The sequence below is a fragment of the Methanobrevibacter sp. YE315 genome, from assembly GCF_001548675.1.
GTDB lineage: Archaea > Methanobacteriota > Methanobacteria > Methanobacteriales > Methanobacteriaceae > Methanocatella.
This window is the reverse complement of sequence record NZ_CP010834.1, coordinates 346,029-403,346: the sequence shown is the minus strand read 5'-3', so window position 1 is coordinate 403,346 and position 57,318 is coordinate 346,029. Positions and strand designations below refer to the sequence as shown.

66 protein-coding genes and 1 tRNA gene (2 of these 67 running past the window's edge) are annotated in these 57,318 nt (G+C 33.7%); 31 read left to right on the top strand and 36 right to left on the bottom strand.

Annotated elements, in window-relative coordinates; translation table 11 throughout:
* The 6 genes from TL18_RS11065 to TL18_RS01710 all read left to right on the top strand — a co-directional run.
* Positions 1–24, top strand: partial view of a hypothetical protein gene (locus TL18_RS11065; protein ID WP_197031832.1) — the 3' portion only. 117 nt of this gene lie to the left of the window's left edge; only the last 24 of its 141 coding nucleotides appear in the window; its start codon lies off the left edge, out of view; its stop codon occupies positions 22–24.
* Between the two features lie 5 nt (positions 25–29).
* Positions 30–323 (top strand): hypothetical protein, encoded by a 294-nt coding sequence (locus TL18_RS01730; protein ID WP_067040458.1) that lies wholly within the window; start codon positions 30–32, stop codon positions 321–323.
* Between the two features lie 150 nt (positions 324–473).
* Positions 474–671 carry a hypothetical protein gene (locus TL18_RS01725; RefSeq protein ID WP_067040455.1) on the top strand — a complete coding sequence of 66 codons (198 nt, stop codon included), beginning with the start codon at positions 474–476 and terminating at the stop codon, positions 669–671.
* Between the two features lie 135 nt (positions 672–806).
* Positions 807–1,055, top strand: coding sequence for a hypothetical protein (locus TL18_RS01720; RefSeq protein WP_067040452.1), 249 nt, complete (start codon positions 807–809; stop codon positions 1,053–1,055).
* Positions 1,056–1,064: 9 nt separating this feature from the next.
* Entirely contained in the window at positions 1,065–1,877 is an 813-nt protein-coding gene (locus TL18_RS01715; RefSeq protein ID WP_067040449.1) for a hypothetical protein, read from the top strand.
* Complete coding sequence (locus TL18_RS01710; protein ID WP_067040446.1) at positions 1,867–3,276, top strand: phage terminase large subunit; 1,410 nt, start codon at positions 1,867–1,869, stop codon at positions 3,274–3,276. Before TL18_RS01715 ends, TL18_RS01710 begins: the two co-directional genes overlap by 11 nt.
* Positions 3,277–3,761: 485 nt before the next feature.
* Here TL18_RS01710 and TL18_RS01705 read toward each other — a convergent pair whose 3' ends face one another.
* From TL18_RS01705 to pth2, 4 genes are read right to left on the bottom strand one after another with little or no spacing between them, the layout of a single operon-like run.
* On the bottom strand, positions 3,762–4,031 hold the full coding sequence (locus TL18_RS01705; RefSeq protein WP_067040443.1) for an elongation factor 1-beta: 270 nt from the start codon (positions 4,029–4,031) through the stop codon (positions 3,762–3,764).
* Positions 4,032–4,051: 20 nt separating this feature from the next.
* On the bottom strand, positions 4,052–4,213 hold the full coding sequence (locus tag TL18_RS01700; protein WP_067040441.1) for a zinc finger domain-containing protein: 162 nt from the start codon (positions 4,211–4,213) through the stop codon (positions 4,052–4,054).
* Position 4,214: 1 nt separating this feature from the next.
* Positions 4,215–4,883, bottom strand: coding sequence for a delta 1-pyrroline-5-carboxylate synthetase (locus TL18_RS01695; protein ID WP_231483625.1), 669 nt, complete (start codon positions 4,881–4,883; stop codon positions 4,215–4,217).
* A gap of 44 nt (positions 4,884–4,927) precedes the next feature.
* A complete protein-coding gene (gene pth2, locus TL18_RS01690; protein WP_067040438.1) occupies positions 4,928–5,266 on the bottom strand; it encodes an aminoacyl-tRNA hydrolase in 339 nt (112 codons plus the stop codon).
* A 128-nt stretch (positions 5,267–5,394) separates the two neighbouring features.
* Between pth2 and TL18_RS01685 the strand changes: the two genes are divergently transcribed.
* A complete protein-coding gene (locus tag TL18_RS01685) occupies positions 5,395–7,173 on the top strand; it encodes a ribosome biogenesis/translation initiation ATPase RLI (protein ID WP_067040436.1) in 1,779 nt (592 codons plus the stop codon).
* A 1,070-nt stretch (positions 7,174–8,243) separates the two neighbouring features.
* Here the strand turns inward: TL18_RS01685 and TL18_RS01680 are convergent.
* From TL18_RS01680 to hmdC, 5 genes are all read right to left on the bottom strand, one after another.
* Positions 8,244–8,648: a hydrogenase iron-sulfur subunit gene (locus TL18_RS01680; RefSeq protein WP_067040433.1), complete on the bottom strand. Its 405-nt coding sequence runs from the start codon at positions 8,646–8,648 to the stop codon at positions 8,244–8,246.
* A 9-nt stretch (positions 8,649–8,657) separates the two neighbouring features.
* A complete protein-coding gene (locus TL18_RS01675) occupies positions 8,658–9,797 on the bottom strand; it encodes a Coenzyme F420 hydrogenase/dehydrogenase, beta subunit C-terminal domain (protein WP_067040429.1) in 1,140 nt (379 codons plus the stop codon).
* 9 nt (positions 9,798–9,806) lie between these two features.
* Positions 9,807–10,820 (bottom strand): molybdopterin-dependent oxidoreductase, encoded by a 1,014-nt coding sequence (locus TL18_RS01670; RefSeq protein ID WP_067040426.1) that lies wholly within the window; start codon positions 10,818–10,820, stop codon positions 9,807–9,809.
* Positions 10,821–10,837: 17 nt separating this feature from the next.
* The gene (locus TL18_RS01665) at positions 10,838–11,188 is read right to left on the bottom strand and encodes a hypothetical protein (protein WP_067040423.1); all 351 of its coding nucleotides are present in this window, start codon (positions 11,186–11,188) and stop codon (positions 10,838–10,840) included.
* 461 nt (positions 11,189–11,649) lie between these two features.
* Positions 11,650–13,146: a 5,10-methenyltetrahydromethanopterin hydrogenase cofactor biosynthesis protein HmdC gene (hmdC, locus tag TL18_RS01660; protein ID WP_067040421.1), complete on the bottom strand. Its 1,497-nt coding sequence runs from the start codon at positions 13,144–13,146 to the stop codon at positions 11,650–11,652.
* A 394-nt stretch (positions 13,147–13,540) separates the two neighbouring features.
* On the opposite strand from hmdC, the gene hmd (TL18_RS01655) reads away from it, so the two are divergent.
* The 8 genes from hmd (TL18_RS01655) to TL18_RS01620 all read left to right on the top strand — a co-directional run bounded on the left by hmd (TL18_RS01655) (position 13,541) and on the right by TL18_RS01620 (position 20,177).
* Complete coding sequence (gene hmd / locus TL18_RS01655; RefSeq protein ID WP_067040418.1) at positions 13,541–14,554, top strand: 5,10-methenyltetrahydromethanopterin hydrogenase; 1,014 nt, start codon at positions 13,541–13,543, stop codon at positions 14,552–14,554.
* A gap of 290 nt (positions 14,555–14,844) precedes the next feature.
* Positions 14,845–15,858, top strand: a complete 1,014-nt coding sequence (gene hmd / locus TL18_RS01650) for a 5,10-methenyltetrahydromethanopterin hydrogenase (RefSeq protein WP_067045322.1) — start codon at positions 14,845–14,847, stop codon at positions 15,856–15,858.
* Positions 15,859–15,979: 121 nt separating this feature from the next.
* Positions 15,980–16,978 (top strand): 5,10-methenyltetrahydromethanopterin hydrogenase cofactor biosynthesis protein HmdB, encoded by a 999-nt coding sequence (gene hmdB / locus TL18_RS01645; RefSeq protein WP_067040415.1) that lies wholly within the window; start codon positions 15,980–15,982, stop codon positions 16,976–16,978.
* Positions 16,979–17,002: 24 nt separating this feature from the next.
* The gene (locus TL18_RS01640; RefSeq protein WP_067040413.1) at positions 17,003–17,482 is read left to right on the top strand and encodes a DUF3236 domain-containing protein; all 480 of its coding nucleotides are present in this window, start codon (positions 17,003–17,005) and stop codon (positions 17,480–17,482) included.
* Positions 17,482–18,267: an SAM-dependent methyltransferase HcgC family protein gene (locus tag TL18_RS01635; protein WP_067040410.1), complete on the top strand. Its 786-nt coding sequence runs from the start codon at positions 17,482–17,484 to the stop codon at positions 18,265–18,267. The genes TL18_RS01640 and TL18_RS01635 overlap by 1 nt, the downstream gene beginning before the upstream one ends.
* Positions 18,268–18,966: a Nif3-like dinuclear metal center hexameric protein gene (locus tag TL18_RS01630; RefSeq protein ID WP_067040407.1), complete on the top strand. Its 699-nt coding sequence runs from the start codon at positions 18,268–18,270 to the stop codon at positions 18,964–18,966.
* A 4-nt stretch (positions 18,967–18,970) separates the two neighbouring features.
* Positions 18,971–19,624 carry a hypothetical protein gene (locus TL18_RS01625; RefSeq protein WP_067040404.1) on the top strand — a complete coding sequence of 218 codons (654 nt, stop codon included), beginning with the start codon at positions 18,971–18,973 and terminating at the stop codon, positions 19,622–19,624.
* The gene (locus TL18_RS01620; RefSeq protein WP_067040401.1) at positions 19,617–20,177 is read left to right on the top strand and encodes a FeGP cofactor biosynthesis protein HcgF family protein; all 561 of its coding nucleotides are present in this window, start codon (positions 19,617–19,619) and stop codon (positions 20,175–20,177) included. Before TL18_RS01625 ends, TL18_RS01620 begins: the two co-directional genes overlap by 8 nt.
* 17 nt (positions 20,178–20,194) lie before the next feature.
* Here the strand turns inward: TL18_RS01620 and TL18_RS01615 are convergent, their stop codons facing one another.
* The 4 genes from TL18_RS01615 to radB are packed head-to-tail and all read right to left on the bottom strand — an operon-like array spanning position 20,195 to position 23,246.
* A complete protein-coding gene (locus TL18_RS01615) occupies positions 20,195–20,572 on the bottom strand; it encodes a putative zinc-binding protein (protein ID WP_067040399.1) in 378 nt (125 codons plus the stop codon).
* 1 nt (position 20,573) lies between these two features.
* A complete protein-coding gene (locus TL18_RS01610; RefSeq protein WP_067040396.1) occupies positions 20,574–21,314 on the bottom strand; it encodes a DUF362 domain-containing protein in 741 nt (246 codons plus the stop codon).
* A complete protein-coding gene (locus TL18_RS01605; RefSeq protein WP_067040393.1) occupies positions 21,311–22,483 on the bottom strand; it encodes a pyridoxal phosphate-dependent aminotransferase in 1,173 nt (390 codons plus the stop codon). The genes TL18_RS01610 and TL18_RS01605 overlap by 4 nt, the downstream gene beginning before the upstream one ends.
* Before the next feature lie 58 nt (positions 22,484–22,541).
* Positions 22,542–23,246: a DNA repair and recombination protein RadB gene (gene radB / locus TL18_RS01600; protein WP_067040390.1), complete on the bottom strand. Its 705-nt coding sequence runs from the start codon at positions 23,244–23,246 to the stop codon at positions 22,542–22,544.
* Positions 23,247–23,322: 76 nt separating this feature from the next.
* Between radB and TL18_RS01595 the strand changes: the two genes are divergently transcribed.
* Positions 23,323–24,273, top strand: a complete 951-nt coding sequence (locus TL18_RS01595; RefSeq protein WP_067040387.1) for a hypothetical protein — start codon at positions 23,323–23,325, stop codon at positions 24,271–24,273.
* Positions 24,274–24,287: 14 nt separating this feature from the next.
* Here the strand turns inward: TL18_RS01595 and TL18_RS01590 are convergent, their stop codons facing one another.
* A complete protein-coding gene (locus TL18_RS01590) occupies positions 24,288–24,869 on the bottom strand; it encodes an L-threonylcarbamoyladenylate synthase (RefSeq protein ID WP_067040384.1) in 582 nt (193 codons plus the stop codon).
* A 48-nt stretch (positions 24,870–24,917) separates the two neighbouring features.
* On the opposite strand from TL18_RS01590, the gene pgsA reads away from it, so the two are divergent.
* Both pgsA and TL18_RS01580 read left to right on the top strand, forming a co-directional pair.
* The gene (pgsA, locus tag TL18_RS01585; RefSeq protein WP_067040381.1) at positions 24,918–25,487 is read left to right on the top strand and encodes an archaetidylinositol phosphate synthase; all 570 of its coding nucleotides are present in this window, start codon (positions 24,918–24,920) and stop codon (positions 25,485–25,487) included.
* Positions 25,480–25,722 carry a DUF357 domain-containing protein gene (locus tag TL18_RS01580; RefSeq protein ID WP_067040378.1) on the top strand — a complete coding sequence of 81 codons (243 nt, stop codon included), beginning with the start codon at positions 25,480–25,482 and terminating at the stop codon, positions 25,720–25,722. The genes pgsA and TL18_RS01580 overlap by 8 nt, the downstream gene beginning before the upstream one ends.
* Here TL18_RS01580 and rhuM read toward each other — a convergent pair.
* From rhuM to TL18_RS01565, 4 genes are all read right to left on the bottom strand, one after another.
* Entirely contained in the window at positions 25,719–26,459 is a 741-nt protein-coding gene (rhuM, locus tag TL18_RS01575) for a RhuM family protein (RefSeq protein ID WP_231483684.1), read from the bottom strand. The two genes, TL18_RS01580 and rhuM, sit on opposite strands and share 4 nt — an antisense overlap.
* A gap of 27 nt (positions 26,460–26,486) precedes the next feature.
* Positions 26,487–26,738 carry a hypothetical protein gene (locus tag TL18_RS11160; protein ID WP_231483624.1) on the bottom strand — a complete coding sequence of 84 codons (252 nt, stop codon included), beginning with the start codon at positions 26,736–26,738 and terminating at the stop codon, positions 26,487–26,489.
* A gap of 189 nt (positions 26,739–26,927) precedes the next feature.
* Positions 26,928–27,626: an ABC transporter ATP-binding protein gene (locus TL18_RS01570; protein ID WP_067040375.1), complete on the bottom strand. Its 699-nt coding sequence runs from the start codon at positions 27,624–27,626 to the stop codon at positions 26,928–26,930.
* Between the two features lie 9 nt (positions 27,627–27,635).
* Positions 27,636–28,745 carry an ABC transporter permease gene (locus tag TL18_RS01565; protein WP_067040372.1) on the bottom strand — a complete coding sequence of 370 codons (1,110 nt, stop codon included), beginning with the start codon at positions 28,743–28,745 and terminating at the stop codon, positions 27,636–27,638.
* Positions 28,746–28,819: 74 nt separating this feature from the next.
* On the opposite strand from TL18_RS01565, the gene TL18_RS01560 reads away from it, so the two are divergent.
* Positions 28,820–29,056 (top strand): DUF3781 domain-containing protein, encoded by a 237-nt coding sequence (locus TL18_RS01560; protein ID WP_067040369.1) that lies wholly within the window; start codon positions 28,820–28,822, stop codon positions 29,054–29,056.
* Between the two features lie 19 nt (positions 29,057–29,075).
* On the opposite strand, the gene TL18_RS01555 is transcribed toward TL18_RS01560, so the two are convergent.
* Entirely contained in the window at positions 29,076–30,692 is a 1,617-nt protein-coding gene (locus TL18_RS01555) for an AarF/ABC1/UbiB kinase family protein (RefSeq protein ID WP_067040366.1), read from the bottom strand.
* A gap of 774 nt (positions 30,693–31,466) precedes the next feature.
* Here TL18_RS01555 and TL18_RS01550 point away from each other — a divergent pair.
* Positions 31,467–32,450: a hypothetical protein gene (locus TL18_RS01550; RefSeq protein ID WP_067040363.1), complete on the top strand. Its 984-nt coding sequence runs from the start codon at positions 31,467–31,469 to the stop codon at positions 32,448–32,450.
* Positions 32,451–32,504: 54 nt separating this feature from the next.
* On the opposite strand, the gene fbp is transcribed toward TL18_RS01550, so the two are convergent.
* The 13 genes from fbp to TL18_RS01490 form a co-directional block, all read right to left on the bottom strand.
* Positions 32,505–33,602, bottom strand: a complete 1,098-nt coding sequence (gene fbp, locus TL18_RS01545; RefSeq protein ID WP_067040360.1) for a fructose-1,6-bisphosphate aldolase/phosphatase — start codon at positions 33,600–33,602, stop codon at positions 32,505–32,507.
* Positions 33,603–33,961: 359 nt separating this feature from the next.
* Positions 33,962–35,116 carry a tRNA uracil 4-sulfurtransferase ThiI gene (thiI, locus tag TL18_RS01540; RefSeq protein WP_067040357.1) on the bottom strand — a complete coding sequence of 385 codons (1,155 nt, stop codon included), beginning with the start codon at positions 35,114–35,116 and terminating at the stop codon, positions 33,962–33,964.
* Between the two features lie 218 nt (positions 35,117–35,334).
* Positions 35,335–35,805 (bottom strand): protease inhibitor I42 family protein, encoded by a 471-nt coding sequence (locus TL18_RS01535; RefSeq protein ID WP_067040354.1) that lies wholly within the window; start codon positions 35,803–35,805, stop codon positions 35,335–35,337.
* A gap of 530 nt (positions 35,806–36,335) precedes the next feature.
* Positions 36,336–39,026: an alanine--tRNA ligase gene (gene alaS / locus TL18_RS01530; protein ID WP_197031831.1), complete on the bottom strand. Its 2,691-nt coding sequence runs from the start codon at positions 39,024–39,026 to the stop codon at positions 36,336–36,338.
* Positions 39,027–39,111: 85 nt separating this feature from the next.
* The gene (locus tag TL18_RS11245) at positions 39,112–39,234 is read right to left on the bottom strand and encodes a hypothetical protein (protein WP_255354677.1); all 123 of its coding nucleotides are present in this window, start codon (positions 39,232–39,234) and stop codon (positions 39,112–39,114) included.
* A gap of 215 nt (positions 39,235–39,449) precedes the next feature.
* Positions 39,450–39,758 (bottom strand): 50S ribosomal protein P1, encoded by a 309-nt coding sequence (rpl12p, locus tag TL18_RS01525; protein ID WP_067040348.1) that lies wholly within the window; start codon positions 39,756–39,758, stop codon positions 39,450–39,452.
* A gap of 58 nt (positions 39,759–39,816) precedes the next feature.
* On the bottom strand, positions 39,817–40,827 hold the full coding sequence (locus tag TL18_RS01520; protein ID WP_067040345.1) for a 50S ribosomal protein L10: 1,011 nt from the start codon (positions 40,825–40,827) through the stop codon (positions 39,817–39,819).
* Positions 40,827–41,465: a 50S ribosomal protein L1 gene (locus TL18_RS01515; protein WP_067040342.1), complete on the bottom strand. Its 639-nt coding sequence runs from the start codon at positions 41,463–41,465 to the stop codon at positions 40,827–40,829. The genes TL18_RS01520 and TL18_RS01515 overlap by 1 nt, the downstream gene beginning before the upstream one ends.
* A gap of 178 nt (positions 41,466–41,643) precedes the next feature.
* Positions 41,644–42,126 (bottom strand): 50S ribosomal protein L11, encoded by a 483-nt coding sequence (locus tag TL18_RS01510; RefSeq protein WP_067040339.1) that lies wholly within the window; start codon positions 42,124–42,126, stop codon positions 41,644–41,646.
* Positions 42,126–42,596 carry a transcription elongation factor Spt5 gene (locus TL18_RS01505; RefSeq protein WP_067040336.1) on the bottom strand — a complete coding sequence of 157 codons (471 nt, stop codon included), beginning with the start codon at positions 42,594–42,596 and terminating at the stop codon, positions 42,126–42,128. The genes TL18_RS01510 and TL18_RS01505 overlap by 1 nt, the downstream gene beginning before the upstream one ends.
* A 243-nt stretch (positions 42,597–42,839) precedes the next feature.
* Positions 42,840–43,019 carry a protein translocase SEC61 complex subunit gamma gene (locus TL18_RS01500; protein ID WP_067040333.1) on the bottom strand — a complete coding sequence of 60 codons (180 nt, stop codon included), beginning with the start codon at positions 43,017–43,019 and terminating at the stop codon, positions 42,840–42,842.
* A gap of 116 nt (positions 43,020–43,135) precedes the next feature.
* Positions 43,136–44,272 carry a cell division protein FtsZ gene (gene ftsZ, locus TL18_RS01495; RefSeq protein ID WP_067040331.1) on the bottom strand — a complete coding sequence of 379 codons (1,137 nt, stop codon included), beginning with the start codon at positions 44,270–44,272 and terminating at the stop codon, positions 43,136–43,138.
* Positions 44,273–44,392: 120 nt separating this feature from the next.
* Positions 44,393–44,965, bottom strand: a complete 573-nt coding sequence (locus tag TL18_RS01490; protein ID WP_067040328.1) for a pyruvate kinase alpha/beta domain-containing protein — start codon at positions 44,963–44,965, stop codon at positions 44,393–44,395.
* A 77-nt stretch (positions 44,966–45,042) separates the two neighbouring features.
* Between TL18_RS01490 and TL18_RS01485 the strand changes: the two genes are divergently transcribed.
* The 9 genes from TL18_RS01485 to TL18_RS01445 all read left to right on the top strand — a co-directional run bounded on the left by TL18_RS01485 (position 45,043) and on the right by TL18_RS01445 (position 52,431).
* A complete protein-coding gene (locus TL18_RS01485) occupies positions 45,043–45,903 on the top strand; it encodes a coenzyme F420-0:L-glutamate ligase (protein ID WP_067040325.1) in 861 nt (286 codons plus the stop codon).
* Positions 45,904–46,091: 188 nt separating this feature from the next.
* A complete protein-coding gene (locus TL18_RS01480; RefSeq protein ID WP_067040321.1) occupies positions 46,092–47,975 on the top strand; it encodes a nucleoside-diphosphate sugar epimerase/dehydratase in 1,884 nt (627 codons plus the stop codon).
* Between the two features lie 4 nt (positions 47,976–47,979).
* Complete coding sequence (locus tag TL18_RS01475) at positions 47,980–49,179, top strand: DegT/DnrJ/EryC1/StrS aminotransferase family protein (protein WP_067040318.1); 1,200 nt, start codon at positions 47,980–47,982, stop codon at positions 49,177–49,179.
* Positions 49,180–49,298: 119 nt separating this feature from the next.
* A complete protein-coding gene (gene tfe / locus TL18_RS01470) occupies positions 49,299–49,817 on the top strand; it encodes a transcription factor E (protein ID WP_067040315.1) in 519 nt (172 codons plus the stop codon).
* A 10-nt stretch (positions 49,818–49,827) separates the two neighbouring features.
* Positions 49,828–50,319 carry a TIGR00295 family protein gene (locus TL18_RS01465; protein ID WP_067045319.1) on the top strand — a complete coding sequence of 164 codons (492 nt, stop codon included), beginning with the start codon at positions 49,828–49,830 and terminating at the stop codon, positions 50,317–50,319.
* A gap of 1 nt (position 50,320) precedes the next feature.
* Positions 50,321–51,229, top strand: coding sequence for a DUF5591 domain-containing protein (locus TL18_RS01460; protein ID WP_067040312.1), 909 nt, complete (start codon positions 50,321–50,323; stop codon positions 51,227–51,229).
* An 88-nt stretch (positions 51,230–51,317) separates the two neighbouring features.
* On the top strand, positions 51,318–51,602 hold the full coding sequence (locus tag TL18_RS01455) for a metal-sulfur cluster assembly factor (RefSeq protein ID WP_067040310.1): 285 nt from the start codon (positions 51,318–51,320) through the stop codon (positions 51,600–51,602).
* A 104-nt stretch (positions 51,603–51,706) separates the two neighbouring features.
* Positions 51,707–51,781 (top strand) — tRNA-Ile (locus tag TL18_RS01450).
* 134 nt (positions 51,782–51,915) lie between these two features.
* The gene (locus TL18_RS01445; protein ID WP_082706313.1) at positions 51,916–52,431 is read left to right on the top strand and encodes an amino acid-binding protein; all 516 of its coding nucleotides are present in this window, start codon (positions 51,916–51,918) and stop codon (positions 52,429–52,431) included.
* Here the strand turns inward: TL18_RS01445 and TL18_RS01440 are convergent.
* Positions 52,425–52,700, bottom strand: a complete 276-nt coding sequence (locus TL18_RS01440; protein WP_067040304.1) for a HypC/HybG/HupF family hydrogenase formation chaperone — start codon at positions 52,698–52,700, stop codon at positions 52,425–52,427. The two genes, TL18_RS01445 and TL18_RS01440, sit on opposite strands and share 7 nt — an antisense overlap.
* Before the next feature lie 77 nt (positions 52,701–52,777).
* Between TL18_RS01440 and TL18_RS01435 the strand changes: the two genes are divergently transcribed.
* Positions 52,778–54,079, top strand: coding sequence for an FAD-dependent oxidoreductase (locus TL18_RS01435; RefSeq protein WP_067040301.1), 1,302 nt, complete (start codon positions 52,778–52,780; stop codon positions 54,077–54,079).
* A 5-nt stretch (positions 54,080–54,084) separates the two neighbouring features.
* On the opposite strand, the gene TL18_RS01430 is transcribed toward TL18_RS01435, so the two are convergent.
* The 3 genes from TL18_RS01430 to TL18_RS01420 all read right to left on the bottom strand — a co-directional run bounded on the left by TL18_RS01430 (position 54,085) and on the right by TL18_RS01420 (position 57,233).
* A complete protein-coding gene (locus TL18_RS01430; RefSeq protein WP_067040298.1) occupies positions 54,085–55,134 on the bottom strand; it encodes a glycosyltransferase in 1,050 nt (349 codons plus the stop codon).
* Positions 55,135–55,138: 4 nt separating this feature from the next.
* Positions 55,139–56,101 carry a cell wall biosynthesis protein gene (locus TL18_RS01425; RefSeq protein WP_231483682.1) on the bottom strand — a complete coding sequence of 321 codons (963 nt, stop codon included), beginning with the start codon at positions 56,099–56,101 and terminating at the stop codon, positions 55,139–55,141.
* A 70-nt stretch (positions 56,102–56,171) separates the two neighbouring features.
* Positions 56,172–57,233, bottom strand: coding sequence for an mRNA surveillance protein pelota (locus TL18_RS01420; protein WP_067040295.1), 1,062 nt, complete (start codon positions 57,231–57,233; stop codon positions 56,172–56,174).
* A gap of 59 nt (positions 57,234–57,292) precedes the next feature.
* Here TL18_RS01420 and TL18_RS01415 point away from each other — a divergent pair, with 59 nt between their 5' ends.
* Positions 57,293–57,318: the beginning of a prephenate dehydrogenase gene (locus tag TL18_RS01415; protein WP_067040292.1), read on the top strand. The gene runs 1,282 nt beyond the window's last position; only the first 26 of its 1,308 coding nucleotides appear in the window; the start codon lies at positions 57,293–57,295; its stop codon lies off the right edge, out of view.

Below are 57,318 nucleotides of genomic sequence, written 5' to 3'. Positions count from 1 at the left end.
TATATAATGACTTATGAGGTGTGATTAAGATGGTAAAAATGTTAAAGAAGATAGTGGTAATTGATAAACCGTTAAACAAAGAAGATGAGACTAAAATTAATGCATTATTGAAAACATACGAAACTGGAACAATTGAGTTATATACTAGCTTTTCAGAGTTGGGTGGTCGAAATTTAGAAATTATAACTCTTGAAGAAATGGAAGTACAATTAACTAGTGATTCTCTTGAAGATTTAAAACAGTTAGAAAAAGAATTTGACTTAAGAATTATGGAAGAAATTGGGGATAAAGTTAAAATTCTATCTTCAAATATAATCCACTAACTTTGAGCATGAATTATCATGCTCATCAAATTTCTAATATTTTACTTTTTTAACTTTTTTTATAATAATATTGAAATTCAATAATGATAAATTTATATAAAAGTAATAATAATATATTATATTAATTATTATATACAGGTTGTAATAGCTATGGCCAATATAAATAATACTTCTTCCTATATGGAGGAAGATAAAAAACAAATTATCAAAGAGTCTAATTATACCTTTAGGGATGCTCTTGAAGTTTCAGCTTATCTCATCGAAGTGGGCAAGTTCGAAAGATTCTACAAAGAAATGCAAATCCATGACTTGCAAAAGGAACTTGACGAAATGGATGATGGTGAATAGCTTCAAAAAATATATCCCACGTATATAACTCTTAAAAGAAAAACTATTTTTGAATTGTGAAAGTAATATTTATTATTACTTTTATATTTTTTTTATAATAAAATTTTATATATAATACATAATATAATTATTATTATGTTACCAGAAAAAACCAACATCAGCGCAAGAGTTGAAATAACACTCAAAAAAATAGTAGAAGAATCTAGTTTTACTCACAAGGATGCATATGAACTTGGAGCTATGCTAATAGCTATTGGTGATGCTGAAGATACAATAACACTAATACACAGCAATCCCAATTATCAAAAGGTTATGAAACAAACCGAGTACAGACTAATCGAAACTAGAAAACAAGAGCTTGAAAAAGAATTGAAAGATTTATAGGAGGACACAATGAATCGAGTAAATTCAGACATACACTATTTTCTAGAGCAGCACGAACAGGAAATCATCAACTGCTGCAAGAAGGCAATGAGCAACAAAGAAATCATAGAACTGTTAACGACAAAATATGGTCGTGAAGTTTCACTTACAACATTCAAGGAATTCAAGGCAGGATTGAAAATAACCAAAGGAGATTTCCTGGAAACGCTCTTAGATGAAATCCAAGTAATGAAAACTTCAGGGGCAACAGATGAAAGCGTCAGAAGATGGCTGGATGAGGAACACAAATTTGAAGTAAGCAGAGCAACATTCTCCAGATTCAAAAAGAAATACAATTTAACTGATAATGAGAAAGACTCAAGAGCCAGACAAAAGGACGCATTAACAAACAGAGCTATCACACAAAAACAAATTACAGACAATAACATTCATCAGGACAATATAGATTTAGCTATTGATACAATTCTACAACAGCAAGTCACAGACATTAAAACAGGTTTGGAAAACTTAGATAAAATAACTAAAAATGCAGTTGGCCTTGAAATCGACTTTGAAAAACTGGATCAGGAAGTAAGATACAATGCCAATGAAAAAAGTCTGGCCAGATATTTAATCGACATTACAGAACTTAAAATCAGATATCTGGAATTATCCGTTAAAGCGTTTGAAGCCAAAAACAGATTATTCAAGGATGAAATGGATAGACTATTCAAAAACCGTGTGTTAGAGTTAGAGGATAAAAAAATTGAAATCTCACAAAAGGACATTATGAATGAAATTGAAATCCTTGCAAAACAAATAGACGATAACAATGTACAATGAAAACGATGAATTCTATCTCAGTGCTAAAGATAAAGCTATTCTTCAGAAGTGTGTATATGAGAATCCATATATTCCTTTCTCTCCATTTCCAAAACAGGCTGAAATGATATTGGCAACTGAAAAGGAAGTACTGATTGGTGGTGCTGCAGGAGGTTCCAAATCAACAAGTTTACTTATGAGGGCATTGTTCTATGTTCAGGATGATGCCAATGAATACCACGCCCTCATCCTGAGACGTACCTTATCTGACTTGAAGCGTAAAGGAGCTTTAATCCACAAGGCAAGTCAATGGTTAAATCGAAAGGAAGTTCAAAATAATGCAAGCATCAAACCAAAGTGGGATGGAACCGAACACTCATGGACATTTCCCAATGGAAATTCACTAACTTTCGGATATTTGAGAAACATCAATGACCTCGATACCTATCAGGGTTCGGAATATCAGTTCATAGGAATAGATGAACTTACGCAACTGGAAAGATTCAAATACATTTACATGAGGTCAAGAGTAAGGAAAACGAAAGATAACAAACTTCCTACACAGTTAATGTGCTCCAGTAATCCTGGTAAGCGTGGAAACAAATGGGTAAGGGAAAGATTCATTGAGAAAATTGATGAAGACATCCAAGACAAATCTCAAATCAGATTCATTAGCTCCAGCTATTTGGATAATATCTATTTAGACAGAAAAGATTATGAAGAATATCTTATGGGCCTTGATAGAGTAACAAGGGAACAGTTAATGAACGGTAACTGGTATGCATCAGTTAAAGGTCAGCTATTCGATGAATCAGACTTCCATATAATCTCATATGATGAATACATGAAAATACCAATCGTTAAAGTCATTAGGTATTGGGATCTTGCAGCTACTGAAGTATTGAATGATGACAGACTGAAAGGTAGTGACCCAGATTATACTGCTGGTGTCATGCTGGCTAAAGATCTTAACGGTAACATTTACATCCTGGACTCATATGAGTTTCAGCTTGAGTCAAGAAACTTGATCAATGAGATACTAAATACTGCAGCTCGTGACAAGTCTGATGTTCAATACATTGAACTCGACGGAAGCACGGGCAAAAACTTCGGATTATTAATTATCGATGAGTTATCAAGAAGAGGCTTTGCTACAGGAACAGGTAACTCAAGAGAGAATAAGGTTGACCGTGCAAGAAGGGTTTCAGCGGATATTCAAAAGAGGGGAATTTACTTAGTTGGAAAGGATTCGGCCGGGTTCACGAAAAAATGGGCGATGGAATTCCTTGAAAAAATAACTGCTTATCCTAATGAAGCTATTCATGATGACTGTGTAGTTGCATTTACGGGTGGCTATGAAAAAATAACTAGTGAGAATCAAACTAAAAGAGTTAATGTTGATAAATGGTATTCTACATAAAAAATATTTTTAAAAAAGAGAGAGTTAATTGGTGTTTAGTTTGAGGAGAGTTAAACACCAATTCGTGTTTTTCGGAAAATTATTTGGCAGATAGATTTTCCTTTGCATTAAATTAGAAAATTGTGGAAAGCTAATTTAATACAATGTATGTATTTTGGAGATTGTATTTGTTGATTATCTTGGTCACTTTTTTCAATTAGAAAATTTTATGTGGTTAAAAATTCTAATAGTTACTTGTGAGAGTAAAAGTGTGAGATAATTCAACCATTATTTGACTAATAATATGTTTTGTATAAGTGAAAAATTTAGGTTAACCTAAATTATATGTCACTTGTATTAAAATTAGTTGTTATAGTATATAAATGTTTCTAAAAATTTAGGCATGCCTAAATTTTATTGATTATTTTTATAACAATAGTTATATAATGATTAGTGTAAACTCATATATAAATATATTCCAAAAAAATAAAAAAAAGTGAAAGATTTTACATTAATCTTCCAACGCCAGTAATTTCAATACTAGCAACGCCGTCGATAGCTTTAACCATTTCTTCAGTAGGTTCAGATCCACCTTCACCATCTTCAGTGATGAATTGTAAAACAATAGCAACTAAACCAAAAGCGATTGGTTCTTCTGCAATATCGTGGATTCTTGCGCCTTCAGGCATGGAACTTTCGATAGTAGATTTAATAGCTTCTAAATCTACATCAGGACTATCTGGCATAATTTTCATAGTAGTTAAAACTTCACCCATTCTAATTCCTCCAAATAAATTTATGGTCCTTCAAAACCACATTCACATTTATAACCGTGACCAAAAGTACGGCATTTCTCACATCTTGCAATTTTTGCTCCACACATTGGACATTCAAATTCTACGAATGGTCCAGTTAATGGAATTTCTTGTTTACATGAAATGCATTCTACAGTTTTCATTTTATTCACCTATTATTTTTGTGTAATCGAAGTTATAATCAATTATATTATCATCTATTAAAGATAAAACCCTTTCAGGGTACTTCCCATTCACAACATAACAATTAGTCCCAAACTTTAATAAAAGAGAAGGCAACATTACATCAATTGATGACTCTTGAAAAGTTAGTAAAGTTTTTGCATCAATTTTACTTATGAATGTAGAACCTGGCTCTTCCGGTTCTTGGGTATATATACCATTTACATTTGTTACTATTAAAAGGTTTGCATTTAGAAGATGTGAAATATATGCTGCAATTGAATCGGAAGTCACATCCCATGAACATTCAAAAGGATCTTCCTTTTTTAAAAACTCTGAAACAACAAAAATTGGTGTAAAACCCTCATCAGATATCTGATTAACCTCTTCTATAGAATAAGCCAGTTTTGTTGTGTCCACCTTATCATTTACAAGTTTTGCTATTATATCCATACAATCAATAGCTGTCCAGTGATTTGTCTCCTCGGAAAATGCAATTTCATCATTGTATTTACGAATAAGATTTGCAAATTCGCCGCCACCCAAAACAATGCATGAATCAGTGCCTTTGAGTTTTTTTGCTAAATCTATTGCATAATTTGGAAATAGGCTTCCCCCAATTTTTACAACCTGTTTTACGATGGCAATCACGACCTTGTTTAATTAAAAATGCTATTCATTAAATGATGGTTTTACTATAAAAGTTTTAAATCTCCAGTCACTTCGTCAATTATTTCATCCTCATCCGGACCAAGGGCCAAAACTGTTACGCTTGATGTAGGTATTTGAGTTCTTCCGGCATCAACTACCAAATAATTGGAAATGCCCTTTTCATCAGCCAATTTTTTAAGCTCGATTAACTCATCCTTGGTTTGAACCTTTAGGATTACTTTGGCATAAGCCTCATTTTCCCATTTTCTAATCTTATCAGCGGGAGATTTCTTATATGCGCCGATAGACCCATGACAGCATTGGGCTGCAATTTTTCCTTTGCGCATTTTCAAATCAGTTCTTACAATCATGACCTGTTTCATATTATCAATATTAAATATTAAATTTTGGATTAAAAAGTTTTTTGTAAAAATGATAAAAAGCATTTTGCAAAATTTAATTAAATAGTAAAAATAAAATTATTTATGATTATATTTTTAAGGAGATTATAATGACTCGTATTTCAATTTTAGACAAGGATAGATGTCAACCTAAAAAATGTGATTATCTTTGCATACATTACTGTCCGGGCGTTAGAATGGATGAGGACACAATTGTAATTGATGAAGATAGTAAAAAACCGTTGATATCTGAAGAATTATGTGAAGGGTGCGGTATCTGTACAAATCGCTGCCCATTTGACGCTGTTACTATTATTAATTTGCCTGAAGCAGTAGGTGAACCTATACACAGATTTGGCCAAAACCAATTTGAATTGTTCGGACTTCCAAGCCTGGAAGAGGGAACAGTCCTAGGGCTTCTCGGACCAAACGGTATTGGTAAATCAACAATCATGAATATCCTATCAGGCAGTTTGATTCCAAACTTCGGAGACTATGAAAACAAGCCTGAAAACTGGGATGCTGTAATTGAATATTACAAGGGATCCTCACTTCAGAAATACTTTAAAGACCTGTCCGAAGGCAATATAAAAACTATCTTAAAACCTCAAATGGTTGACAAACTGCCGAAAGTCGTAAAAGGAAAAGTAAAAGACCTTCTTTCAAACGTGAATGAAAGGGACAAACTGGATTATGTTACAAATGAATTGCAGCTTGAAAACGTATTGGACAGAAAAATGGAAAACCTCAGTGGAGGGGAACTTCAAAGAGTTGCAATAGCTGCAACAGTTTTAAGAGAAGGCGATTTCTATTACTTTGACGAACCTACATCCTGGCTTGACGTATCCCAAAGATTGAATGCCGTAAAAGTAATCCGTTCTTTAGCTGAAGAAGGCAAAAGCGTACTTGTTATTGAACACGACCTTGCTACTTTAGATGCATTGTCAGATAATATCCATATTTTATACGGGCAACCTGGAGGATACGGTGTCGTATCCGGAAGAAAAGGAGTTCGTTTAGGAATCAATGCTTATATCAATGGATTTTTAGCAGAAGAAAATGTAAGAATCAGAAGAAATCCAATCGAATTCACAATCAGACCACCAACCCCCGAAGATGAAGGGGATGCAATTGCAAGCTATTCCGATTTGAACAAAGATTATGACGGATTCAAATTAAGCGCTGATGCAGGTGAAATCTTTTATGACGAGATTGTTACTGCATTCGGTTCAAACGGTATCGGTAAAACCACATTTGCAAAAATGCTTGCAGGAGTAGAGGAACCTACAAACGGTGAAGTCGATGAAGAGGTTACAATAGCCTATAAGCCACAATATATCGTTTCAAACTTTGAAGGAACAGTAAGCGATTTCCTATACATGAACGCACCAAGTTTCGGAAGCAAAATCTTTGAAAGCGAAATAATGAAACCATTAACCTTAGACGACATGTTGGATAAACCTGTTAAAGGATTGAGTGGAGGAGAGCTTCAAAGGTTAGCAATAGCTGCAACATTATCAAAAGATGCTGAAATCTATCTTTTCGACGAACCGACAGCATTCCTAGATGTCGAACAGAGATTAATAACCGCACGTGTTATCCGCAAGATGATTGAAAGCAGAAATGCGGCATCACTTATTGTAGACCACGATATCGTATTTATCGATTATATCTCCGACAGGGCAATGGTATTCAATGGAACTCCTGGTTTGAATGGTCATGCTTCAAAGCCGACAGACTTAAGAAATGCGATGAATGAGTTTTTAGGAAATCTCAACATTACATTCAGAAGGGATAAGGAAACCAAAAGACCAAGAGTTAACAAACTTGACAGCTACAAAGATCGTGAACAAAAAGAGAAAGGAGAGTACTATTACTTATCCGATTAAATTAAAAATAGTTATTAAAGTTGAGAGCCCTTTAATAACTATTAGTGATACAAAATTTCAATTCTTAGTATAAGAATTGCATAGCTTTTGCAAATTGACTGAGAAATATATTAATATTTCTTAAAATACAAAGAAGTTTTGAAAGATAATATCTTTCCAGCATTAGTGATTAAAACACTAATCTTGGAAAGGAAATTAAAGATAGAGTGTAAATAGCTGTTATAGCTATTTACAAAGTTTATGACCAAATTTCTTAATTGAGGTATGGACATATAAATTATCAAAAACCAATTTGATAATCTATACTTTACTAACTAGTAATAACCATATAAATGTTTTTACAGTAATACTCTTCAAATTAATCGTTAAAATAAAAATAAACAAATTACATATCTTAAATTATCAAAATATAATTGTAAAACAGTTTTTATTGTTAGAAAAGAATTTTTATTCCGTTTCTGAAAAAAGATAATAACTACGAAAATTGTTAAAATTACCTTAAATTAAAAAATAACTAATTAAAATAAGCAACTCCTCAAAAAATTGATAAAAGATGCGCAAACAGTTAAAACAAATATTTTAATGAGATAACTTCGAGCCAATATCTTAAAAATATAAAAATAAAAAAAGTAATACTTTTAATAAAAATAATACTACTAATAATAATATTTTTTTATAAAAAAATATTATTTGAATTGAAATTAACCAACCAGAAAAAATTTAAGATTTTAAAAAAAATAGCTATTAAAGATGTGAGGAGTCGAATGCTTTAATAGCTATTGTAGACAGTGAAAGAAACCCATATATAATTATACAAATCTCTTTTTTATTATTATCCCATATTGATTTGGAGAAAATATGCAATACCGGCTGGTTATGCCAACAACCAATATTACAGGCTAATGATGATTTATCAATATAAAGACAATAATCGAAAAATAACCAAAATACAGAATTTTAACTATTTTTCTAACATTAGTGATTAATACACTAATCTTAGAAAAACAATTAAATGGATGAAAGTAAATAGCTAAAATAGCTATTTACAATCCATATATGGCTAGCTATTTTTACTCTAATTCTAATGGTCCAAGTTTTGAGAGAGTTTTATGGAATTCCTCCATTGTCCTTTGGAATTTTTCACCTTCGGATGCTGAAATCCATTCATGACGGAATCTTTCTTTTTCAATACCAAATTCCTCAAGGATATCTTCAACGATTTTTGATCTTCTTGACCATTTGTAGTTACCTGCATCATAATGGCAGTCCCCAATATGGCATCCTCCTACAAATACTCCATCAGCACCTTCTTGAAATGCTTTGAAAATCATTGAAGGGTTAATTCTTCCAGAACACATTACACGAATAATTCTTATGTTTGGAGAGTATTGCATACGTGCAGTTCCTGCAGTATCAGCACCACCATAACAACACCAATTACATAATAAACCTACAATTTTTAAATCATCAGACATCAAATCACCTCATAATTCGGTTTTTTCTGGACTGTATAATGGAGGTTTGATATCATCTGAAACTCCAGCTACATAACCAGTTCTATTATAGTATTTTTTCTGCAATTTATCGAAGATTAATGAGACAGGAATGTCCATTGGACATACATCATCACATTGGCCGCAGTCACAACAACTGAAACTCATGTGAGATAATCTTACCCCTTGGAAAGCAATTGGAGTTGGCGGAATGTTTGCCTCATCTTTAAAGTAAGGTTTGTTTAACTCACAGTTTTCGAAACACCAGCAGATTGGACAAATATCACGACAAGCATAACAGCTAATACAACGATTCCATTCAGTCATTCCACTAACTGATGGGTAGGTTGCATCCTGATTCTTTTTAGCCATTTTAATCATGATGTTTTCGACTTTAGATCTGCCTTCAACAGCCGCATCAGAAGGAGATTTGGTTTCGAGAATTCCTGCCTTTTTAGCACCGTCTATTAATTCCTGACCTTTTTCATCGTTGATTTCAATGAAGGTCCAACCATCTTCGGCACCCCAATTTCCACAAGCAATATTGGCTTTTCTTGGGATTTTAACATCACATCTTTGACAGTTGTTACGACGTCCATAACCTTCTTTTTCAAGATCATGGATTTTCACTGCTTCTTCAGAACCGTCTGCAAGTTCAATGATGAATTGTCCTTTGTCGATTTCTTCACTTACAACATCATCAGGATTAGCTTCATAGAATAAATCAATCATTTCTCTACCGCTAACCGGTGAAACGGTTCCTCCGCAATTTAAACCAATCATATAAATGTTATCTTTATTAATTTTATGCCTTGTGATAAGCTCTTCTACAGCCCTCATGTCACATGGTTTGACTGTGAATGCAACTTTTTTATCAATGAAGTATTTTTGAACAAGGTCACCTATCATAGTTGGAGCGCAGTGATATGACCCTGCAGTTTTCAATAAATCTTCTGAATCAGTAACGAAAACCGGCAAAGCATCATAAACATCATCTTGAGGACTTAATGCTAAAACACCATCAACTAATCCTTCATCAAGTAAATATTTGAGAATACTAGTTACAGCTCCTCCACATTCACCTGCTTCATGAATTTCATTATTTTGAGATTTTGCTAAAACGTAACTCATATTATCCCTCTATTTATTTAACTCCTCGATAATTTCAGCAATACTTAAATTATCAGATTCGACTACAGAACTGAAACTTTGTGTTTCACCCATTGCATTTACAAAAGATCCATCTTGTTCCAACCATGATTTAATAGGAATAACAATATCTGAGATTTTTGTAGTATCATTTTCACAACAGGCTAAACTGATTATTTTGGATATTTTAGTGAAGTCATAATCGAATTCATCAACAACATCATCATTAAAAACCACTAGCAATTTAGTGTTATCGAACATTTCTATCAGTTCATCATTGGATTTTGAATCAATAATGTTTAAAGCGCCTTTGGTATTAGGTTTGCTGAAAACAGGTAAAATTTTACAATTTAAAGATTCTAATTTATCCAAATCATCCTTTTCATCAACGTAATTAAATACAACAACTGATGAATCGTCAATTTCTCCCATAAAGTTATCTATAAATTCCTGAACTGATGAATTGGATGTTTCATCTGCAATATTGAATGTAACTGCACTTTCATTTTTGCTCAAAGCATATATTTTCGCATCATTCTGTTTTGCATGAACAATTCTTCTTCCAACCAAAGGATTTTCATACAACAAATCACCGATTACAAATACTTTGCCTGCATGTGCAACATCATCATAAGAAGCGACATCGTCAAAATTTTTCAACCCATCAGCATAAAACCCAAGATTAAATCCATTAAATTCAGCAAAATCTTTAATTGCTTCAACTTCTTCAACACAGACATTACCAGAACAGATTACAGATATGTCTGATGCATTATTAGATTTAATTTCATTTGAAGCGTCTGCAATTGCTTTATTTAAATCAACTGCTTCAAATTTGTTTTTGTAACAATCAATAGAATTTCTTCCATTTAAACAGTTTTTACCAGCGTTAACTGGATGTCTTTTATAGGGAAAAGTTCCCACAATTTCTTCATTATCTAAAATCACATTTATACCACAACCAACACTGCATGATGGGCATAACGTGTGTTTAATTTCAAACATAATACATCACCAAAATTTTAAAAAGTAGCATCCAAATTTACAGCAGAATTAATATCCTCATTTAATAACTCATAATTTGATTGCCTAGTTAATGAAATCATGCTCATTAATATGTTACACGCATGATGGAAAACGATTTGAGAACAATCTTGCTGGATGAATTCTTCAAAATTGTCTAATCTAACCAATCCGGAAATTTTAAAATTTAAATTTAAATATTCACAAGACTTTAAAACAAAATCATATTGTATGTCTCTTTGATCAGTATTCCTATATTCAACTGACCAGTCAACATCTAAATTTAAATTCGTATTTTTAGGGTTGTAATTTTCTCTTATCATGGCAATTTCTTCTACCGTAATTTCCACACTACTCTCTCCAATTATTTATTGAAATAATCTCCAAATTATTAAAATTAACAAAATTAATTATAATAATCTATAAACTACTCACTAGTAATAACCATATAAATGTTATTAAAGTATTACTTCCAAAATTCAAGAGTTTTAAGTTAATCAAGAAAAAATAAACACTTAAAAAATAAATAAAGAATAAACATAAGAGAATTATCGAAAAAAAGCATGGAAATTCATATTTTGATAAAAAATAATAATTAAAAAAATTCCTTAAATCAATTTAAAAGATAAACTAACTGTCAAACATCATTGTTTATAAAAATAAAGATAATTTTAGAAGTTATTCCTAAAAAAAAGCAATGAAAATTCTTTGAGTAATGAAAATATAATAAAAAATATAAAAATAAAAAAAGTAATACTTTTTATAAAAATAATACTACTTTAAAGCATAATTTTTTATAAAAAGTTAATATTTATACAATTGTTAATGCATTAGGCACTTTCTTTAAAATGCTTTCTTTGACTGGAATCATTGTTGATGAAGCAATTGAAAAATCAGCGCCATTAGCTGCAACATTATCATCCTTTTCAGCAATAATAGTTGCATCCAATGCATTTTGCAGGTTTTCAACAGTATTTTTTAATACCCAATCATCAACATCTGAAATTATAATCTCATCAACATACCTATCCAATTCATTGGCAATTACCCATGAAATAAACCTTCCACCGTGCAATGCAATTGTATTTCCATCAGCCAAAGCAACAATCTCATTTAAAGTGTGTTTTAATTCTATATTTTGATACATTCTGGAATTGACCAAAGTTGCCCAGTGCGCATCACCAACATGATAAGCGCCAATTTTTCTCGGATATACATACTCAGGTCCCGCAATTTTGACAGCAGTTGCCAATGACAACAAATCAGGTCTTTGAACTGGAAGCCCCCTATTTGGGAATTCCTCATTAATAATTTGAATAACTCTTGGAAGACCAAATTTTCCCCTTCTGGCAGTTCCAGGCTCAAAACCGCACATATAACCATGATGGTTTTTTGGAAAACCGGTAATTACCATGTTTAAGCCAGACCTCAGACCTGCCCTAACTTCATGTTCATAAGCTCCATTAGTAGCAACGACCTTTCCGGGAGATAATATCCTTGCAGCGGCAATTGTTTTTGCATATGCTTCTGTGGTATTTTCACATCTATTAAATGGACCTCCTTCAACTACAATAACATCAGCACCTATTTCAATAGATTTTTCAAATCCGGTAATTACTTCATCATAACCATCACCAACGAACATGATGGATTCCAAACCCCTGCCATATTTTTTGGCCAGATTCGCAATATCTTCAGCTTCCCTCAATGGTGCTGCATGACCGTCACCAGTCTGTTCACATGTAACATTAACTGCAACTGATGAGGATAACTTAACCCACTCTTCCTTATCATCCTTTTCAGCAAGTTCCTTATCTATTAATCTTTCATGAATTCTTCCACGAGGACATTCAGTAAACGCCGGACCCTTATTATAACATTCACCACCACATCCACTGATGTTTTTAGGAAGCCTCATCGCACCATTTTCACCGAAGTGATCCAAATCAAGAGGAACATCGACAATTTCATGAACTTTCTTCATGACCTCAACACCCCTCATTCCAAACTTCTCAGCGATGTCTGAAAAGGCATATGCACAAATGTGAATTGGAGCACCAATCATATCCGCCAATCTACAATTTCCTAATAAATCCATTAGTTCCAAATCAGATGCACATGTTCCTACAACCACTTCTGTTAAATCACATCCTAAAGGAAATCTTTTAAATTGCATCCCTAATTTCATTGTTTCTTCTAATGAAAGTTCAGAAATTGCATCAACAACAGAAGTTACATCCTTATCCATTTTTGATATTTCAATTGCAGCATCATCATCATGAACAGCATCTTTTATTAATTCATACATTAAAATTCGCTCCAGATAAATTCTAATTAATATATATTTTCAGTGAAATCTTTAATAAATAAGTTTCGATTTAGGGCTTACTAAAACCAATTTATATCAAGTATTATATAAAATAAAAAGTATTACAAATGTATATTATAGTAAATAAATAGTAATACTAGTATTACTAAAAATAAAAAAATAATAGATAAAATAATACTAAAAAAAGCACAATGTAAAGATTTAAATAGTACTACTTTTTAAATATAACTTATTACTACATGGAATAAAAAACCATAATTTAGTAATAATAATGCAATAGGATGTTTTAATTCCATGTAGTAAAACTTTTTTACTTAGTTCAAACTAATAGAAAAGTTCATTAAAATATATATGTTTTAAGGAGACGAAAAAAATGAAAGTAGCAATTTTAGGTGCAGGATGTTACAGAACACATGCTGCAAGTGGAATTACCAACTTCTCAAGAGCTTGTGAAGTTGCAGAAGCAACCGGAAAAGAAAACATATCTATGACTCACTCCACCATCGAAATGGGTGCAGAATTATTAGAATTAGCAGGAGTAGACGAAGTAGTAGTATCCGACCCAGTATTCGACGGAGACTTCACCGTAGTAGACGACTTCGACTACGCAGAAGTAATTGCAGCTCACAAAGCAGGAACTCCAGAAGAAGTAATGCCTGCAATCAGAGCAAAAGTAACCGAATTAGCTGAAACCGTACCAAAACCAGCTAAAGGAGCAATCCACTTTACACACCCTGAAGACTTAGGCATGAAATGTATCAACGATGACGCAGAAGCAGTAGCAGACGCTGACTGGGTAATGACCTGGTTACCAAAAGGCGGAATGCAAAAAGAAATCATCGAAAAATTCTCAGACAACTTAAAAGAAGGCGCAATCTTAACACATGCATGTACCATCCCAACCACCAAATTCAACGACATCTTCCAAGAATTAGGTGCAAACGTAAACGTAGCTTCCTACCACCCAGGTGCAGTACCTGAAATGAAAGGACAAGTATACATTGCAGAAGGATTCGCAGACCAAGCAGCTATTGATACCTTATTAGACTTAGGTAACAAAGCAAGAGGCGCAGCATACACCTTACCTGCAAACTTATTAGGCCCTGTATGTGACATGTGTTCTGCAGTAACCGCTATTACCTACGCAGGTATCTTAGCATACAGAGACACAGTTACCCAAATCTTAGGTGCACCTGCAGACTTTGCACAAATGATGGCAAACGAAGCTTTAACCCAAGTAACCGCATTAATGAACGACGAAGGTATTGCAAACATGGACCAAGCATTAGCTCCATCCGCATTAACCGGTACCGCAGACTCAATGAACTTCGGATCATTAGCTGAAATCGTTCCTACCGTATTAGATTACTTAGGTAAAGAAGAATAAACACAATAAGTTTTAATTGTTGATTTTTATCAACAATTAAATTAACTTATTTTTTAATTGTTATGCAAATAGCCATTAAAAAATAAGTTAATATCTATCAGACTTATAAAAAAATAAATTGAATTTTGGTGTTAAAATTGATTGATAAAATTTTAGAAATACTCGGTGTTAAAAAACCTCAAGAAACCGTTGTTAAAAGCAAACCGGAAAGCATTGATACTAAAATCGCTAAAGAAGAAGTGAAAGAAGAAGTCGAAGCTATAAAAGAAACTGTTGAAAATACTAAAAAGATGAAAGTGGCAATTTTAGGTGCAGGATGTTACAGAACACATGCTGCAAGTGGAATTACCAACTTCTCAAGAGCTTGTGAAGTTGCAGAAGCAACCGGAAAAGAAAACATATCTATGACTCACTCCACCATCGAAATGGGTGCAGAATTATTAGAATTAGCAGGAGTAGACGAAGTAGTAGTATCCGACCCAGTATTCGACGGAGACTTCACTGTAATTGATGATTTTGACTATGCAGAAGTAATTGCAGCTCACAAAGCAGGAACTCCAGAAGAAGTAATGCCTGCAATCAGAGCAAAAGTAACCGAATTAGCTGAAACCGTACCAAAACCAGCTAAAGGAGCAATCCACTTTACACACCCTGAAGACTTAGGCATGAAATGTATCAACGATGACTCAGAAGCAGTAGCAGACGCTGACTGGGTAATGACCTGGTTACCAAAAGGCGGAATGCAAAAAGAAATCATCGAAAAATTCTCAGACAACTTAAAAGAAGGCGCAATCTTAACACATGCATGTACCATCCCAACCACCAAATTCAACGACATCTTCCAAGAATTAGGTGCAAACGTAAACGTAGCTTCCTACCACCCAGGTGCAGTACCTGAAATGAAAGGACAAGTATACATTGCAGAAGGATTCGCAGACCAAGCTTCCATCGATACTTTAATGGATTTAGGTCAGAAAGCTAGAGGATCCGCATACACCTTGCCTGCAAACATGGTAGGTCCTGTATGTGACATGTGTTCTGCAGTAACCGCTATTACCTACGCAGGTATCTTAGCATACAGAGACACAGTTACCCAAATCTTAGGCGCTCCTGATGATTTCGCACAAATGATGGCAAACGAAGCTTTAACCCAAGTAACCGCATTAATGAACGACAAAGGTATAGAAGAAATGGATGATGCATTAGCCCCATCCGCATTAACCGGTACCGCAGACTCAATGAACTTCGGATCACTAGGTGAAATCGTTCCTACCGTATTAGATTACTTAGGTAAAGAAGAATAAAGATGATAAGTTATGATTGTTGATTTTTATCAACAATTAAATTAACTTATTTTTTAATTGTTATGCAAATAGCCATTAAAAAATAAGCTAATCCATAATAAAATTTGAGAGTAGATGCAATATGATTGATGAGATTTTATATAAAGCAGAACAAGGAAAAGAATTGACTGATGATGAATTTTTAGAATTGTTAGATATTGAAGATGATGACGATTTAGAAAAATTATTCAAAATAGCGTGTGATATAAGAGACAATCAATCAAAAGTAATTAAATTAACATCTACAGTGCATCTTACAAATAAATGCCAAATCCAACCTAGATGTGAATATTGTGGATTTGCAGAAGAGACCTCTGAAAAAGGTTATTATAATGCATTTTATAAATCCAATGAAGAAATATTAACAGCTGTTAAATCTATCCAAGAAGCACATATTCCCCGTGTAAGCTGTTCCGGAGGATATGGCTACAAAGGAAAACAGGCCGTGAATGCTTGTAAAATTGTTAAAGAAAATTCAAATTTAGAAATTCTTGTTAATGTCGGCGGAGATTTGACTGAAAGATCCGTGAAAGAATTGGCTGAACTAGGTGCAGATACAATCTGCTGCAATCTAGAAACCATAAACGAAGATATTTTCTATCAAAGGAAACCTGGAGATTCACTAGACCAAAGAATATTGACCTGTAAAAGAGTAAGTGATGCTGGAGTTGGATTGTCTTCAGGACTGCTTTTAGGACTTGGTGAAAGTAAAGAAGATAGGATAAAACATTTACGTTACTTATCTAACTTTAAAACATTAGAAGAGATTCCTATAATGGGTTTTAATCCTTACGAAGGCACTCCAATGGCTGATTGGCCGGCATTTCCTCTAAAAGAACAGTTGAAGATGGTCGCCATTACAAGAATAATGTATCCTGAAATTACAATTACAATGCCAACCCCAACTGTAGGTCCTGAAAATGTGGAATTTTCACTTAAAGCTGGTGCAAACAATCTGGCAACAGTTATAGCCAACAACTATCCTCATGAAGTGAAAGGAGTAGGTTCTCCAAATTACGGCAATTATACAGAGGTTGTTGATGTAATTGAGAAATTAGATTTGATACCTCAAACTATTTAATCTCTTTTTTTAAGATATGATATTATGGCATTTGAAAAGATGATAAAAAATGCATTTGAAGAATCCAGAAACAACTGCCGATTCGGAGATACGATTGAAGAAATCACAGAAATTCAGGATTATATTAAAAATGCTGAAAAAATATACATTCCAAATAAAAATGGAATTAAAGTAGAAGTATTGAATAGAGTTTTAAAAACCTACGGCCTGCCGAAAGCAGAAATACTTCAAATAAATACAAATACCGCAGATACCAGCAGAATACCTGCTCTTGCAAAAGCATACATGGCACTTGACCAAAGTGATGCTGACTTAATAATAGCTAGAGGTCGTCTTGGAATTCCCGGGTCTGGATCATTGCTTATTTTTATTGACAATAAGGGAAGAATATTAACTGCCGGAACTTCCCCTTCACACGTGATTCATAAAAAAACAATCGAAGAGGCAGTTTATAAAGAAGCATGTGAAGCACTTGAAAAAATCGGTTTTGAGAAGGTTGAATGATGAACATTGATACAGGAATAACTTCCGAAATATTTACAATAAAATCCGAAACTAAATTATTCGATATTTTTAATGAAATTATCTTAAAAAAATCAGAAGCCGTTTTTAATTATATCGAAAGTTTAGATATTGATACAAACACTGGAATAATCGTTATTGGAACTTATTTTACCGGCGTTGGAATTGTCAAAAGATTAAGTGAGAAATATGAAAACATTACGCTAATTGATATTTATCCTCATTTGGAAGGGTTATTGTATACTGAATTAGGCGGAATCTTAAAAGGTGAAATCGAATTTTCATCCGATTTGGATTTAATCTATAGTGGAGATATTGTTATTGATACAACTGGCTTTGGTGGAATTAATGTTGAGCAATCATCAAAATTCGATGTTGAAGCGTTTATTATAGAAGATCCCGTGGCTGAAGATAATGACAATCTTTTAAAAGAAAAAAACAACATTCATGAAAGATTAAAAGTGGTTAACTCTCCAAACAAAGCAATTATAAAAACAACAGGCATTGATACTAAAACTTCCGGAACAATGACATTAACCATTGGCATTTTAACAAATTTATTAAACAAATGCCGGCAAAAAGAAGGTGTTCTCTATAGCGCTTGCGAAATGGGCTTTTTTGAAGAGGTAATCTTTAAAGAAAAAAACATTGAAAAATTTATTGAATTGACTAATGTGAACGCCTTTAAAGTATCAACAATCAATCCATTTAATTTAGATGAACTGATTGAAGAAGAACTAAATAAAATAAATTCAAAAATGATTTAAATGAAGCTTAAAGAGATAATTGAGTTTATAGATGAAAAAATCCCGAAATTATTAGCATTAGATACTGATAAAGTGGGATTTAAAAGAGATTATGATTTAACACAGGAGATTACCTCAATTAAGATTTACATGGATTTGCTTGTTGAAGATGATGAATATATTGAAAATACATTGATAATAACACATCATCCCCCCTTATTTTATCCGAAAACACCAACTTATACAATACACTCCAATTGGGACATCATTGATGGTGGTGCAAATGAAGCACTGGCAGAAACTTTAAAATTGGAAGTAATTGATTATTTCGATTCAAATACGAATATCGGGAGAATCTGCAAATCAAATCAGAAATTCAGTGAATTAAAAAAGAATATTCTGGATAATTTTAGTAATGCAAGAATTGTAAATAATCTTGATGACGAAAAACCAATAAACAAAGTCGGAATCATATCCGGTTTTGGACTTAAGAATCCTGAATATATCAATCTATCAAAAAGTAAGGATTTGGACATTTTAATTTCAGGAGATTTAACTCAACAGACCGCGATTATTGCAAAAAATTTAGGAATAACATTAATTGATTTAAATCATCATGAAAGCGAAATTCCAGGATTATATGCCCTTGCAGATATCTTAAAAGAACTTGACATTAACATTGAGGTTATTGACAAAAAACCTATTGAAAGATTAAAGTGATAAAATGACAAATGATGAAATCCAGAAAATGGAAGATAAACAAGTACCCCACGGAAGAATTGATTTAATAGGATGCGGAAGACTAGGCTTGCGAATTGGAATAAACTTAATACAGGTTCACAGAGGCGGGCCAAAAATTATTGGTGCTTTTGATGGTCAGAAAATAGATGGAGGAGACATTATTTTTACACTTCTTGGAGCGGAAAGTGGAAAATCAAAACCCGAATTTCTAGAACAGCTTTGTACCCATAAAGAAGAATTCAGAAAAGTAGTGAGTTATTCCGATTACATTACAGAGGATAATTTGGATTTAATTGAAGGTGATGTCGTTATTATAGTTATTGCCGGAGGAAATACAATCCCAACAGCGGCCAAAATTATAAAGCATGCTCATGAAAGAGGAGCAAAAACAATTGGTACTGCAGGAATATTCGGATTTGGAAATGAAAATATTGAAATCAAGGATATTTCAGAATATGATGATTCCAATCCTGCCGTTGAAGAGTTAAGAAAAGAAGGAATAACTGAAAATCATTTAGTTTTAACAACAAACAAATTGATTAGAGATAACGAGCCTGTAACTCCATATACTTTAGATGAAGTTGCAAAAATCATTACAATTAATGCATTGAAACTTTTGAGAGATAAATATGATTAAAATAGCTACTGCCGAATGTTTTACACAGGGAAAAATAGGAAGAGAGCTACATGCATTAGCTCAAAATTATGAAGGAAACTTTGGAAGAGAATATATTGAAAATCCAAAGGAATATGGTGATTTTGATTACAATGAACTTAGTGTGACCTGTAGCTTATTTATCCCTACAATCGAGGCGGTAGTTAAAATATTAAATGTGGAAAATCCTCCAAAACCCGACAAATTGATTAAAGGCATTAAAGTCTATGATGAAAAAGGAGATAAGCTCATGAGCAAAATCATGGCACAAGCCGTTAAAGATTTAAGCGATTGTGATATTGCTATTGGAACTACAGCCGGCATTGGCCATGGGGGAATATCGATTATTACAGACGAACATGAAATAACAACTACCACAAGAGTTTATGCCAACTTATGTGAGAATAACAGTGAAACTTTATTTGAAAGATCAGAAGATGGGATAAAAAAAACGTTAGAGCTAATACTGCTAATTTTAAACAATAAAATTGACAAAATTGAAAGCTTAGAAAATATTGAAATCATAAAAAAATGAGAATATTAATTCTCATTCTAAATATTTTCCAATTCTTTTAAGATATATTTTTTCAATATTTCAACAGCCTTTTCACCGTCATCATCCAAACGTACAGCATCCAAAGGATTTAAATCATATGCCTTTACAATGGCATCGGCGGAAATATTCTTAATTGCATTGACATCTTTATCGTTTAAAATAACTGATGCGCAATCATCTGTACAACCGGTTATGGTGACGATTTTTGCATCATCCAATATCGGTGAACAGTTATTTGGTTGTGCTGAATATTCGGTAATGCATGCCGCAACAATATTTTCATTTTCCAATGCCAATTCAACACTGGCAGCTCTTACAACTAAACCTAAAGGGCTTAATCCACTACATGAAACTAAAGCTATTTTATCACACATATTATCGCCTCTTTTTCATTCTCTCGTATCTTCGTTTAACCTTGTCATAACCTCTTTTATAAAAGGGACACTTTAAAATGCACTCATTGCAACCTTCCCTGTGTGCTGTGCATACTTTCCTTAAAAGTTTTTCATTTTCGTCGAATGCCTCTTTCGGACATCTTTCAATGCATATACCGCAAGTTGAACAAAAGTCCGGAACCCAGAGCATATCATTTTCTTTTTTAAATGGTAAATTATCAATTGAAGTGTGAATCATGAAAAATCCAACTTGAAGGCCATCTTTAAAAAGGCACATGTTGCTTCTTGTAATTACACAATCATTTGATTGCATGGCTATTGCTCTCAGACTAATACTGTCATCTAATGGATGTATCAAATCAGCCTGAAAACCGTTTTTTCTTAAGAAGTCTGCAAATTCATAAACATGGATTCCATACTCCTGAAATTCATCATCCATCAATTTGCCCTTTTGCCTTGAGGGTTCCATTCTTATTAACTCATCACCCATTAAAAATTTGAAAATAAGTATATTGTCAATATCAATGTTGAAATCTTGTTTAAGCTCATCGGACAATTTTGAATAGCTGATTCCTGTAAAGTCATATTTCAAAGCCAGTTCATTTAATTCGAAAAGCAGCTCCTCTGAAATTTCTCTTTTAGGGTTTTTTGGATTTTCGATTTTATAAAAATTAGGAAGAGGTTTGTGGTATCTAAACCTCTCAAAAGCAGCATCAATCATTTTCTTAAAGCTTCCACAGCTTTAGGGAACTCTTCACAGAAAACCTTAATTTGCTCTGTTGGAATTGAGAAACTTATACGCAAGTACCTGTCTCCAAATTCTTCAGAAGTATATTCCCCTTCTCTTGTGAAAAGTCCTTTTTTAATCAAATAATTTGACATTTCTTTTGGATTGATGCCTGTTTCGTATAAATCAATTACCATCATGTTTGCATCAGATGGGTAAACCGGTAAAAAGATTCCATCAACTGTATCAACCATTTCCTTGATTAATCTTTGATTTTCAAAACAGGTTTCCCTCATCTTTTCAAACCATTGGTCTTTTGATTTGAGACCTGCAATCGCACCATATTGGGAGATGATGTTTACTCCCAAATCATTGACAACGGCATTTTTTATGGCATCGATAATTGGTTTTGAGGATATTACACCACCTATTCTTAGACCTGCCATTCCGTATATTTTTGAAAAGCTGTAGATTGTCAATGTTTGGCCTGGAGCATAGTTTTCCACTAGGAAATGCTCTCTTGCAAAGTCTTTGTAAGTTATATCATGTATTAAGTATAAATTATTTTCAATTGCAATTTCTGCAAATTCCTTTAATTCATCTTCATTGTATGAGGAACCTAATGGGTTTAATGGATCGATTAAAATGACCATACGGGTATTTTCATCCATATTTTCACGCAATAAATCAGGAGTTAATTTATAATCGTTTTCTTCGTAATAAATAGGAACATATCTGACTTCGCCTGCAAATCTATTGGCAAAGTCTCCAATGATGAAATATCCTGGATCGGACAATATTACATTATCTTCAGGTTCTAAAAGAGCTTGCATGACTAGATATAATGATTCGGTTGCACCGGAAGTTAATAGAACTTCAAAATCTTCCAAATCCAAATCTTCTAAAATTAATTGTTTCAGCTCTGAAAATCCTTCAGGAGCAGGATATCTGCAGAATGTATTCATATGAATAGCATCAATCATTGCATTAGCTATTGTATCGTCATGCAAATGGTTGGTATTTTGACCCATCCAAATCATGTCTTCATCCATATACATATCTTCAAAAAAGTCATTTGCATTATCATAACCAATTGGCGGCACCCGTTCAGTTTTTTTAAACTTTTTTTTAGGGTGTTTTATATCAAAGTCCTTTTCCCTCATAATATCACTCAAAAACAATTCCAAAATTAATTATATTTTTAATTATTTATAAAAGTACCTAAACAATTCCTCTTGAAGTAATTGAAAAAACGGCTTGTTTTCCCTCAGCAATACTTCTGTGACGTTTTAAGGTAGCAATCCTCTGATTGATTTCATCACCCCTTTCAAGTTGGATAATGATTTTACTCCAGTATTGTAAGATAGTTCCCCCTACAGCTTTAACGTCACTGTTTCCTTCATCATCAATAGCGCTGTAAATCTGATTTGTTAATATTACCGCAATATCATATTGCCTTGCAACTTTTGATAAAAGACCCATCTGCTTACCCAATTCCTTATTTAATCTTGATGATTTCATATCATCCACCCTATACAATGCAACAGCAGAGTCAACAACAATCAAGTCCACATCCCTATGGTTTTTTCTAAGCCAGATATCGATTGATTTTAGCATGTCATTTTGTTCTTGAAAGCTTGTTGGTTCAAAAACAATGATATTATTAGCCACGTTGGAAAATTCCGGACCTGCAATTTGTTTTATTCTATCTATAGAGATTCCGCCTTCGGTATCCATATAAATTACTTTTTTATTATTTTTAGCAACATTTACGCCTAATGTTAATGCGATATTGCTTTTTCCGGAACTAGGCGGTCCGAAAATCTGGGTTATAGTGCCTTTCTCAAAGCCCCCACCCAAAATAGCATCAAGTGAAGAATTTGATGGAATCTTATGATTGTCCTCAAAATTAGCCAATACTTTCATAGATAAATATTTATTTTTATAAAATATATAATTTAACAATAGAAAGTCACATCAATTTATCAAGGAGTTTTAAAATATGAACAAAAGAATAATTGTAACTCTAATAGTTCTATTATTTTGTGTTAGTTGTTTAACTATTGTTTCAGCCGACAATAATACAAATGAAACTGTAAACAATGGAACTATAAACATGTCCAATTATGTTGTTCCAGTTTCAATTACAAGCAATGGAATTGAATTTAATGACGGTTTTACTGGATTTCCACTGGATTTGACAAAAGGAACTATAACTACTAATGACGGATTCATCCGGGAAAAAACCAACGGAGCAGGAACAGAAAATTATGTCAAATTAGCCATCATCGAAGCTTACAAACAAGGCTGTGAAAATGAACTCGGAAAAATTATAGAAAATCTCGCTGACAGATCTTATGAAAAAAGTGATAATAAAGTAATTAATACTATTTTTGATTCAAAAGAGGTTATCGGTGATGAGGCTATTGTTGAGCTTGATGATTCAATAGAAGCCACATTTAAATTTGAACACTTGGAATCAGAAACAGGAAGTACATCTGACTGTTTAGCATACTCCGTGACATTTAAGGAAATAACTAACGGTACCAATGAGACACAAACAAATGCCTCTGACGTTAATGAAACCAATAACACATCAACAAACGCATCCGATGTTAATGGAACCAATAACACAAATGTAACCAATAATACTTCAACAAATACATCCGATGTTAATGACACCAATAACACAACAATAAACAAAACTGAAAATATTAACAAGACAGGAGTAGTTCTCAATAAACTAAATAAAACAGCCACATTTAATCTTAATGGAAATAACACTACTGTAACATATAAAAATAACACAATCATCTACAAAACAAAAGAAACACCTAAAAATGAAAATCTTCAAGATATTGTGTTTAAAAGAGCTGGAAATTCCATATTAATCCTAATTGTTATTGTAGTGATTGTGATAAGCGCAATTTATATTATGCATGGAAAAAGATAATTCATAATCTTTTTCTATTTTCTTATTATTTTTGGATTTTTTCTAGATAAATCAATGATTTTTGACGGATGATTGTAATTTAACTCACCGACATCAATTACCAAATCAACACCACTGCCCAACTGATCTAAAATCTCATCAGGAGTGTTTAAAATTTCATCATCGGAAATATTCGCACTGGTAGTTGTAATCGGAAATATGCTAGCCAGCCTGCAGGCCAGCTCATTATCCGGAACTCTAACTCCAACAAAAGTTGAACCGCTTGTAACAACGCGTGGAACAATAACATCCTTTTCTAAAATAAATGTGTAAGGGCCTGGAAGATAACTTTTTAAAATTTCTTTTTGACCAAGAGAAACCTTTGCCACCAGATCAATTGAATCTATATCCGAAACAAGTATTGATAAAGGTTTTAACAAACTTCTCTTTTTAATTTCAAAAACTCTGCGGACGGCCTTATTATCAAAAATATTAGCCCCTAAACCATAAACAGTATCAGTCGGGTATAAGACAATTCCCCCATCAGCCAAAACATTTATAGCTTCATTAATTATGTTTTCATCCACAGAATCAATACTTGTTTTAATTATCTTCATTTTTACTTACCTAACAATTATATTAGATAAAATATTTATATATAAATTATGCTTCAAAGTCTAAGACCATTATTAACAAGAATACTAAACCCTATTGCTAGTAGATTAAACATCAATCCGAACATCGTTACAGTAATTTCACCATTTGTTGCGGTTCTTGCAGCCTATGGATTTGCAAATCATCTATTGATTTTAGGAACAATCGCCATTTTGGCTTCTGGATTTCTGGATGTCGTTGATGGCGCTGTTGCCAGATATCATGATAAGACATCAAAATTCGGAGCATTTCTTGACTCCACCATGGACAGGTTTGCAGATGCGATAATCTATATCGGAATCATATTCGGAGGCTATTGTGACTGGTTTACCGGAATTTTAGCAATCCATTCCGCAATTTGTGTTAGCTATGTAAGGGCAAGAGCTGAATCACAAGGCGTTGAATGTAATGTTGGAATTGCAGAACGTGCCGTTCGTATGATTATCTTAATGATTGGAGCAATTATCGGATATTTCGCAGGAGATATCTACTTCACTTACATTATTTACATTTTAGTGATTCTATCATACTTTACTGTAGGTCAAAGAATATTTCACGTATGGAGGCAATTGAATGACTGAACTTGAAAGTCCTGAAAAGATAGCAAAAGATATTGCAAAATTAGAAAGAAACCTGAATCAGGTAGCCGACATCACTTTTGAAGGAAAGGAAAAGGAAGTGTATGACAGGGCTATTGATTATTGGAACGATTCAAAATATTACCTGGAAAAAGGAGATATGAGGACTGCATTCGGCTGCATCGAATACAGTCACGGACTTTTAGATGCATTAAGGATGATTCATGGAATCATCTAATTGTTTTCCATTCCTTCCAGTCTTTTTATTTCGATTATCAACTCATCAAAATCAGACTGATAATTCCTATCCTGAATAATTTTATATTTATCGTATTCTTGTTTTGCGATATTATGAGCCTCATCAGATGAAATCTTACCTTTACCGACTAAAATCGGCAATTGATTAAGATTGATATATGCATCCAATACTTCTTTCCAATCTTTCATTGCCATTGGTATTTCATTATACGCTCTTGACTCGGCAAGAGTTAAAAAACCATCTACCAAATTATTCAAACGTTTCAATTCACGTTCATTCAGATAATTCTTTGAAATTACTACATCACTCAATATGATTTTTCCATTTGGATTGCTCCAATTTGTCAATCCCATGTTGATTTTTTCACTATCACTTCTATCGGAAATTATTTCTGCAGCCGTTTTTCCACTGACGGCATATATTAACTTGTTTTGAACTGTTGCAAAAAATTCCTGTGTTACTTCAGCATCCTTTCTATAATCAAAGCTTGTTGCATAAATATCAGTGATTTTTTGATTGAATCTTCTTTCAGATGACCTAATATCACGGATTCGTTCAAGCAACTGGTCAAAATAATCCCTACCGAATCTTGAACCATTTTTCAATAATTCATCATCTAAAACAAATCCTTTAATTATTAATTCTTTTAATTGCTGAGTAGCCCATATTCTGAAGCATGTTGCATTTTTAGAGTTGACTCTGTATCCTACAGATATGATAGCATCTAAATTGTAGAAGTTTGTTTAATATTGTTTTCCATCTGATGCAGTTGTTTCCAAATTGGAAATAACTGAATTTTTTATTAATTCCCCCTCCTCAAAAATATTTTTCAGATGTTTACTTATTGCCGGAACATTAACATCAAACAATTCCGCCATAGTCTTTTGAGTTGCCCAGAATGTCTCGTTTTCATAATCGACGATAACATCCATTGACACTTCCCCTTCATCACTAACATACAACAAAGTTTTTTGTATTTGATTCTTTTTTTCCATATTTATCCCTCATTTTTAATTTAAAAATATATAATTAATTATTAAATTGAATAAAGGAATAAATAAGGTTTTTGTAATAAATTAAGGCAATTCTACAAAGAAATTGCAATATTACAAATTGAAATCAATTTTGAAGTAAAAAAATAATTTAAAAAAAAGAGAAAAAATAACTTATTTTATCAAAATAAGCTAAACATCAATTTTACTGTTTATCAATGAGTCATCACCGGCAGATATTATCTCACCGTCCAAAACTTCGATAACTCTGTCTGCAAGTTTGGCCACATCCATATCATGAGTTACAATTATCAGAGTTACATTTTTATCTTCATGCAAATCGATTAACTGCTTAAGGATTTTGCTACTTGTCTTTGAATCCAGTGATCCTGTGGGTTCATCTGCCAATATTATTGACGGTTCGTTTGCCAGCGCTCGGGCAATGGCTACCCTCTGACGTTCACCACCAGATAATTTTGACGGCAGGATATCTGCCTTGTCCTTAAGGCCAACATCATCCAATAGCTTCAATGCACGAGTCTTCATCTCGCCTGAAGACAATCCCTGAGTGTACATCGGAATCTCAACATTCTCACGAACTGAAATGTTCGGAATCAGGTTATGCAGCTGGAAAATGAACCCTATACTCTCTGCCCTGAACTCATTCAGCTTTTTGGATGTCCTCAAGTCATGGCCTGCAACGCTGATGCTTCCGGAATCGGGAATGTCCAATGCACCGAGCATGTTCAACAATGTTGATTTTCCGGAACCTGAAGGCCCTATGATTGAAACGAACTCCCCGTCTTCAATGGTGAGGTTGATACCGTTCAATGCCTTGATTTTTCCATCTTCATAGCTTTTATATAACTCTTTGATTTCTACTGCATTCATGTTATCACCTCACTCATACCTCAACGCTTCTGTTGGAGGAAGTTTAACTGCTTTAATTGCAGGATAAAGCCCTCCGATGATTCCAACAACAATGGCTATTGCAAATGCCTGGATAAATATCTTAGGAGTGAACAATGGAGAGATTCCCATATATGGACTCAATAGAGTGCATGCCAAGAATCCTATAATGGATCCTATAATTGCTGAAACAATTGTGATTACTAAAGATTCACCGACAATCATTGTCAAAATCTTTCTGTCTGACCATCCAACAGCCTTTAAAACCCCAATTTCACGGGTTCTCTCAAATACTGACATCAGCATTGTGTTGATGATGCCCAAACCACCAACTACAATGGCCAAAAGTGAAATCGCCCAGGTTGATGCCTGAAGCATGTTAAGCATGTCGGCCATCTGGGTCATCTCCATTACTGATGTGACTGTTGTGATGTTGTCTCCGTATTTTTCATCGATTCTGTCGGCTACAGTTTGAGGATCTTCACCCTTTTTCACCTTAACATAAATGTTTGAAATTGAATCTTCATCATCCATCAGGTCTCCAACCTTTGAAATTGATGTGAATACTCCGCCAGCCATATTCTGGTCTCCGGTTTCATAAATGCCTACAACTTCAAAGTCTTCGCCGTCAATCTTGATGTTATCCCCGATAGAGTAATTATTATCCTCTGCATAGATTTCACCTAAAATGGCTTCAGACTCATTGTCCTTCATGATTCGACCCTCTTTCATGGATATGTCTGCAAGAGTGGTTCCATTAGGATCAATTCCGATTAATGTATTCATGTAATCGTCACCGACGGAAGTCAAAACAACATAAATCGGATAAGCTTCATCAACTCCACTTACATTGGCAATTTTATCAGTCCAGTTTGCATCGATGGTATTAGTCCCATATGCAGAATCCCCAGTTTCCTTTCCGGAAATTGAAAAATCCGCACCTCCCGCATGAATTGTATCTTCAAATGTATTAACTAAACCATCTGTGATTCCACCAAGAGCAACAATGACTATAATCCCAATGGCAATACCTACAATAGCCAGGATTGCACTGTTCTTTCTCCTGAATGGATTTTTAAGAATGAATTTTAAAAATGACATAGTTATTAATTGGAGTTGTAATATATAAATAAGTAATTGTAGTGTTAACCAAGATGCGAAAATGAGGTGTTGAAATGCATAAGGAAATACTTTTGGAAAATATTGATAAGATCCATACCACTGAAATGGGTGTCGGAAGAATAAAGAAAAACTTGGGAATTGATGAGGAACCTGTCGGCTATTGCATCTCAAAGCTTAAACAGGACAATTCAACAGTTAAAAAAGAAGGCAAAAATTACTATGTCGAAGTCGACGACTGCATAATAACCATCAATTCCAGCAGTTTTACAATTATTACTGCTCATAAATAATCAGAAAGGAGAAGAATCTTCACCTTTCATATAAATAATTCAAAATACCTATAACTCCTAAAATAAATGTTGCCACATAGCCTAAAACAGCAATCGCAGGCATGTCAAACAACATCGGCCCCCTATTAATTGTCATTACAATTGAAGAGCTCAACAAGAGTGCGGCAATTATCACCACTAATGAAAACTTACTGACAATACGATCCATCCTGTCGATTTCAAACCTGAGTTTCATTTCCCCATCATTCATTTTATGAATGGCATTTGCCAGAAGCGGTGGGAAAGATTTGAGCATGTTCTTATAGTAAAGCAGACTGCCCTTATTGTCTGTGACGGTTTTCTTGAGGTCCATCCTTTCTTCCATTGCCTCTCTGGCTATCGGTTCGATGGAAGCCATAATATCAATATCCGGGTCCAGTGTAGTGGCAACGGATTCAATCATTGAAATTCCCCTAGCCATTGAAACGAATTCGTTAGGAAGAACAACACCATAATCCTGCATAAGGTCAAGCAATTTGCCTAATGCATCATTCAACCCTGTGGAACCCTCTGCAAAATATCGGAAGAACAGATCCCTGAGGTCACGCTTTAAAGGAGTGGTGTCCATGTCATACCTCAGCACGCCCATGTAAATGAACTGGTTAATCACGCCATTGACATCTTGGTCGGCGAGAAGCATCAGCATGTCGCAAAGGTTTTTTCTAAAATCGTCATCCAGAAGTCCGATTGACCCCCAATCAATATAGCATAAGACATTATCATCCAAAACTATTATATTTCCAGCATGAGGATCAGCATGGAAAACCCCATCAATCAGGACCTGTTTCATGAAGGAATCGATAGTCCGTTTGGCAAGAAGTGGCTTGTCGAACTCTTCGCTGTCGCTTTCGTATACATCCTGCATTTTAGTGCCGTCAATAAACTCCATTGTAAGAACTTTTGGTGTGGAATAATCTGAATAGCCAATTGGGATATGGATTGTATCATCATCAGCGAAATTCGCCTCCACATGCTTCATATTAATCAGTTCATTAGTAAAATCGATTTCTATATGCATGGAATAGTCAAATTCATCAATCATTCCCGGCAGATTGAATTTCCTAAAGTCCTCATTATACTTATGAATTTGGGATGTGAGGTGTTTCATGATGGCTATATCCTGTTCAAGCGTATCGGTAATGCCCTCCTTTTGAACTTTAACGGCCACCCTCTCACCGGATAATAATCTGGCCTCATGAACCTGAGCTATTGATGCTGTTGCAAGACTTTCCTCTGAAAATTCGGCAAACAAATCCTCGATATTTCCGTTAAGTTCACTTTCGACTATTCTTTTGACTTCCTCATAGGAGATTGGAGGATTGTCGTCCTGCAGTTTTTCAAATTCTGTTGCAATCGCTTCTCCAACCATATCCGGCCTGGTACTTAACAGCTGGCCTAATTTAATGAAACTGGTCCCCAATTCCTGAAACATCATCCTTAGATTTACCGGAAGATCAGGGTCCAATAAAATATCGTATTCATCCTCTTTTGAAGGAAGAATCTTATCCTTAATGGTTTTACTCAATAATTTACCAAAACCATATTTTCGCATTGCAGCAGTTATTTCACGTATACGCTTTTTAGTTTCCTTATCCATTCAAATCACCTGAAAGTTTTGGTTACACCATTGCATCATTTAGAGTAGGAAAAAATGAAATGAAAACCAATAGAACAATTAATAAGATTTTTCCAATTTTCATTTTCATCCTTCTTAAATAATATGCCCCGCATTTAAAAAAAAAGATTTCCGGCATGGAAAACTCTTGATGAAAAATCACTCAATAATTCTCCCCCACTGCTCCTTTTACATTTATCAGAGCATATTAAGAAATTTGAATATATTAAACATTCATATATCAAATTATATGTGCATTACATATAAATATATTGATTTATTTTGAATTTTTATATAAAAAATAGTCTAAAAAATAAGCAAATATATATAAAAAATAATAAATTTATTTAAAATTTATAAAATTTGAATTTAAAGTATAATTAAATAATATTTAGAATAATTAATTATTATTAAAAATAATTGTAAATTTCTAAAAAAAATTAAAAAAATTTTAAATCAGCATAATCTTACTGAAAAAGAATTTCAAAAAAAGCAGCCCTCTAGGAAAAATTTTGTAAAATATGCTATTGAACAATAAAAATAAATTAAACAGATAAAAATTTAAAAAAATAAAAAAATATTGGACAAACAATTAAATCAGATTATTCAAGTTCAATACAGTTACAATCCTTTCTGGAAGAGCATTATTTTTTTAGTCGTTGAAACAATAATTGTTAAAAATATTATACAAAAAAATATTATAAACAATAAAAATCATAATATATTCTGAAAATAAATCAAGTAATGGGGAAAAAAATGATTGAAGATTCAAAACTAGGTTATAGAAAAGAAATCTTAGACGACTTTGAATTTGGCAATGGCAAGGTACTCCATAATGTTGAAGTGGAATATACTACCCGCGGAACTCCAAAATATGATGAGGAAGGCAACATAACCAACGCAATAATATATTGTCACAGATTCAATGGAAATTGCCTGTCCATTGGGGACCTGCATCAATTAGTCGGTCCGGAAAGCATGTTGAGCGATTATAACTTTTTTTATATATCAATTACTTCCTTAGGCTTTCCAGAATCCTGTTCCCCATCTACAACCGAATTGAAATATGATTTTCCAAAATATTCCATTAAAGATTGCGTGAATTTCAAAAGGAAGTTTTTGGCTGAAACATTTGGCATGAACAAAATACTCGGGATTTTAGGCGTTGGAATAGGAGGTTACGAAGCTTATACCTGGGCATGCGAATATCCCGAGGAAATGGAATTTGTAATTATAGGCAACAGCTCCTTTAAAACAGATGGCTATAGGTACATCACTTCCAAAGCCCTAGATTATATAATTGATTCATCCGATGCCTATCTGGGCACTATCTATACTGAACATCTATCAAAAATCATGTTTTCAATAAATTCAATGATTTATTCCCAATATTTCTCCAAAAGAGCATTTCAAAAGTTCACTCGAGAGGAGCTTGACATATTTATGGACAATTTTGTTGATGAAGGATCCTACACAGACATCTATGACTTCAGATATAGAAACCTCGCCATATTAGATTATGACGTAGAGGACAAATTGCCCAACATTAAAGCGAAAACATTAATCGTTGGCGCTTCTGAAGACATTTATTATTCTCCCGAATTTGATGTATACCCCCTTAAAGACAAAATAGAGAATATAGAAATCCATATTTTTGATGCTCAGAATTTCGTTTACAATTACGATTATTCACAGTTTGTAAACCTGTTTAGAGAATTTTTAGAAGAATTTAAAAAATAAATTGAAATCATACAAAAAAAGTAAAAAAAGAAGAGATTTTAAATCTCTTTAAATCTAATCATCCATATCTTCAAATCTGGATTCTAATTTTTCCATTACACCAGGAAGTGAAGTGTATTCCATTTCTTCAGATGGTAATCTGTGAGGTTCGAATGGACCGTGTCTTCTGATGTAAGTTGCAATTTTAGCAGCTTGTTCACGGGTTGGGTCAAATGCAGGGTCATCGAATAAGTCTACAGGACCGATTAATTCACCGTTAGCTACTTGGAAACCTAATCCTACTACTCTAGGTGGTCCGTCAAATCTGATTGGGTTTGCTTCTGCTTCAGATACAGGCATCATTGGACCGTTGTGGGATCCTCTCATCCATCCACTTACCATGTGTGGGAATGCAAATGGATCTACACATTCACCGTTAGCAGGGAAACCAGATTGTGCTCTTACAATACATACTGGGTCGTCTTTACCGACGTATTCTCCAGCCATTAAGTTTAATCTTTCAGTACTTACTGCAGCTGCGATTTCGCCGTTTTTCTTCCATACTCTTTTAATTACGTATCTTCCGGTGGAACCGATTAATGCAAGTAAATCGTACATTTCTTCAGGACAGTTTAAGACAACTTTTCTGTGTTCGATTACATCAAATACTTCAAATTTGAATCCATCGTGTAAACTTGGGTCAATTACAAGACCTGCAGTGTTGAATGGGTCTGCGAAGATTCTGAATACTGGTAAGTTGAATGCACCAGGTTCGGTTTTGTCACAGCAGAAGATAAGTACAGGATCGGATGGTCTTTCTTCAAATTCAATTTCTGCTACACCAGGACCCATACCTTTGATGTTTCCAGAGAAGGTATCGGATAATAAGTCTTGACCTGCACCGTATAATTTTAATTCACGTGCTCTTTCAGTAGCTTTCATGAATGCTTCGTATGCAGTTTTGTGTACTTCTTCGTTTTCTTCCCCTTTATCGTGGGTCATAATTAAGTCTATGTCGTCTCCACAACGGGATATATAGTAATCTTTTATGATACCAGTTTCTAAAGCTTCGTTTAAAACTTCATCACAAATATCCATTAATTCTGGGTGTGCGACACAGTGTCCAGACACACTTCCAATATCAGCTTTAATTACACTAACAGTAGTTTTCATTTTAATACCTCTAATAAGTAAATTTATTATTTACTAGACATTTATATTTATGATTTGAATAGTATTTAACTATTATGTCACCAGCATCAATTAGAGAATTCTAATTTTCTAGGCTTATTTTTTTATTTATATGTTAATTCAATCTAATAACTTTAAATAACATTTATTTTCAAAAATTAGTTTATTATTGATTAAAGAAATGTTTAGCTTTTATTATTCGACAATTCCTTGAAAAATATTTATTTAATTATATAAATATCTATGATTTTTTTATTTAATGAGTTAACTATAAAAATAAAAAGGAAAATGGAAATTCCACTTCAATTTTTAGAAGTCGCAGCCTACAAAGAAGTGAAAACCTAATCAAGTATCCTAATATTCATAAAAGCCTTTTCGACTTCAACATCCTGATTCATGTCTTCACAAGCCTGCTTAACACGGTCTAAATCTGCACGTGTTTCAGGATATTTAGGAACCGCACTGCATCCACCATCATCTATTTTGGATATTTCAAAAGTCCCTATATCTTTTGCAATTGCTGTGATTTCTTCCTTATCAAGACCTATCAGTGGAGATAAGATTGGCATTTCAACACCATAACGGGTAGCCAAAATGTTTGACAATGTCTGTGAAGCAACCTGACCTACGCTACTTCCATCAACAATAGCATCAGCACCCAATTTCTGGGCTAATTTTTCAGCAATCCTGTACATTCCTGATTTGCATAAAACGCAAGTCATCTTTTCAGGGGCTTTCTCTTTAGCAACAGTCAAGTATTCACCATAATCAATGACTCTTTTTTTAATTGGAGATCCTTTTGCATAGATATTGAGCTGATCAACCAATAAATTGAAGTTTTCAGTTACTTTTGGACCTGAAAACGGATCATTATTGCAGTGAAGTGCAACAATCTCACAACCCCTTTTCATCATAAGGTATGCTGCAACGGGAGAGTCTATACCACTTGATAAGAGTACAACAACCTTACCTTGTGTTCCTAAAGGCAAACCTCCCGGACCTTTGATTTTTTGATGATAAACAAAAGCCTTGTCCTCCCTAATTTCAACGAATATTGTTAAATCAGGATTTGTCAAGTCGACCGGAGCCATAACAACATTTCTCACAACACCACCACAATGTGCCGCCATTTCCTGGGAAGTGAAGTCATGTTTTCCAACACGGCGACATTTAATGGCGAATTTTGTGTTTTCATCCAAGATATTTTCAGCAATTAAATCTTCAGTGTATCTGGTCAATGTTTCATCAATAGCATCATAATTAGCGTTTGTTGAAGTTGCAGGAGAGTATGAAACAATTCCGAATACCCTATTCAACTTTTCAATTCCTTCATCAAAATCTTTAGGGAAAATATAAATTCTTCCCTGATTTCTATCCACTTCACATTCAAAAGTAGCTTTAATATTTTTAACAAGCCTTTTTTCAAATCGTGACCTTATTTTTGGACTTTTAAGACCTATTTCACCATACCTTGCAATAATTAAATCATGATTCATTTGAACAACTCTATTAATTGGAATACTCTAAAAAGCAATTCAATAATATTTTTTAAATTTAATTATTAATAAAATTAACACTAAAACAAACGGCATTAAATGTTTTAAAAAAAATGTAAGAAGCCCCAACATCCAAATGTCAGGCATCACAAAAAAATTCATTAAAAATAGTATAAATTGAAAAAATAATAGAGGGATTGAAACAATCCCCAATAAGTTTAGTTGACCATGTTTGAGTCAACTTCATCTACAATTTCACCGGAAGGGCTAATTAAAACTAATTTTACGTAATAACTTTCACCATTTACATGGAAACTAAAGAAAGTTGTTCCTGATGAACCGAAGAGATTAGGATTGTCAACCTTGTAATCGATAGAGTTTACGTCAACTCCATAACTTTCTGGGCTAATTTCCCAATGGTAACCAGTACCTGCAGTATATCTTACTGACATAGTGAAATCGTTATTTTCATCCACAATAATACCAGAATCACTACTATCTTCTGAAATATTATTAATAGAAGAATCAATAGGGCTTTCTTCGAGATTTAAATTATTCACATCGCCTACACTTGAAATACTCTTGTCAACATCTGCAGCTGATATGCAGCTTAAGCCGACAAATATTGAAAAAATCACCAATAATACAAATATAAATTGGGACCTATTTCTTATCTTACTGAATTTCATTTTAAACCTCCATTTATATACAGCAACATTTCGTAGTTACTATTATTGGCTTATATAATTAGCACATATAAAGTTTTGCGCATGTAAGCACATGCTTGCATTTTTTTAACCTCAATAAAATGAGGACATTACTTTAAAATGTTTTATAAGCCTTTTAATCAATATTTTTATAATGAATACCTGATATGTTCCAATCATCATATTGAGCGTTAAGGGGATTTAATCAGGCAAACCAAAAATTGCCAAATGAATAATGATAGTTTCATAAAGCATCAGTTATAATTAATTCAAAGTATTCATTATGCATTTAAGATTCAATTGCATTTCATTCTTAGATTATAATAACATCCAATTCACACTTGAAGAAATCATTATTAAATAGATTAAAATTCTCAAATGGAAATTCTGAGTAAACAACGGCACATTTATACAATTCATATTAATTAAAAACATATAAACATGGTCAATAATGAAAAAATAGAACAATATTAAATAAATAAAAAAAAGATTTGAAGGACAATGTTATGTCCTTAAATTAAATCAACTGCAGTTTGAATAGCTTCATCCATTTTATCTGCATTTTTACCTGCACCTTGTGCAAGGGTTAAACGGCCTCCGCCGCCCCCACCCAATACGCCAGCGGCAGTTTTGATAATTTCATTAATCTTTACTCCGTTATTAATAGCAGTTTGTGAAGCTGCACCTACAATCTTACCGTCTTTATTACCCATAATGACCACATCCGCCTTTCCATTGTCTGTGAAGTCTGTGGCCATTTTTTGAAGTTCCTTAAAGTCGGCTTCGATTAACTGATGAACAACTTTTAATCCGTTAATTTCATCAAATTCTTCTGCCAAAGAATTCATTTTTAAACTTGCAATTTCTGATTTTAAGCGATCGATTTCATTTTTCTGTGCTTTCCATTCGCTGAAGAACCTGTCGCATGTTCTTGGCAACTGGTCGTTTTCAACTTTAAAGACGCCTGAACTTTCGCGTAAAATTTCGCCATCATGCTGCATTGAATCGATTGCTGCAAGACCTGCTGAAAAGTCGATTCTTTCAACACCATCCTGAACCCTTTCGGTTTTATTGATCTTGATTGGTCCAACTACACCTGTTCTTAAGACATGTGTACCTGCACAAGCCTGTACATCAACACCAGGGATTTTAACAACACGAATCATTTTACCCGGAACGATACCTCCTTGGTAAAGCACAAATCCGTATAACTCCTGTGCCTCATCCCTTGTGTGGAACTGGATGTCCAAATCGATGTTGTCCATTACATATTCATTTGCCAACTTTTCGATTTCATTCAGCTCTTCTTGTGTAATACGCTTGTAGTGTGACAGGTCAATACGTGCCCTTGTAAGACCGTTTTGGGATCCTGCTTGCCAGATGTGCTTGCCCAATACCTTTCTTGCAGCCGCAATGACCAAGTGGGTTCCTGTGTGGTGGCGCGCGAGGGTAATCCTTCTTGTCCAGTCAACTTTACCTATGACTTTCTCGCCAACAACGGCTTTTGGTATGAATCCCTCTACATGATGCAGTACCACATCATCAACTTTTTCGACATGATGTATTTTATGAGCAAATCCTTCAATGGAAATATCACCTATGTCTGAAGGTTGACCCCCTCCTTCAGGGTAGAATGCGGTTTTATCAAAGATTAAGCAGAAGTCTCCATCTTTCTCAACACAACCTAAAATTTCCGCTTCAAATTCTTGTTGGTAGAAATCTTTATAGAACAATAATTCAGTTTCAGGGAAATCTACTTTGAAAGTATCTTTCTTATTTGTAGTGTCTTTTTCATGAGCCCCTGCTACTTGAGTAAAGAAGTTGTCCGGAACATTGACTGTGAAATCATCTCCTGCCATATCGACTACCACTTCTGGAGGAATTCCATGAGCATCATACAAATCAATCAGCATGTCAAGAGGCATTTCCTTCTTGCCTTCTTTTTTGAGTCTTTTGATTGTCCTTTTAACAATGCTCCTTCCTTTCTTAACAGTGGCAGTAAATCTTTCTTCTTCCAAATTGATGATATTCATGATATGTTCTTCTGAATCGCGAATTTCAGGATAGAATTCAGATAGGAAGTCCAATTGGATTGCCATTACATCGGCCAATGACTCTTCCATGTTAAGATCTTTCATAAACCTAATTGTTCTTCTTAAAACCAAACGTGCCAAATATCCTTCCTTAACATTTGATGGAATGATACCGTCTGCAAGCATGAATGCCAGACAGCGTGTGTGGTCCGCAATAATATAAATTGCTTCCATCGGTTCGGCTGCTTTCAAGTAATCCTCTAAAGAAATGTTTAGGCTGTCAGCCACTTGTTGTCTTAATTCCTTTAAATCACCGATGTCTTCAATATCCATCATTCCGGCAATCTGCGCATTTCTTCCTTGGATATCTTCATTGATTTCAACACCTGTCAATTCTTTTAACTTGTCGACAACAGGTGCAAAACATGCATCATAAGCTGTTGGAGTTCCTTGTGAAATCCAAGCGATACGTTCCAAACCGTAACCTGTATCTACAACTTTAATTGGGATTTCTTTTTTGGATCCGTCTTCCAATGTTTCATATTGGATGAATACTAAAGTAGCGAGTTCCACACCCCTGCAGCATACTTCGTAACAAGGCCCTTCATTACCTCCACCGGCCCACCAGGACTTGATGAAAGTAATTTCCTCTGTGTTGATTCCAATTGATTTGAAAAATTCGTGACAGAGTCTGATTGTTTCGTCTTCCCAATAAATAAAATCATCTTCCTTGTTAATTACAGTGTGTGTTCCCATTGTAAAACAGGTCATGTGTCTTCCGGTCCTTCCAACATTATCAACATCATTGAGCCTAATTGAAGGCTGGGCCATTTCTATAGGATTGGCCGGAGGTTTGACAAGACCTGAAGTGACCCAAGGCTGGAAACAGAAGATTGATGCTCCAACCAGAAATACATCATCTCTCCACCTTTTAGCCAGAACAGGATATCTGTGGACATGTGTGTGCCCTTCACTTTCTAAAAATTCTCTAAAAACTTGTTGGATTTCATATAAATTGTATGGCTTATCGGTAGCAGGATTAGCGATAAACTCATACTCATCACATGGAGCGTCACCACAGGTATCTCTGTCAACCTGTGAGTAAAACTCTTGTCCACAAGTTTTGCAAGTTTGTTTTTTATAACCAAGTTCATCAAAAATTTCTACCATATGAATCAGTCTTAATTATTCATTAGTATATACTATATATTTTGTTTAATAAATAATTAGTGAAAAAAAGAGTTTGAAAAAGAAATTATGAATTTTTAAATCTATTTTCAAACATATTAATGATTTTCTTTGCAACATCAATCGCATATTCCTCATCGCAAAAGAGCCAATTTTCATACTCTTTAGTGCCTTTTGTAGGAACTTTCAAGTAATAATCAGATTGATACCATAATTTTTAACACCTGAAATTGTTACAAAAAAACAACAATTAGCTGATTTCATATATATGGCTGAATTATAGCTAAAAACGATATTCCAAAGTGAAATCAATTTTTTAAAGTAAAAACAAGGTAGTAAAAATAGTATATTAAATTAAGTATAAAAAAAGTAAAATAAAAAAAGAAAGGTGATAGATTAAAAAATCTATCCGAAGAGAGCACCTAATCCAGCTGCTGCTGCTTCTTCAGAAGCTTCTTCCTCTTCTTCTTCCTCTTCTTCCTCTTCTTCTTCAGCTGCTTCAGCTGCTGCAGGTGCAGCTGCAGGTGCTGCTGCTGCCATAGCAGTAGTTTCCATAGCTTCGTCGATGTCTACATCTTCTAAAGCTGCGATTAAAGCTTTGATTCTAGCATCATCAGCTTCAATTCCTGCTGCTTCAATAATACTTTTAACATTTTCTTCGTTAATCTCTTTTTCTGCACTGTGCAAAATCATTGCCGCATATATATATTCCATGTTATCACCATTAATTTTTTAAAGTGTTAGTTTTTATAATAATAAAAAATTTTTAATTTTAACCAAACAGAGCTCCTAACCCAGCTGCTGCTGTTTCTTCACTATTTTCTTCTTCTTCCTCTTCTTCCTCTTCTTCTTCGACAACTTCTTCGACTACTGGAGCAGCTGCTACAGCAACATTAGAAAGTTTATCAGCTAATTCATCATCAATAGCACCAGGTGCGTCAGCAACTTCAGATGCTAAAGCTAACATTTTAGCTTGTGCTAAACCGATGATTGGTTCGGAAGTTTCAGAAGTCATAATTGCTCCTGCTACACCAACATTAATAGCTCTAGTGTATGCGAGAGTAATGATTGTTGAAATAGTTTCATCTGTTGGGATAGCTGCGTTTACAGATAAGTTGAATGCACTTCTAAATGCATTTTGTACGTCAGCTAATGTTTGTTCTTCGTCGATTGCAAGTACATCAGAAGTATAAATTGCTTCTTCTTCATATACTGCTTTTAAATCCATTCCCACTTCCATTGGATTGATATCCAATCTTGATAAGGTTGCGGATACTTGTTTAGAAACTTCTTCGCCTGCTTTTACGACAACAGTTTCTTTTTGTACGCAGATTTTACCTTTATCAATTTTTGCAGGAATTCCAACTTGCTGTAATTCACCTAAAAATGGACCTGGTTCAAAACCTGTATCACCTTCAGGTACAATAATATCTTCAGGAGCAATAGTTCCTGGTTTTGCAGGAGCTTGGGTTTTGCTGTCTTCTAATATTTTGTACAATTTGAAAGGATTCATTTCGGTTGCAATAATTGCAATTTGACCTTCCATATGTTCAGATAAATCAACAATGTTGTTTTTATCAGCATTACAATCTTCAAGAGCTAAATTAATTAGATTTATTTTAGACATTCTGATAACAGCTTTGCCTTTGAGAGATTTTCTCATTTCTTGGAGCTGTTTTGCAGGAATGTTCATTAAATCGACAATACCGATAACGTCATGCTGATCGATTATGCCTTTTAGCTCGTTAACTTCTTCTTTTTTCCATTCAGCAACATGAGCCATTAGATCACCCTCACTACTGGTCCCATAGTTGTTTTAATAAACATGGACTTGATTTGACTTCTTCCTTTTTCTAAATTGCGGTCTAAGACTGCAAGAACAGTTTCAACGTTCTCAGCTATGTCCTCGTCTGACATGTCTTGGCTTCCAACAACAATTTGAATACTTGCTTGTTGTTTTACACCAACTTTGACAGTGTTTTGTAATCTTTCTAAAAGAGGATCTAATTTGATACTTGCAGGCACTGGTTTTGGCATTTTGTTACGAGGACCAAGAACTGGACCTAAGAATCTACCAACAAGTGGCATCATATCAGCTTGAGCTATAAGGAAATCAACAGAATTTGCCATTTTTTTAGCAGCTTTTCTGTCTTTACCAAACTCTTCTAAATCTCCTTTATTAATTACAGTGTCAAGACCAGCCTCTTTAGCTTGAACAATGAGTTCCCCATCAGCAATGACTCCGATTTTAACATCTTTGCCACGGCCGTTAGGAAGAGCAACTTCCTCATTAAACCTATTTTCTGGCTTTCTGACATCTAAGTCTCGGATATTAATAATAATATCTACGGACTCAGTGAAGTTTCTCGGCTTTGATTGTTCTTTTGCCTCCTTCACCGCGTTAATTACATCTTGTGTCATATTCATCCCCCATGAACAAATGTTCATTGGATTATTTTTTTGGTTTCATGAGTATCATTACAAGAAAAAATTCTTAAACGATTGCATGAATTAAAAACAGTATATCAATCATAATCAGAGATTATAACATCATATACACTGTTATTATTAACTTAATTTAAATTTAATCAAATAATATCTATTCTAATAAGATATCATCGTATTTTCCAGCATCAACATCTTTTTGTGCTTCTCTTGGATCTTTACCATCTACAGATAAACCCATACTTACACAGGTTCCCATGACTTCTTTAATACCTGCTTTGTAATCATTAGATAATAATGAATCAAATTTCATTCTAGTGATTTTTAAAGCGGTTTCGATAGGTAAGTCATTAATAATATCTAAACCTGGTTCATGAGAAGCTTTTTCGATGCCTAATTCTTCCATAATAAGTGCAGTTGTTGGCGGAGTTCCGATTTCAATTTCGAAATCTTTAGTATCTCTATCAATAGTAACTTTTACAGGCACTTTCATTCCTGCAAAGTCAGCACTTTTCTTATTGATTTCCTCAACTACTTGCATCATATTAATACCGAAAGGTCCTAAAGCAGGGCCTAATGGTGGTCCAGGAGTAGCAGTGCCACCTTCGATAAGAACTTCGACTGTATCTTTAGCCATCAGTCAGCCTCCTTTTGAATTATTCTAATTTGATCAGCTTTAACAGTAACCGGAATCGGTACTGCAGCTTCTATTAACTCAAGAACGACTTCTTCACGTGATTCATCAATACGAACCACTTTTGCTCTTTCTCCTTTGAAAGGACCAGAAATAAGCTCAACAATACTTCCTTTTTGAATAGAGGAAATAATAGGTTCTGGTTTTAAGAATCTTTTTACTTCATCAAAAGTAATGCCTACGGTACCTTCAACAACCCCTCTCAAATGTTGTACTTTTAAATCAGGGTTCCTAAGATCTATTTTTGTTGAAGATTCAACTAAAATATATCCTTTTAAAGATTCTGGAACAAGAATTGATGAAATGCCTATACCATCAATGGTTTTAGCTTTACGTGCTAATAATCTAGCAACATTTCTTTCTTGGCCTGCAGAGGTCTTAAGAGCATATATGGAACTATTAGTATCTTCCATGAAAAATTCACCTATTTTTAAAATTTTTGCTTGTTAATAAAATCATACATTAAGTTAAAAATATTATAAAAGCCATAATTTTCAAGAAAAATATAGTCTCGAAAATAAGATTTCTATAATATCAATATCTATATAAATAGTAGTATTTAAAAGTTTTCAAAAAAATGGATTTTTGAATAAAATAGACTATTACAAAAAAATTTTATTATACTACCTTAGGATAAAAAAAATAAATGAGAGGTTCTATAAACCTACTAAAGAACCTAATAAAACTATTACATAACCAATAACGCCAATTATAATTACCCCTAATACGGAAACTTTAGCCAAATCAAGGTATTCTGGCAAGTCTGGTTTTTTAGATACTTTCAATACCCTTTTACTGTCTTTTATAAATTTATTAAAACTTTCTTCAACATTCATTTAAATACCCAAAATTAAAAAATTTGTAGATTATAATAAAATAATAGTAATAAAATAATTTATAATTTAAACATTAATAAATGTTTGCATTTTTTGGAAAAAAATAAAAGATAGAATTAGAAGATTCCATCAATGAAATCATCTAATTGATCACCAGCTGCGTCATTTTCAGGTTTTTCTTCAACAGATTCAACTTCAGGAGTGATCTCAGTATCATAATTAGATTTAATACCTGAAACAACAACAGTTGTCCTAACAGTATTCTGAAGGCTTTCATCAATTTGAGTACCCCAAATAATGTTAGCTTCAGGATCCAATTTATCAGCAACAACTTGAACGATTTTCTCAGCTTCATGTAAAGTTAAATCAGAACTACCTGATATGTTAACTAAAGCGCCAGTAGCATTTGAAATATCGATATCTAATAATGGACTGCTTAATGCTTCATGTACAGATTCTAAAGCTCTATCACCAGTATCGGATTCACCCATACCAATCATAGCCATTCCAGAACCTCCCATGATACTTCTGATATCAGCGAAGTCTAAACTTACAAGACCTTTTTTAGTAATCAATTCAGTTATGCCCTTAACTGCTCTTCCTAAGATTTCATCAGAAACCATGAATGCTTTGTTTAAAGGCAAGTTAGGTGCTACTTCTAATAATTTGTCATTTGGTATTACAATAACAGTGTCTGCTGATTCTTGAAGTTTTTCCAAACCTTGTTCTGCATTTTCTCTTCTTTTAATACCTTCTGCAGAAAATGGCATGGTAGCCACAGCAACAGTTAATGCGCCTAATTTTTTAGCTAATTTAGCGATGATTGGTGCTGAACCAGTACCGGTTCCTCCACCAAGACCACAGGTAACAAATACCATGTCTGCGCCTTCCAATTCATCTCTAATTTCATCTTCGCTTTCTTCAGCACATTCCTGGCCTACTTCAGGGTCTCCGCCAGCACCCAAACCTTTAGAAGTTTGTCTGCCTAAAAGGATTTTTTTAGCGGATTGGCTATAAAATAAATCTTGAGCATCAGTATTTACTGCAATTGTTGTTGCACCTTCAATACCCATTTCGTTTAATCTTGAAATGGTATTGTTTCCTGCTCCACCAGCACCAACAACAAATATATGAGTCTTAGCCCCTTTAATCATTTCTATAAGATCATCATCAATATCTGAAGAGAGTTTTTCAGGAACATTCTCTTCCATTCTCTGTTCGGATTCTTTAATTGCATCATCTATAAATTTCACAAGTTAACCCCACATACTCTGCTATTAAAATAATTGTTAAATATTTCTATTTTTACTTATATTTAAATGCAACTACTTATATATAAATAAAATTATTTTTGTACAAATTAGAAAAATATGCTAATCACGAGGCATTGCAATAATTTCATGGAATTTCAAATCAAATAGATTTTTAGAATTGACAGGTGTTAAAATGACTGCAGTATCAACACCATGGGCTCTACCGCCGATAGCAATTATTTCCTCACCAACAGGCACCAATCCCGCATCAGCAGCCATGATTGAAATTTCACCGGCCACTTTGACACCATGGGAAAACATTCTAAATGTATCTGCAACAACATCCAATGGAGAATAACCTCCATATTTATTAGTGACTCCTCTTGCAGCACCACTAAATGCATGCAATCCGAAATAAGTTTTTATTCCAACATCTTCAAGTTTTTCAATCATTTCCTCTGAAATGTCGGATTCATTAGGACCGCTGAACCCCATGTGGTGAGTTACATTAATTATTTCCACTTCATCCCCAACTGCATTGTATAATTTTAATGCAGATTCTCCAGAAGCGGAAGCGATTAAAATCCTTTTAATGTGTTTTGAAGACTCTAATTTGTCTTTAACAGCCATTATCAATTCTTCAGTATAATCATTTCCTTCTTTTTCGAAATATGTAATAAATTTTCTTGCCATGTTCACACCACAAAATAGATAATTATTTAAAATCCATCATTTTATATTTATAATATCTATTTCAAATAAAGATTTGTATGACATCCGAAGAACTGAAGAATATCAAACATGTGATTAATGGAGAATATGTTGTAATTCCAATAGAAACTGGCTACATTAAGCCAAATGATAATCTGGATTCCATCATAATTCCTGCAAAGGAATTGATGAAAGACGATGATTATCTGGTCATTGCGGAAACTCCAATTTCAATTTCCCAGGGCAGATTGGTTGATGAATCCAAATATACCCCTTCATTAACTGCAAAATTTCTAACAGTGATTTGGAGCAAATACCTTTGGGGCTATGTTTTAGGTCCGCTATTGAAAATTAAAAAGAGAACCATTAAAAATCTAAGGAAACTGCCGAAAGAAACTGAAGCGCATAAGGAAGTAGTCCTTCAATTATATGGTTTGAAACATGCTTTAAAACCTGCTTCTGAAGCAGGAATAGATTTAAGCAATGCTCCTGGAACCTATGTTTCATTATTGCCTGAAAATCCTGAAAAGGTTGCAAAAGAAATTAAAAATGAAATTGGAAAAGACGTTAAAGTTATGATTATTGACACTGATGCAACTTACTTTAAAAATGGAAAATATTTCACAGGCCTGCCAATAGCCATAGATGGAATTGAAGCGGATAAAGGATTTTTCGGATATTTTAAAGGTCAACTGTCTGAAAATAAGGGATCCACACCATTAGGATGCAGTGAAAAAATCGATGTTGAAACTGCTCTCAAAATTGCAAATATTGCCGAAGATTATCAAAAATCCCTTTCAACTGAAATGAAAACCATACATAGTGTCAAAGCGGTTTTGGGCACTGAAATTGATGAAGTCACCATTGAAGACCTTGATTCAATCATACACACACCAGCTGTAATAATAAGAAAAATCTAAAAAATTACCAAATCCTATTTTAAAAAAAATTAGAATTACTCAATGAAGACTTAAAAAAAAGAATTCATAACTGAAAAAAATTCTAAAAAGAAAATTTTATATTTAATAATCTATAATATATACTATTACTAAATTTATTATAAGTTATAAGTTATATTTTTCTTTAATTAACGTGAGGATGATTGCTAATGAACATAGATAACATCGGAAAATATAGGAATATTTTATTGCCGTTGGCAGATTCAATTGCAATAATTATAAGCTATTATCTAGTGTCCGTGTTAATCAGCGATACATTTTTAGATATCGGGCAAACAATATCCCATACTAACATGTTAATAAGTACACTTTTAGCAATCATTGTCCTGCAAGTTGTTTTTAGATTCAGCAGACGCTACTCCAACATCATACGATACGAAAACAATCATGATTATATGATGTACATTGTACTTTCATTATTATCCCTGATTATTGTATCAATAATCGAAGAATTTCTGGGCATGAGAGATCCCGCCCTCAAAGTCAATTTAGCTGTTGGAGTTATCACAGGTGTCCTAATTGTTATAGTGCGCATAATCATAAAATCCATCTTATTGTCCAATCCTGCAAATAATGGGGATAAAACCGATGAAAATCTAGAAAAACTATTGCTTATAGGCGGAGGATATTCCGCCAATGATATTATAAAAACACTAAATTCAACATTGAAAGGAAAATATGACATTATCGGAATTATAGATGATAATGAAAAACGTCAAGGATATTCTGTGGCAGGAGTAAGAATTATCGGTAACAGAAATGACATTATACCGATTTGTGAAAAATACGATGTCGATTTAATCTTTTTCACAATTGTAAATATTGACGATGAAAATAGAAAGGAAATCTTAGAGCTCTGTAGTAAAACAAATGCAAAAGTCAAAATATTGCCTGGATTAAGGGAACTTATTTCCGCTGAAGAAAATCTATATGAAAGCTTAAGGGATATAGAAATTGAAGACCTGCTCGGAAGACCATCAATAGAACTTGACAATAATAACATAAAAAGCATAATAAACGATAAAACAGTTTTGGTGACCGGCGGAGGCGGGTCTATTGGTGAAGAGCTCTGTAGACAAATAATGCTGCACAATCCAAAACAGCTGCTAATGTTAGACATATATGAAAATAGCCTATATGATATCGAATTAGAATTAAAATCCAAATATCCGAATAATGACATAATTGCAATCATTGCAAATATCCGGGATGAAAAAAGGATGTATGAAATATTCGAAGAATACTCTCCGGATGTTGTTTTCCATGCGGCAGCACACAAACACGTTCCATTAATGGAAAATAACCCAACCGAAGCAATTAAAAACAATGTGTTTGGAACATACAATCTTGTTAATGCATGCGATAAATACCATACAAAACGTTTTATTTTAATATCCACAGATAAAGCCGTTAACCCGACAAATATAATGGGAGCTACAAAAAGATTATGTGAAATGATTATTCAGGCAAAAGACAGAGAAAGCGAAACTGAATTTGTAGCCGTTCGTTTTGGAAATGTTTTGGGAAGTAACGGATCAGTTGTGCCACTATTCAAAAAACAGATAAAAGAAGGCGGGCCTGTAACCGTCACCCATAAAGAGATTACAAGGTTTTTCATGACAATCCCCGAAGCCGTAGCCCTTGTGCTCCAATCAATCACTTATGCTAAGGGAGGGGAAATATTTGTATTGAACATGGGCGAGCCCGTTAAAATTTACGACCTGGCAAAAAGTTTAATTGAATTATCCGGATTAGAACCTGGAAAAGATATTGAAATTAAAATTACCGGTATGAGACCTGGAGAAAAACTATACGAAGAATTGCTAATGAACGAAGAAAACCTTGAAGGAACAAATCACGAAAAGATATTTATCACAGAGCCAATGAACTTCACAATGGACGAAGTTGAAGAGAAATTGGATTCACTCAGAGAAATTATTGATAATGACATTTATGATAAAGAAACCATTAAGCAAACAATGAAAAAATGTGTTCCTACTTATAAAGATCCTAAAGAAGTAAACGGAGAATAACAACATGAACATACCATTTTCACCACCAGACATCACTGACAAAGAAATTGAAGAAGTAATTGATACATTAAAGTCCGGCTGGATTACAACAGGACCTAAAACAAAAGAATTTGAAAAAAGAATAACCGAATATTGCGGAAGCGACAAAACCGTTTGTTTAAGTGCTGCAACTACTGCCCTTGAGATGACATTACGATTATTGGGCATTGGAAAAGGTGATGAGGTAATTGTACCAGCATATACATATACTGCCACATGCAGCGTCATATGCCATGTTGGAGCTACACCTGTAATGATAGACAGTCAAAAAGACAGGGAAGAAATGGACTATTCATTAATGAGTGAAGCGATAACGGATAAAACCAAAATAATAATGCCTGTTGACATTGCGGGAATATTATGCGATTATGATAAAATCTTTGAAATCATTGAAAATAAAAAAGAATTATTCTCACCAAATAACGAAATTCAAGAAGCATTCAATAGAATTATTGTATTAGCTGACTGTGCTCATGGTTTCGGCGCCATACAGAACAATAAAAAGGCAGGGTCACTCGCAGATTTCACCTGTTTTTCATTCCATGCTGTTAAAAACCTAACAACAGCTGAAGGAGGAGCCGTAACCTGGAAAAATCATGACGGATTAGATTCCGAAAAGCTATACAAGCAATTACAAATCCTTTCATTGCATGGACAAACCAAAGATGCTTTGGAAAAAACTCAAAAAGGATCTTGGGAGTACGACATCCTAATTCCTGCATACAAATGCAATATGACCGATGTTCAGGCGGGAATCGGACTTGGACAACTCGAAAGATATGCTTCCCTGCTGAAAAGAAGGTTGGAAATTGTTGAAAAGTATGAAAAAGGATTTGAAAACAGCAGAGTCATTACACCAAAACACATTAGTGAAAATTCAACATCATCCGGACATTTGTATCTGACAAGAATAGATGGGATTTCATTAGAAGAACGAAATGAAATTATAATAAAAATGGAAGAAAGGGGAATCAGCACTAATGTACACTACAAACCGCTTCCAATGCTTACTGCATATAAAAACTTAGGATTTAAGATTGAAGATTATCCGAATGCCTACAATCTATTTGAAAACGAAATAAGTTTGCCTATATATTCTACATTAACTGATGAAGAAGTTGAATATATTATACAAAATCTATTGGAAATTTTAGATGAATATTAGATATATATTTATAATAAAAAAGATATACCTAATATCGATTTTAAATCTTATATCATAAACTTAATTAATTTTTACTCATATATGATAATTCGATTTTAGTAAGTTTTAGGGGAAATTAAATGATAAACGATCCATTAGTAAAGACTTTATTAACTAGCATTGTCGAAGATGAAAGTAATTTACCTATTGTTGAAGCATTAAACGACGGCATTGAAACTGACGAGGAAATTGCAAATAAAACTGGAATTAAATTAAATATTGTTAGAAAAATACTTTACAGGCTTTATGATGTTGGAGTAGCTAGTTATAAAAGAAGCAAAGACCCTGAAACCCAATGGTTCACTTATTCTTGGAAATTTGAAAAAGAAGAAGTCATCAATCGTATTATAAAAGATTCTGAAAATTATTTAAAAATGCTTAATGAAGAATTAGAGCGTGAAGAAAACAATATGTTCTTCATCTGTCCTTTAGGTCATGTAAGACTTGATTTTGATGAATCTTCAGATTATGAATTCCTATGCCCAGCATGTGGTGAAGAATTAGAATTCCAAGACAATGCAGAAACCATCGAACAAATAAAAGAAGACATTAAAATGGTTGAAAGTAATTTTAATTCCTTTACTGAAAAAAACAAATAAACAAGATAAAATGGAAATTGAATTACTTAAAAAGGAGAACACTCCTGAAAATGTCATCGCCCATTGCAAAGCCGTTTGTAAAAAGGCTATGAAAATAGCTGCTAATTTTGATGATGTTAATGAAGACTTAATTAGAAAAGGCGCTCTTTTACATGATATCGGGAGATCTAAAACTCATGGAATCACTCATGCCATTGAAGGAGTTAAAATAGCTAAAAAATATGGATATTCCCAAGATGTTTTAAACATTATCGAAAGACACATCGGTGCAGGGATAACCGAAAGTGAAGCCTTAAAACTGGGACTTCCTGAAAAATCATATGTACCGGAAACTCTTGAAGAAAAAATCGTAGCTCATGCAGACAATCTAATAAGCGGCAGCGATGAAGTGGATATTGATTTTGTAATAAAGAAATGGAAAAGGAATGCTGAAATTAGTGATGAAAATATTGAAAGACTAATAAAGCTCGATGACGAATTAATTAAAGCCTTTGAGGAATAATATGAAAGTAATATGCTCAAGTGAAGAATCATTATACCGCCCTGAAGCTGTAAGGTGGAGACAAAGAATGGAAATGATGGAACCTCTTGGAGATACAGTTGTTCTATTGCCATGCAGTATGAAAAAACCTTATTCCAATTCAAAATCACATCAGAAATTTAGGAAAATCACAAGATCATATCAGGAGCTTATTGTGACTTCACCTTTTGGAATTTGTCCAAGAGAACTCGAAAATACATTCCCTATTCAATCATATGATGTAAGTACAACCGGTTCATGGTCTCAAGATGAAATTGAAGAAACCGGAAAGCTAATTGCAAAATATTGCAAAGGAAAAACAATTGTTGCAAATCTTTCAGGAGGATATTTGGAATCCTGTGAGGCCTATGTTGATGACTTTATCAATACCTGCAAGGACGGTCGTCCGACTTCCCCAGATTCACTTTACAATTTAAGAATGGAACTTAAAAATCATCAAAGAAATAATAGAAAAGAAAAGACTTTACATGAATTGAAATCAATTGCAAAATATCAATTTGGTGAAAATGGGGATGAGTTCATTCCAGATAATGTCAAAACAAAAGGAATGTACCATAAGAGAATTTTATCAAATGGAACTCAATTAGCATTATTAAATAAAGATTATGGATTATACAGATTAAATTTGGCAGGAGGAGAAATACTTAACGAATTGAACATCAATACTGTAGAGATTGATTTTGATTTGACAACAAATACTGTATTCTCGCCTGGAATTAAAAAAGCAGCGCATAATATCATTCCAAATGATGAGGTGGTTGTTGTTAAGGATAACGAGGTCGTTGGAGTTGGAAAGGCAATAATGACCGGTTATGAAATGGAAGAATGCAACAACGGCATTGCTGTAAAAATTAAACATCGAGTAAAGTAATTAAATGATTACTTTCAATAAATAACAATGTTTATAAATATCTTGTATAAATATCTATAAAATACAAAAAAATTATAGGAGACAAATCATGTCTGAAGATTTAGTGAATAATATTAAAGATGCTATTTCTGTAATTAATGACCCTCACATGGGAATTAGTATCGTGGAAATGGGCATTGTGCAAAATATTGTTGTTGATGGAGACCAAGCTGAAATTACCCTCAAACCAACTAATCCTGGTTGTATGAGTATCACACGTATCGCTGCTGATGCAAAAATTAGAGCAGAACAAGTTGATGGCGTTGAAAATGCTAAAATCATCGTTGAAGGTCATGCAATGGCAGATTCCATTAACGAAATGATTAATAGATAATTTTTTAAAATCTTATTTAATTCTATATATAACTACCGAAACAGTTATATATAGTAATTAACATAAGTGTAAGTGTTGACAGTTAACTGTCACTTAAATATCATAGGCTAGTGGCACAGCTTGGTTAGCGCGCTCGGCTGATAACCGGGAGGTCATGGGTTCGAATCCCATCTAGCCTACTTAAAACTATTTTTTAAAGATTTTTACATGTTTCTTGACAATTTAATCTTTTTTTAACTTATTTTCAAATTACAATCCCAACAAATATATATTACATTCAACAAAAGATAACCTGAATGTACAAAAAGTTTGAATGGTGACAATAATGTGGGAAAAAATTAATGAAAAATTTAGAAAATACCCTGCAAGAATGAGAGTTGCAGAAAAAATGATTGAACTCGGATTATCCCTGAATGAGGATGGAAAAATTTATTGTGGAAATTTAAAAATCAGCGATAAATCCTTAGCTACAGCAGCAGACGTTGATAGAAGAGCCATAAAATCAACCATCGATATAATTAAAGAAGATAAAGAGTTATATAATCTTTTTAGCAACATTATCCCTGCAGGAACACTTTTAAAAAACATAGCTAAAAATCTGGAATTGGGAGTTATTGAAATAGAAGTGGGATCAGAAAATGAAGGAATCCTTGCTTCAACAACAAATTTGATTACAAAAAAAGGAATCGGAATAAGACAAGCTTATGCCGAAGATACAGAGCTCCAAGAGTCTCCGATATTAACCATCATTACAGAAGAACCTGTAAGTGGTGATTTAATTAATGAATTTTTAAAAATAAAAGGAGTAACAAGAGTGTCAATTTATTGATTTAAATTTTCCATTCTTGCTTTTTCCATTTCTCTATCTTCTTCTTCAAGAACTTCTAAAAGTTCTTCCCAAGCTTCTAAAGATTCTTTAGCCGCTTCTTCAGATAATTTTTCGATTGCATAACCAGCATGGATAAGTACATAATCGCCAACTTCTACATCAGGTAAAAGATCTAATTTAGCTTGTTGTCTTGCTCCACCAAAGTCAGCATATAACCAATTTTCTTCCCTATTTATTTCAACTATTTGAGCGGGTGCTGCAATACACATTTATTTCCATCTCCAAAATTTAATATATATTATTTACAAAACTAGTATTATATAAAATTATCTAAATAGGTGTTTAAATGAGAAATATTGTTATTGGTTCAGGTCCTGCCGGAAGATTAGCCTCTTTAGAACTTGGAAAACTAGGCGAAGAAGTTACATTAATTGAAAAAAACCATATAGCTGGAACATGTTTAAATGAAGGTTGTATGGTTATCTGTGCACTTACTGACGTTACAAAATTCATAGATTCAAACAACAGATTCAACAACCACGGATTCATAAAAAGTCAGCTTGAAATTTCATATGAAAAGATAGTTGAAAAGATAGTTGAAACACAGGAAGTGGTTAGAAAAATCAACCAGATGGAAAATGAAAACGTTGGAAACAATATCATTTATGGTGAAGCCAGCATTGATGGAGATACAATTAATGTCAATAATGAAAGCTTTGAATATGATAATCTGTTAATAGCTACTGGTGCCAGACCATTTATACCGAATATTAAAGGTTCCGAATTTGGTTTGACAAATAAGGACATTTTAAAATTGGACGATGTTCCTGAAAAATTGAATATCATCGGTGGAGGCATAATTGCAGGAGAAATAGCCAATATATATTCCAGCCTTGGCAGTGAAGTCAATATCCTTGCCAGAAGTAAATTCCTAAAAGAAATCAATGAATCAACAAGGAGATTCGTTCTAGAAAAAATTATACCTGATGTCAATATTTACGAAAACACCAATGTAGTTGAAGTTTCTAAGGATAAAGTTTTAACCGACAATGATGAGGAGCTGGACGGAATTCCGTTCTTTGCAACAGGAAGGACACCAAACAGTGAAATCGCCGAAGGAATTGTTGAATTAAATGATGACAAAACCATTAAAGTAAATGAAATGATGAAAACTAATGTTGATAATATATATGCTGCAGGGGATGTTACCGGAGGATATCAACTAACCCCAGTAGCTAGAAAAGAAGGTATCACAGCTGCAAGGAATATGGCAGGATACTCAAATAAAATTAGCTACAGTTGCATTCCTCAAACATTAAGTTTGAACATGGAAGTCAGCTTTGTCAAAAATGAAAATTCAGATTGTGACGACAACGATAAAACAACTATTGGAATTCCAGGAATTGCCGGGCCAAACTCATTTTGGAATATTTTAACATGGGATACCGGATATACTGAAATTGAATTTGACAATAAAAACAACAGAATAAACAAAATCAATGCAATTTCCCCATCATCCGTAAGCGATGTTTCATATCTATCTTATCTGATGAGAATGGACTATGATTTGGATGATTTTGATGAATTTATAGAGATACATCCGTCTGCTGATTCAAATTATAAAATTATTAAAAATATGTGGTTATAATACCACTATTTTAATTGATTTAGAATATCATCGGCCAGTTTATCTGCCGCTTCGTTACAGAGTTTACCGTAATGAATAGCACTTTTTTGAAGTGAATCATAGTTTTCAAAAGCCATATTAATACTTTCATAAACATCTTGAACTTCAGATTCAATGATTGCACCTTTAAATACGCCAGCCATATTCTGATATCTTCCCCATTTGACTCGGGTAAGAGTAACAATCGGCTTTTCGCAAATCAATGCTTCTTCAATAGATATTCCGTCATCAGTTAGAACAGATAAATCAGAAAACTTAAATAAATGATTTATCCAATCAATATAACCTGCATAAATGGTTGTATTTTCATCGATTAAATCCAAATATTCGTCGTGCAATGGCAAACCGACCAGAACAAGATTATACTCGTCAGTACGGTTAGCGACTAAATTAATAGCTTCAATTATTCCTTTGAAAATGGATGAACCTGAAGAGAACAGGATTGTTTTCTTATTTTCATCAAAAATAGGATATTCTTTTAATTTTTCCAATGCAATTTTTTCATTACCTTCCTCAATATTATCAGGTAATGGATAGAAAGCTTTTACCATATTATCCGGAAGAGAATCTACTTTGAATAGCTCATGTTCCGGTAAAACATAAGATTTATTGAATCTAGGACATACTTTTGAATCAGTAGGAGTTGAAATTAATGAAAAAGTAGGTTTTCGAGCAAATTTGCCTCCAAGGGATCCTACAATAGCACCCCCTCCTAAAATTCCTACAACGGCATCATAATCTTCTTTTTTAATAACTGATTTTGCTTTAAAAGTAGCTTTTATTAATCTTAAAGCGCCTTTTATAAGTGAAAGTTTAGTGGCCGAATGACCCCCAGCCTGAGGAACTGAAATTTTATGGCAGCGGTACCCTCTTTTTTCAAATGCATCCAAATGTGCAGATTCATCTAAGCCCGCTTCGCATATGACTCCTTTTTTTTCAAATGCTTGCATTAAATTAAGAGCGACAGAAGAGTCTCCACCCATTCCTCTGCCTGTAATAATGAATAGAATCTTCATAAAATCATAACCTTTTTCCCAGCCTTGCTTTTTCCCTGCTTGGAATGAATTTCTTTGGGTGATATACATATGGATTGTATAGTAATCTTCTGAAACCTAATGAAATCAATAAAGGATTTGTGATATTATACTGTTTGTCTTCAAGGAAGAATCTCCTAAGCAAATCTCCTAGACCCCCTCCAGTCAATACATCCATGAAATAATCCCCGAATGTAGGATTGTATATCCCTAATTTTTGTGTGAAAAATATTCTTAAATTATTTCTTCTAACAAAAGCGATTAGGACTACGGTAATAAAACCGAGTAGAATCAATGACCATAAACCGCCCACTAAATAATAGGCAATGCCTAATGCAACTCCAAATGTGTGGTTACCAACTTCTCCCAACATGATTTTTCCTGAAAAATCTAATGGACAGTAACCTAAACATACAATTAATATTAATAACGGAGTGTATGTTGCAGGTAGTTCACCAGGGCCTTGTGATCCAATAATCAACATGAATAATACTGTTAAAACTGACATTATTATTGTAACAATACAAGTGGATCCCGGCTGCATATCTGAAATGTTCAATGGCTGAACCATCAAGGCTATGAAAATAGCTGAAACGCCAAAGCCTTCAAGAATGCCAACAGCCATCACTAAAAAGATTCCAATGCCTCTTAAAAGTTGACCCCATTCAATACCTAATGGGATGCATGGCCTTCTTCCCAAAACATCATCAAGGAATGCAAAAATACCTATAATTAAAACAAGAGTATTATGGCCGGGCAACATATAAAAAGACAGTATGACAAACGGTACCAGTCCGATTCCTCTTGGAATTCCTCCCCTAACGTTTGGGTATAGGTTACCCATGTAACCTCTTTTTCCTAAGAATCTAAAAATAATATCTAAAACTGCAGTACCTACAGCCGATAAAATAAAGACAAAAATGAATGCATAAAACATTGAAAAATACATGTCAATCACAATAACCCATTAAACTTATTATATCTTTTAATTTTTCATGATATAAATAATTTACACTAATTTAATTAATTTCATACCTTAAAATAGCCGCCATACCACCTAAGCTTTCCAATTGTTTTCCACCTTCATGCTCACTACTTACAACCATTACCTCCCCTTTCATGTTTTCAACCATGTCCATTAATTCACCCATGTTTTCGCTGGCAACTTTAGTATCCAAAATCAACAGTTGACTAACCGCGCCTAAATTAATGGCATTTTTAGTTTCTTTTGCACCATAAGCAATTTTAGATGAATTTCTACCAATTTCTGAAAGCAGATTGTCAATAGCTCCCATTTCCAAAGCAACCCTATTTTCTGAAGTTAACTTTTCAACTGTTCCTTTTTTAAGAACTTCGGAAATCCCATTGCGGCCGCCGGAGCCTGTTGGTTCAATAATCGAAATTTTTGCCAAGTCCTTATGATTGTCCTTAAGATAATCATAAAAATCGTTTTTGACAAAGCCAGGTCCTGCAATTACAATATTCTGTATTGAATCAAACTTGACTATGGATTCCACAACCTTTTCATAAAACTGAACAATATTTTTCTGCCTGTTCTTGTCTATAATCCTTTTTCCTGAGACATTCCCTTTAATCGGACCATAATATTCAATACCGTACTGCCTCATAAGGCCCAATGTCGCAGTATCATCTTCCAAAACTACAATTATCGCAGATAGTTTTTTTGATGCATCAATGGCTTGGTTGAGTCTTTTGATTGCCCAATTAGGCCATCTTTCCTTTTTAATGGTGATTGGAGTGTTTAACTTAACTTCCAAGGTATGGTGAGATCCCAGAGGAATCAGATCTTCAGGTCCCCGTGTAATGACTCCTGTTAATCTTAATTTTCCTGTGAACAAATGAAAACTGATACTTTCAATATCCAAACCTAAATAAAATGTTTTTTTAACCCCTCTATCACTTCTTAGCTTATCGCCTGTATTGTCCTGGATACGCCTTGTTGTTTTAGAGGATGCATTGTCCCCAACTTCCACTATATGAGACAAATGCCATAAATCATCCAGTGTTTCTGGAACGATTTCGATTATTCCTTCCTTGGTATTCTGATTTAAAATTTTCATGATTTCACAATAACACTTTCTTGTTAATAATTTATATATCTATTAATTTAATATTATTAATGATTAAAATGAATGTTGGAATTAT

What these genes read in the sequence shown, in the direction of transcription:
- TL18_RS01570 (WP_067040375.1), bottom strand. Translation starts at nt 27,626, where the DNA reads ATGAATGCAGTAGAAATCAAAGAGTTATATAAAAGCTATGAAGATGGA.
- alaS (WP_197031831.1), bottom strand. Translation starts at nt 39,026, where the DNA reads ATGGTAGAAATTTTTGATGAACTTGGTTATAAAAAACAAACTTGCAAA.
- hmd (WP_067040418.1), top strand. Translation starts at nt 13,541, where the DNA reads ATGAAAGTAGCAATTTTAGGTGCAGGATGTTACAGAACACATGCTGCA.
- TL18_RS01420 (WP_067040295.1), bottom strand. Translation starts at nt 57,233, where the DNA reads ATGAAAATTTTAAATCAGAATACCAAGGAAGGAATAATCGAAATCGTT.
- TL18_RS01605 (WP_067040393.1), bottom strand. Translation starts at nt 22,483, where the DNA reads ATGAGGGAAAAGGACTTTGATATAAAACACCCTAAAAAAAAGTTTAAA.
- pth2 (WP_067040438.1), bottom strand. Translation starts at nt 5,266, where the DNA reads ATGAAACAGGTCATGATTGTAAGAACTGATTTGAAAATGCGCAAAGGA.
- TL18_RS11160 (WP_231483624.1), bottom strand. Translation starts at nt 26,738, where the DNA reads ATGGAAAAAAAGAATCAAATACAAAAAACTTTGTTGTATGTTAGTGAT.
- TL18_RS01710 (WP_067040446.1), top strand. Translation starts at nt 1,867, where the DNA reads ATGTACAATGAAAACGATGAATTCTATCTCAGTGCTAAAGATAAAGCT.
- TL18_RS01550 (WP_067040363.1), top strand. Translation starts at nt 31,467, where the DNA reads ATGATTGAAGATTCAAAACTAGGTTATAGAAAAGAAATCTTAGACGAC.
- TL18_RS01455 (WP_067040310.1), top strand. Translation starts at nt 51,318, where the DNA reads ATGTCTGAAGATTTAGTGAATAATATTAAAGATGCTATTTCTGTAATT.
- TL18_RS01680 (WP_067040433.1), bottom strand. Translation starts at nt 8,648, where the DNA reads ATGTCTGATGATTTAAAAATTGTAGGTTTATTATGTAATTGGTGTTGT.
- hmd (WP_067045322.1), top strand. Translation starts at nt 14,845, where the DNA reads ATGAAAGTGGCAATTTTAGGTGCAGGATGTTACAGAACACATGCTGCA.
- TL18_RS01730 (WP_067040458.1), top strand. Translation starts at nt 30, where the DNA reads ATGGTAAAAATGTTAAAGAAGATAGTGGTAATTGATAAACCGTTAAAC.
- TL18_RS01625 (WP_067040404.1), top strand. Translation starts at nt 18,971, where the DNA reads ATGACAAATGATGAAATCCAGAAAATGGAAGATAAACAAGTACCCCAC.
- TL18_RS01615 (WP_067040399.1), bottom strand. Translation starts at nt 20,572, where the DNA reads ATGTGTGATAAAATAGCTTTAGTTTCATGTAGTGGATTAAGCCCTTTA.
- TL18_RS01490 (WP_067040328.1), bottom strand. Translation starts at nt 44,965, where the DNA reads ATGGCAAGAAAATTTATTACATATTTCGAAAAAGAAGGAAATGATTAT.
- TL18_RS01440 (WP_067040304.1), bottom strand. Translation starts at nt 52,700, where the DNA reads ATGTGTATTGCAGCACCCGCTCAAATAGTTGAAATAAATAGGGAAGAA.
- TL18_RS01675 (WP_067040429.1), bottom strand. Translation starts at nt 9,797, where the DNA reads ATGAGTTACGTTTTAGCAAAATCTCAAAATAATGAAATTCATGAAGCA.
- TL18_RS01620 (WP_067040401.1), top strand. Translation starts at nt 19,617, where the DNA reads ATGATTAAAATAGCTACTGCCGAATGTTTTACACAGGGAAAAATAGGA.
- TL18_RS01560 (WP_067040369.1), top strand. Translation starts at nt 28,820, where the DNA reads ATGCATAAGGAAATACTTTTGGAAAATATTGATAAGATCCATACCACT.
- TL18_RS01520 (WP_067040345.1), bottom strand. Translation starts at nt 40,827, where the DNA reads ATGGCTCATGTTGCTGAATGGAAAAAAGAAGAAGTTAACGAGCTAAAA.
- TL18_RS01705 (WP_067040443.1), bottom strand. Translation starts at nt 4,031, where the DNA reads ATGGGTGAAGTTTTAACTACTATGAAAATTATGCCAGATAGTCCTGAT.
- TL18_RS01510 (WP_067040339.1), bottom strand. Translation starts at nt 42,126, where the DNA reads ATGGCTAAAGATACAGTCGAAGTTCTTATCGAAGGTGGCACTGCTACT.
- tfe (WP_067040315.1), top strand. Translation starts at nt 49,299, where the DNA reads ATGATAAACGATCCATTAGTAAAGACTTTATTAACTAGCATTGTCGAA.
- thiI (WP_067040357.1), bottom strand. Translation starts at nt 35,116, where the DNA reads ATGAATCATGATTTAATTATTGCAAGGTATGGTGAAATAGGTCTTAAA.
- hmdB (WP_067040415.1), top strand. Translation starts at nt 15,980, where the DNA reads ATGATTGATGAGATTTTATATAAAGCAGAACAAGGAAAAGAATTGACT.
- TL18_RS01500 (WP_067040333.1), bottom strand. Translation starts at nt 43,019, where the DNA reads ATGAATGTTGAAGAAAGTTTTAATAAATTTATAAAAGACAGTAAAAGG.
- TL18_RS01425 (WP_231483682.1), bottom strand. Translation starts at nt 56,101, where the DNA reads ATGTATTTTTCAATGTTTTATGCATTCATTTTTGTCTTTATTTTATCG.
- TL18_RS01535 (WP_067040354.1), bottom strand. Translation starts at nt 35,805, where the DNA reads ATGAAATTCAGTAAGATAAGAAATAGGTCCCAATTTATATTTGTATTA.
- TL18_RS01610 (WP_067040396.1), bottom strand. Translation starts at nt 21,314, where the DNA reads ATGATTGATGCTGCTTTTGAGAGGTTTAGATACCACAAACCTCTTCCT.
- TL18_RS01670 (WP_067040426.1), bottom strand. Translation starts at nt 10,820, where the DNA reads ATGTTTGAAATTAAACACACGTTATGCCCATCATGCAGTGTTGGTTGT.
- TL18_RS01725 (WP_067040455.1), top strand. Translation starts at nt 474, where the DNA reads ATGGCCAATATAAATAATACTTCTTCCTATATGGAGGAAGATAAAAAA.
- TL18_RS01640 (WP_067040413.1), top strand. Translation starts at nt 17,003, where the DNA reads ATGGCATTTGAAAAGATGATAAAAAATGCATTTGAAGAATCCAGAAAC.
- TL18_RS01430 (WP_067040298.1), bottom strand. Translation starts at nt 55,134, where the DNA reads ATGAAGATTCTATTCATTATTACAGGCAGAGGAATGGGTGGAGACTCT.
- TL18_RS01445 (WP_082706313.1), top strand. Translation starts at nt 51,916, where the DNA reads ATGGTGACAATAATGTGGGAAAAAATTAATGAAAAATTTAGAAAATAC.
- TL18_RS01460 (WP_067040312.1), top strand. Translation starts at nt 50,321, where the DNA reads ATGAAAGTAATATGCTCAAGTGAAGAATCATTATACCGCCCTGAAGCT.
- TL18_RS01480 (WP_067040321.1), top strand. Translation starts at nt 46,092, where the DNA reads ATGAACATAGATAACATCGGAAAATATAGGAATATTTTATTGCCGTTG.
- TL18_RS01595 (WP_067040387.1), top strand. Translation starts at nt 23,323, where the DNA reads ATGAACAAAAGAATAATTGTAACTCTAATAGTTCTATTATTTTGTGTT.
- TL18_RS01505 (WP_067040336.1), bottom strand. Translation starts at nt 42,596, where the DNA reads ATGGAAGATACTAATAGTTCCATATATGCTCTTAAGACCTCTGCAGGC.
- TL18_RS01465 (WP_067045319.1), top strand. Translation starts at nt 49,828, where the DNA reads ATGGAAATTGAATTACTTAAAAAGGAGAACACTCCTGAAAATGTCATC.
- TL18_RS01565 (WP_067040372.1), bottom strand. Translation starts at nt 28,745, where the DNA reads ATGTCATTTTTAAAATTCATTCTTAAAAATCCATTCAGGAGAAAGAAC.
- TL18_RS01720 (WP_067040452.1), top strand. Translation starts at nt 807, where the DNA reads ATGTTACCAGAAAAAACCAACATCAGCGCAAGAGTTGAAATAACACTC.
- TL18_RS01630 (WP_067040407.1), top strand. Translation starts at nt 18,268, where the DNA reads ATGAAGCTTAAAGAGATAATTGAGTTTATAGATGAAAAAATCCCGAAA.
- TL18_RS01685 (WP_067040436.1), top strand. Translation starts at nt 5,395, where the DNA reads ATGACTCGTATTTCAATTTTAGACAAGGATAGATGTCAACCTAAAAAA.
- TL18_RS01635 (WP_067040410.1), top strand. Translation starts at nt 17,482, where the DNA reads ATGAACATTGATACAGGAATAACTTCCGAAATATTTACAATAAAATCC.
- TL18_RS01700 (WP_067040441.1), bottom strand. Translation starts at nt 4,213, where the DNA reads ATGAAAACTGTAGAATGCATTTCATGTAAACAAGAAATTCCATTAACT.
- fbp (WP_067040360.1), bottom strand. Translation starts at nt 33,602, where the DNA reads ATGAAAACTACTGTTAGTGTAATTAAAGCTGATATTGGAAGTGTGTCT.
- TL18_RS01715 (WP_067040449.1), top strand. Translation starts at nt 1,065, where the DNA reads ATGAATCGAGTAAATTCAGACATACACTATTTTCTAGAGCAGCACGAA.
- hmdC (WP_067040421.1), bottom strand. Translation starts at nt 13,146, where the DNA reads ATGTATGAATTAATAAAAGATGCTGTTCATGATGATGATGCTGCAATT.
- TL18_RS01475 (WP_067040318.1), top strand. Translation starts at nt 47,980, where the DNA reads ATGAACATACCATTTTCACCACCAGACATCACTGACAAAGAAATTGAA.
- pgsA (WP_067040381.1), top strand. Translation starts at nt 24,918, where the DNA reads ATGCTTCAAAGTCTAAGACCATTATTAACAAGAATACTAAACCCTATT.
- TL18_RS01435 (WP_067040301.1), top strand. Translation starts at nt 52,778, where the DNA reads ATGAGAAATATTGTTATTGGTTCAGGTCCTGCCGGAAGATTAGCCTCT.
- TL18_RS01515 (WP_067040342.1), bottom strand. Translation starts at nt 41,465, where the DNA reads ATGACACAAGATGTAATTAACGCGGTGAAGGAGGCAAAAGAACAATCA.
- rpl12p (WP_067040348.1), bottom strand. Translation starts at nt 39,758, where the DNA reads ATGGAATATATATATGCGGCAATGATTTTGCACAGTGCAGAAAAAGAG.
- TL18_RS01590 (WP_067040384.1), bottom strand. Translation starts at nt 24,869, where the DNA reads ATGAAGATAATTAAAACAAGTATTGATTCTGTGGATGAAAACATAATT.
- TL18_RS01580 (WP_067040378.1), top strand. Translation starts at nt 25,480, where the DNA reads ATGACTGAACTTGAAAGTCCTGAAAAGATAGCAAAAGATATTGCAAAA.
- TL18_RS01555 (WP_067040366.1), bottom strand. Translation starts at nt 30,692, where the DNA reads ATGGATAAGGAAACTAAAAAGCGTATACGTGAAATAACTGCTGCAATG.
- TL18_RS01485 (WP_067040325.1), top strand. Translation starts at nt 45,043, where the DNA reads ATGACATCCGAAGAACTGAAGAATATCAAACATGTGATTAATGGAGAA.
- radB (WP_067040390.1), bottom strand. Translation starts at nt 23,246, where the DNA reads ATGAAAGTATTGGCTAATTTTGAGGACAATCATAAGATTCCATCAAAT.